The organism is Paenibacillus sp. FSL H3-0286, from assembly GCF_045040705.1.
Lineage (GTDB): Bacteria > Bacillota > Bacilli > Paenibacillales > Paenibacillaceae > Paenibacillus_AQ > Paenibacillus_AQ odorifer.
The window spans coordinates 6334478-6392148 of the sequence record NZ_CP150285.1 but is presented as its reverse complement, the minus strand read 5'-3'; the positions used below and the strand labels follow the sequence as shown (position 1 = coordinate 6392148).

At 42.9% G+C, this 57671-nt stretch carries 55 protein-coding genes, 14 tRNA genes, 4 rRNA genes and 1 pseudogene (1 of these 74 cut by a window edge); 60 read left to right on the top strand and 14 right to left on the bottom strand.

The annotated features are described in order from the left end of the window. Positions 1-78: 78 nt before the first annotated feature. The 20 genes from MHB37_RS28545 (at position 79) to MHB37_RS28450 (ending at position 7911) form a co-directional block, all read left to right on the top strand. On the top strand, positions 79-690 hold the full coding sequence (locus MHB37_RS28545) for a stage II sporulation protein M (RefSeq protein ID WP_076307253.1): 612 nt from the start codon (positions 79-81) through the stop codon (positions 688-690). A gap of 253 nt (positions 691-943) precedes the next feature. Next, positions 944-1174: a hypothetical protein gene (locus tag MHB37_RS28540; RefSeq protein ID WP_036680631.1), complete on the top strand. Its 231-nt coding sequence runs from the start codon at positions 944-946 to the stop codon at positions 1172-1174. Between the two features lie 358 nt (positions 1175-1532). Beyond that, positions 1533-3090: ribosomal RNA gene (locus MHB37_RS28535) — 16S ribosomal RNA — on the top strand. A gap of 124 nt (positions 3091-3214) precedes the next feature. After that, positions 3215-3331 (top strand): 5S ribosomal RNA (gene rrf / locus MHB37_RS28530). Between the two features lie 46 nt (positions 3332-3377). Continuing rightward, positions 3378-3454: transfer RNA gene (locus MHB37_RS28525), tRNA-Ile, on the top strand. A gap of 24 nt (positions 3455-3478) precedes the next feature. Continuing rightward, positions 3479-3554 (top strand) — tRNA-Ala (locus MHB37_RS28520). Between the two features lie 139 nt (positions 3555-3693). Beyond that, a 23S ribosomal RNA gene (locus MHB37_RS28515) occupies positions 3694-6620 on the top strand. A gap of 74 nt (positions 6621-6694) precedes the next feature. Then, positions 6695-6811: ribosomal RNA gene (gene rrf, locus MHB37_RS28510) — 5S ribosomal RNA — on the top strand. The 16S, 23S and 5S rRNA genes sit together here with 14 tRNA genes alongside, the layout of an rRNA operon. Before the next feature lie 6 nt (positions 6812-6817). Beyond that, positions 6818-6893 (top strand) — tRNA-Asn (locus MHB37_RS28505). A 1-nt stretch (position 6894) separates the two neighbouring features. Further along, positions 6895-6970 (top strand) — tRNA-Thr (locus MHB37_RS28500). Positions 6971-6981: 11 nt separating this feature from the next. Continuing rightward, positions 6982-7056 (top strand) — tRNA-Glu (locus MHB37_RS28495). A gap of 40 nt (positions 7057-7096) precedes the next feature. After that, positions 7097-7172 (top strand) — tRNA-Val (locus MHB37_RS28490). Positions 7173-7215: 43 nt separating this feature from the next. Next, positions 7216-7290: transfer RNA gene (locus MHB37_RS28485), tRNA-Gln, on the top strand. Between the two features lie 5 nt (positions 7291-7295). After that, positions 7296-7368: transfer RNA gene (locus MHB37_RS28480), tRNA-Lys, on the top strand. A 16-nt stretch (positions 7369-7384) separates the two neighbouring features. Further along, positions 7385-7468, top strand: a tRNA-Leu gene (locus tag MHB37_RS28475). Between the two features lie 6 nt (positions 7469-7474). Beyond that, positions 7475-7549, top strand: a tRNA-Gly gene (locus MHB37_RS28470). Positions 7550-7556: 7 nt separating this feature from the next. Further along, positions 7557-7633: transfer RNA gene (locus tag MHB37_RS28465), tRNA-Arg, on the top strand. 31 nt (positions 7634-7664) lie between these two features. After that, positions 7665-7738 (top strand) — tRNA-Pro (locus tag MHB37_RS28460). A gap of 11 nt (positions 7739-7749) precedes the next feature. After that, positions 7750-7823, top strand: a tRNA-Gly gene (locus tag MHB37_RS28455). Between the two features lie 14 nt (positions 7824-7837). Then, positions 7838-7911 (top strand) — tRNA-Pro (locus MHB37_RS28450). 100 nt (positions 7912-8011) lie between these two features. Here the strand turns inward: MHB37_RS28450 and MHB37_RS28445 are convergent. Beyond that, complete coding sequence (locus MHB37_RS28445; RefSeq protein WP_036681396.1) at positions 8012-8425, bottom strand: ImmA/IrrE family metallo-endopeptidase; 414 nt, start codon at positions 8423-8425, stop codon at positions 8012-8014. 28 nt (positions 8426-8453) lie between these two features. Next, positions 8454-8885, bottom strand: coding sequence for a helix-turn-helix domain-containing protein (locus MHB37_RS28440; RefSeq protein ID WP_405168756.1), 432 nt, complete (start codon positions 8883-8885; stop codon positions 8454-8456). A 289-nt stretch (positions 8886-9174) separates the two neighbouring features. Between MHB37_RS28440 and MHB37_RS28435 the strand changes: the two genes are divergently transcribed. The 18 genes from MHB37_RS28435 (at position 9175) to MHB37_RS28350 (ending at position 21592) form a co-directional block, all read left to right on the top strand. Next, positions 9175-9672: an ArpU family phage packaging/lysis transcriptional regulator gene (locus tag MHB37_RS28435; protein ID WP_038574900.1), complete on the top strand. Its 498-nt coding sequence runs from the start codon at positions 9175-9177 to the stop codon at positions 9670-9672. 531 nt (positions 9673-10203) lie between these two features. Beyond that, positions 10204-10617: a DUF6838 family protein gene (locus tag MHB37_RS28430; protein WP_038573440.1), complete on the top strand. Its 414-nt coding sequence runs from the start codon at positions 10204-10206 to the stop codon at positions 10615-10617. Then, positions 10614-10793: a hypothetical protein gene (locus MHB37_RS28425; RefSeq protein ID WP_036681241.1), complete on the top strand. Its 180-nt coding sequence runs from the start codon at positions 10614-10616 to the stop codon at positions 10791-10793. The genes MHB37_RS28430 and MHB37_RS28425 overlap by 4 nt, the downstream gene beginning before the upstream one ends. Continuing rightward, a complete protein-coding gene (locus MHB37_RS28420) occupies positions 10793-12115 on the top strand; it encodes a phage tail sheath family protein (RefSeq protein WP_076193913.1) in 1323 nt (440 codons plus the stop codon). Before MHB37_RS28425 ends, MHB37_RS28420 begins: the two co-directional genes overlap by 1 nt. Position 12116: 1 nt before the next feature. Continuing rightward, a complete protein-coding gene (locus MHB37_RS28415) occupies positions 12117-12587 on the top strand; it encodes a phage tail tube protein (protein WP_036681245.1) in 471 nt (156 codons plus the stop codon). 125 nt (positions 12588-12712) lie between these two features. Continuing rightward, complete coding sequence (locus tag MHB37_RS28410; protein WP_076129761.1) at positions 12713-13135, top strand: phage tail assembly chaperone; 423 nt, start codon at positions 12713-12715, stop codon at positions 13133-13135. A 194-nt stretch (positions 13136-13329) separates the two neighbouring features. Next, entirely contained in the window at positions 13330-15273 is a 1944-nt protein-coding gene (locus tag MHB37_RS28405) for a hypothetical protein (RefSeq protein WP_280753584.1), read from the top strand. A 1-nt stretch (position 15274) separates the two neighbouring features. Continuing rightward, positions 15275-16027 carry a LysM peptidoglycan-binding domain-containing protein gene (locus tag MHB37_RS28400; protein ID WP_076186589.1) on the top strand — a complete coding sequence of 251 codons (753 nt, stop codon included), beginning with the start codon at positions 15275-15277 and terminating at the stop codon, positions 16025-16027. Between the two features lie 9 nt (positions 16028-16036). Continuing rightward, on the top strand, positions 16037-16999 hold the full coding sequence (locus MHB37_RS28395; protein ID WP_339169939.1) for a hypothetical protein: 963 nt from the start codon (positions 16037-16039) through the stop codon (positions 16997-16999). 5 nt (positions 17000-17004) lie between these two features. Beyond that, on the top strand, positions 17005-17301 hold the full coding sequence (locus tag MHB37_RS28390) for a DUF2577 domain-containing protein (RefSeq protein ID WP_076099903.1): 297 nt from the start codon (positions 17005-17007) through the stop codon (positions 17299-17301). Further along, a complete protein-coding gene (locus MHB37_RS28385) occupies positions 17298-18971 on the top strand; it encodes a DUF2634 domain-containing protein (RefSeq protein ID WP_405168755.1) in 1674 nt (557 codons plus the stop codon). The genes MHB37_RS28390 and MHB37_RS28385 overlap by 4 nt, the downstream gene beginning before the upstream one ends. Positions 18972-18989: 18 nt before the next feature. Continuing rightward, on the top strand, positions 18990-19430 hold the full coding sequence (locus MHB37_RS28380) for an XkdW family protein (RefSeq protein WP_339188616.1): 441 nt from the start codon (positions 18990-18992) through the stop codon (positions 19428-19430). Positions 19431-19455: 25 nt separating this feature from the next. Next, a complete protein-coding gene (locus MHB37_RS28375) occupies positions 19456-19674 on the top strand; it encodes a hypothetical protein (protein WP_076186574.1) in 219 nt (72 codons plus the stop codon). 93 nt (positions 19675-19767) lie between these two features. Next, positions 19768-20049: a hypothetical protein gene (locus MHB37_RS28370; RefSeq protein WP_036681272.1), complete on the top strand. Its 282-nt coding sequence runs from the start codon at positions 19768-19770 to the stop codon at positions 20047-20049. Positions 20050-20051: 2 nt separating this feature from the next. Then, positions 20052-20252 carry a hypothetical protein gene (locus MHB37_RS28365; protein ID WP_036681274.1) on the top strand — a complete coding sequence of 67 codons (201 nt, stop codon included), beginning with the start codon at positions 20052-20054 and terminating at the stop codon, positions 20250-20252. Beyond that, positions 20245-20634, top strand: coding sequence for a hypothetical protein (locus MHB37_RS28360; protein WP_339169929.1), 390 nt, complete (start codon positions 20245-20247; stop codon positions 20632-20634). The genes MHB37_RS28365 and MHB37_RS28360 overlap by 8 nt, the downstream gene beginning before the upstream one ends. Further along, positions 20606-21298 (top strand): M15 family metallopeptidase, encoded by a 693-nt coding sequence (locus tag MHB37_RS28355; RefSeq protein WP_405168754.1) that lies wholly within the window; start codon positions 20606-20608, stop codon positions 21296-21298. Before MHB37_RS28360 ends, MHB37_RS28355 begins: the two co-directional genes overlap by 29 nt. Before the next feature lie 12 nt (positions 21299-21310). Beyond that, a complete protein-coding gene (locus tag MHB37_RS28350) occupies positions 21311-21592 on the top strand; it encodes a holin (protein ID WP_405168753.1) in 282 nt (93 codons plus the stop codon). A 103-nt stretch (positions 21593-21695) separates the two neighbouring features. Here the strand turns inward: MHB37_RS28350 and MHB37_RS28345 are convergent, their stop codons facing one another. From MHB37_RS28345 to MHB37_RS28330, 4 genes are all read right to left on the bottom strand, one after another. Beyond that, positions 21696-23006 carry an MBL fold metallo-hydrolase gene (locus MHB37_RS28345; protein ID WP_405168752.1) on the bottom strand — a complete coding sequence of 437 codons (1311 nt, stop codon included), beginning with the start codon at positions 23004-23006 and terminating at the stop codon, positions 21696-21698. Continuing rightward, complete coding sequence (locus MHB37_RS28340) at positions 23003-24682, bottom strand: iron ABC transporter permease (protein WP_076274762.1); 1680 nt, start codon at positions 24680-24682, stop codon at positions 23003-23005. Before MHB37_RS28340 ends, MHB37_RS28345 begins: the two co-directional genes overlap by 4 nt. Before the next feature lie 5 nt (positions 24683-24687). Next, positions 24688-25767, bottom strand: coding sequence for an ABC transporter substrate-binding protein (locus MHB37_RS28335; RefSeq protein WP_076304954.1), 1080 nt, complete (start codon positions 25765-25767; stop codon positions 24688-24690). Positions 25768-25857: 90 nt separating this feature from the next. Continuing rightward, on the bottom strand, positions 25858-26826 hold the full coding sequence (locus MHB37_RS28330; protein ID WP_405168751.1) for an ABC transporter ATP-binding protein: 969 nt from the start codon (positions 26824-26826) through the stop codon (positions 25858-25860). Between the two features lie 165 nt (positions 26827-26991). On the opposite strand from MHB37_RS28330, the gene MHB37_RS28325 reads away from it, so the two are divergent. From MHB37_RS28325 to MHB37_RS28265, 13 genes and pseudogenes are all read left to right on the top strand, one after another. Further along, positions 26992-27885 (top strand): LysR family transcriptional regulator, encoded by an 894-nt coding sequence (locus MHB37_RS28325; protein ID WP_076129777.1) that lies wholly within the window; start codon positions 26992-26994, stop codon positions 27883-27885. A gap of 234 nt (positions 27886-28119) precedes the next feature. Continuing rightward, on the top strand, positions 28120-30912 hold the full coding sequence (gene ppc / locus MHB37_RS28320; RefSeq protein WP_038573414.1) for a phosphoenolpyruvate carboxylase: 2793 nt from the start codon (positions 28120-28122) through the stop codon (positions 30910-30912). Positions 30913-31425: 513 nt separating this feature from the next. Beyond that, positions 31426-31992: an RNA polymerase sigma factor SigW gene (sigW, locus tag MHB37_RS28315; RefSeq protein WP_036681288.1), complete on the top strand. Its 567-nt coding sequence runs from the start codon at positions 31426-31428 to the stop codon at positions 31990-31992. A gap of 121 nt (positions 31993-32113) precedes the next feature. Further along, positions 32114-32728, top strand: coding sequence for a zf-HC2 domain-containing protein (locus MHB37_RS28310; protein ID WP_036681404.1), 615 nt, complete (start codon positions 32114-32116; stop codon positions 32726-32728). A gap of 214 nt (positions 32729-32942) precedes the next feature. Next, a complete protein-coding gene (cdaA, locus tag MHB37_RS28305) occupies positions 32943-33773 on the top strand; it encodes a diadenylate cyclase CdaA (RefSeq protein ID WP_036681290.1) in 831 nt (276 codons plus the stop codon). Beyond that, entirely contained in the window at positions 33766-35226 is a 1461-nt protein-coding gene (locus tag MHB37_RS28300) for a YbbR-like domain-containing protein (protein WP_405168750.1), read from the top strand. Before cdaA ends, MHB37_RS28300 begins: the two co-directional genes overlap by 8 nt. A gap of 88 nt (positions 35227-35314) precedes the next feature. Further along, positions 35315-36655, top strand: coding sequence for a phosphoglucosamine mutase (gene glmM / locus MHB37_RS28295; protein WP_340011420.1), 1341 nt, complete (start codon positions 35315-35317; stop codon positions 36653-36655). A 640-nt stretch (positions 36656-37295) separates the two neighbouring features. Further along, the gene (glmS, locus tag MHB37_RS28290) at positions 37296-39128 is read left to right on the top strand and encodes a glutamine--fructose-6-phosphate transaminase (isomerizing) (protein ID WP_076129781.1); all 1833 of its coding nucleotides are present in this window, start codon (positions 37296-37298) and stop codon (positions 39126-39128) included. Positions 39129-39333: 205 nt separating this feature from the next. Then, on the top strand, positions 39334-39459 hold the full coding sequence (locus tag MHB37_RS28285) for a helix-turn-helix domain-containing protein (RefSeq protein WP_081394076.1): 126 nt from the start codon (positions 39334-39336) through the stop codon (positions 39457-39459). A 340-nt stretch (positions 39460-39799) separates the two neighbouring features. Then, a pseudogene (locus MHB37_RS28280) lies at positions 39800-40959 on the top strand (tyrosine-type recombinase/integrase). Continuing rightward, positions 40943-42799 carry a tyrosine-type recombinase/integrase gene (locus tag MHB37_RS28275; RefSeq protein WP_405168749.1) on the top strand — a complete coding sequence of 619 codons (1857 nt, stop codon included), beginning with the start codon at positions 40943-40945 and terminating at the stop codon, positions 42797-42799. Before MHB37_RS28280 ends, MHB37_RS28275 begins: the two are co-directional and overlap by 17 nt. A gap of 50 nt (positions 42800-42849) precedes the next feature. After that, on the top strand, positions 42850-43062 hold the full coding sequence (locus tag MHB37_RS28270; RefSeq protein WP_305953565.1) for a hypothetical protein: 213 nt from the start codon (positions 42850-42852) through the stop codon (positions 43060-43062). Next, positions 43049-43429: a DUF6262 family protein gene (locus MHB37_RS28265; RefSeq protein ID WP_340932262.1), complete on the top strand. Its 381-nt coding sequence runs from the start codon at positions 43049-43051 to the stop codon at positions 43427-43429. The genes MHB37_RS28270 and MHB37_RS28265 overlap by 14 nt, the downstream gene beginning before the upstream one ends. Positions 43430-43721: 292 nt before the next feature. Here the strand turns inward: MHB37_RS28265 and MHB37_RS28260 are convergent, their stop codons facing one another. The 4 genes from MHB37_RS28260 to MHB37_RS28245 form a co-directional block, all read right to left on the bottom strand. After that, complete coding sequence (locus MHB37_RS28260; RefSeq protein WP_076129783.1) at positions 43722-44096, bottom strand: glyoxalase/bleomycin resistance/extradiol dioxygenase family protein; 375 nt, start codon at positions 44094-44096, stop codon at positions 43722-43724. Positions 44097-44645: 549 nt separating this feature from the next. Then, positions 44646-44795, bottom strand: coding sequence for a hypothetical protein (locus MHB37_RS28255; RefSeq protein ID WP_179088800.1), 150 nt, complete (start codon positions 44793-44795; stop codon positions 44646-44648). A gap of 118 nt (positions 44796-44913) precedes the next feature. Continuing rightward, positions 44914-45423: a DUF2798 domain-containing protein gene (locus MHB37_RS28250; protein WP_076129784.1), complete on the bottom strand. Its 510-nt coding sequence runs from the start codon at positions 45421-45423 to the stop codon at positions 44914-44916. A gap of 559 nt (positions 45424-45982) precedes the next feature. Beyond that, positions 45983-46801: a MerR family transcriptional regulator gene (locus MHB37_RS28245; RefSeq protein ID WP_405168748.1), complete on the bottom strand. Its 819-nt coding sequence runs from the start codon at positions 46799-46801 to the stop codon at positions 45983-45985. Between the two features lie 170 nt (positions 46802-46971). Here MHB37_RS28245 and MHB37_RS28240 point away from each other — a divergent pair, with 170 nt between their 5' ends. Then, positions 46972-47796: an SDR family oxidoreductase gene (locus MHB37_RS28240; RefSeq protein ID WP_076129786.1), complete on the top strand. Its 825-nt coding sequence runs from the start codon at positions 46972-46974 to the stop codon at positions 47794-47796. 1326 nt (positions 47797-49122) lie between these two features. Here MHB37_RS28240 and MHB37_RS28235 read toward each other — a convergent pair. Further along, positions 49123-49314, bottom strand: coding sequence for a hypothetical protein (locus MHB37_RS28235; RefSeq protein WP_076129787.1), 192 nt, complete (start codon positions 49312-49314; stop codon positions 49123-49125). A 500-nt stretch (positions 49315-49814) separates the two neighbouring features. Here MHB37_RS28235 and MHB37_RS28230 point away from each other — a divergent pair, with 500 nt between their 5' ends. Next, a complete protein-coding gene (locus MHB37_RS28230; protein ID WP_076129788.1) occupies positions 49815-50288 on the top strand; it encodes a hypothetical protein in 474 nt (157 codons plus the stop codon). A gap of 401 nt (positions 50289-50689) precedes the next feature. On the opposite strand, the gene MHB37_RS28225 is transcribed toward MHB37_RS28230, so the two are convergent. Then, the gene (locus MHB37_RS28225; RefSeq protein ID WP_405168747.1) at positions 50690-51364 is read right to left on the bottom strand and encodes a DUF4097 family beta strand repeat-containing protein; all 675 of its coding nucleotides are present in this window, start codon (positions 51362-51364) and stop codon (positions 50690-50692) included. A 231-nt stretch (positions 51365-51595) separates the two neighbouring features. On the opposite strand from MHB37_RS28225, the gene MHB37_RS28220 reads away from it, so the two are divergent. From MHB37_RS28220 to MHB37_RS28210, 3 genes are all read left to right on the top strand, one after another. Continuing rightward, on the top strand, positions 51596-52390 hold the full coding sequence (locus MHB37_RS28220) for a MerR family transcriptional regulator (protein WP_076129790.1): 795 nt from the start codon (positions 51596-51598) through the stop codon (positions 52388-52390). Positions 52391-52854: 464 nt separating this feature from the next. Next, positions 52855-53259 (top strand): GNAT family N-acetyltransferase, encoded by a 405-nt coding sequence (locus MHB37_RS28215; protein ID WP_076219062.1) that lies wholly within the window; start codon positions 52855-52857, stop codon positions 53257-53259. A 192-nt stretch (positions 53260-53451) separates the two neighbouring features. Continuing rightward, entirely contained in the window at positions 53452-53940 is a 489-nt protein-coding gene (locus tag MHB37_RS28210; RefSeq protein WP_339281452.1) for a DUF2199 domain-containing protein, read from the top strand. 522 nt (positions 53941-54462) lie between these two features. On the opposite strand, the gene MHB37_RS28205 is transcribed toward MHB37_RS28210, so the two are convergent. Then, positions 54463-54987: a histidine phosphatase family protein gene (locus MHB37_RS28205; RefSeq protein ID WP_339281451.1), complete on the bottom strand. Its 525-nt coding sequence runs from the start codon at positions 54985-54987 to the stop codon at positions 54463-54465. A gap of 50 nt (positions 54988-55037) precedes the next feature. Further along, positions 55038-55508 carry a tautomerase family protein gene (locus MHB37_RS28200; RefSeq protein WP_339281450.1) on the bottom strand — a complete coding sequence of 157 codons (471 nt, stop codon included), beginning with the start codon at positions 55506-55508 and terminating at the stop codon, positions 55038-55040. A gap of 254 nt (positions 55509-55762) precedes the next feature. Between MHB37_RS28200 and MHB37_RS28195 the strand changes: the two genes are divergently transcribed. From MHB37_RS28195 to MHB37_RS28180, 4 genes are all read left to right on the top strand, one after another. Further along, a complete protein-coding gene (locus MHB37_RS28195) occupies positions 55763-56326 on the top strand; it encodes a PadR family transcriptional regulator (RefSeq protein WP_076219066.1) in 564 nt (187 codons plus the stop codon). Between the two features lie 312 nt (positions 56327-56638). Next, positions 56639-56857 carry a helix-turn-helix transcriptional regulator gene (locus tag MHB37_RS28190; protein WP_036681352.1) on the top strand — a complete coding sequence of 73 codons (219 nt, stop codon included), beginning with the start codon at positions 56639-56641 and terminating at the stop codon, positions 56855-56857. Then, entirely contained in the window at positions 56841-57275 is a 435-nt protein-coding gene (locus tag MHB37_RS28185) for a hypothetical protein (RefSeq protein ID WP_341171116.1), read from the top strand. Before MHB37_RS28190 ends, MHB37_RS28185 begins: the two co-directional genes overlap by 17 nt. A 58-nt stretch (positions 57276-57333) precedes the next feature. Next, a protein-coding gene (locus tag MHB37_RS28180; protein ID WP_341171117.1) for an iron chaperone crosses the window boundary here: on the top strand, positions 57334-57671 show its 5' portion. It continues 34 nt past the right edge of the window; only the first 338 of its 372 coding nucleotides appear in the window; the start codon lies at positions 57334-57336; its stop codon lies beyond the right edge, outside the window.

Below are 57671 nucleotides of genomic sequence, written 5' to 3'. Positions count from 1 at the left end.
GCTTGTTTGTTCTAAATGTATGCTCGTACCGCACGGTTATGACCTAAGAAACAGAGATCACAATTTCAGGAGGTATTTATGTTGTCGTTCTTCACGTTTGTTAAAGATATTAAATCGATCCGCAAGGCTTTGCTGCTATCCTGTCTGCTCTTCGTAATAGGAGCGGTTGTTGGCTGGGTAGCGACAAGTAGTCTGGAAAAACTATTGGTTCAGCAATTGGAAGGGCTTAGTGAGATCAGCGGAAACTTAAGAGACACCGCTAATCCGCAATGGAACTTCTTTGTATTTATATTTCTGAATAACGCCATCAAGGGCGTGGTTATTATTTTCCTGGGAGCGTTGTTCGGCATATTGCCAGCTATATTCTTATTTATAAACGGAGCGGTAATTGGCTACTTGATACATTTATCCGCACTGCAAGGGCAGGATTTGTTCGATTTAATCGTAAAAGGATTGCTGCCACACGGGATTATAGAGATTCCGGCAATCATTATCGCTTGTGCCTTTGGACTGCATTTTGGCGGGAAAGTGATTTCAAGTTTATTTCGATCTACAGATAGAAAAGAGGAGAAAAGCGCAGACTGGTCTGCATTCATGCGTCAAACACTTACGGCTTCCATATGGACTGTAATCCTGTTATTTGTTGCAGCCATTATTGAAAGTACAATTACTTTTTCACTTTTATCATAAAACTTCCGGGAATAGAGCATAACATTAAGGGCGTTCATCCAAGGATTGCCTAAAGGTAAGGAGTATATAATCGAGACGAAACCATAAAGGGAATTTTTAATAATTATGGTTATAAAAAGAGGACTCCGGTTAATCTAGTGTAAGAGGATCTTAAGGCAGCTTTCTCCATGAGATGTACTTACTGATTATCCAAAAAAGGTTTTGGGGGTTTAGAGAAGGTGTTAATTGCAACTTCATGAAGGAGGCCAAGCATATGTTGGGAATGTTGTTTAACGAAAAGGAATGCAAGGAACTGGATTATGTTTTGAGAAAAGAACTAGATGAGATGCTGTTAGATTTGAGTGATCAGCGCTTGGACCAAAATATCAGGCACGCCATCGCTAATAGATATAAGACTGTATTCCGGATGTATGCTCGCTTCGCTCCTCAGAAAGAGCTTTCCAAGTATGCATGGGGTGGGCGTTCTTCTCAGTATAAACACTGAAGATATACGAGAATTGCTACAGTTTTATAAAGTTTTCAGATTATTTAATAAAATAGCTTGACTAAAAAGGAGTGCTCATGATAAATTATATCTCGCGCTCCTTTTGCTTGTGTAAAAGGGAAGCGGAAGGCAAGAAAAATTGAAAAAAAGATTTTTCAAAAAAAAGACTTGCCAAACAGCTTAACACTGTGATATATTATAAAGGTCGCCGCTGATAAACAACGACGACGAAATGAGAGACATTGATCTTTGAAAACTGAACAACGAGTGAGTGGGAAATCACGCAAGTGAAATCCAAATTAGAGAATTAATTTTCTCGTCAGATGTTTCAAAATGAGCATATCGCTCTTTTCAATACTAATTGGAGAGTTTGATCCTGGCTCAGGACGAACGCTGGCGGCGTGCCTAATACATGCAAGTCGAGCGGAGTTACTTTGAAAGCTTGCTTTCAAAGTAACTTAGCGGCGGACGGGTGAGTAACACGTAGGCAACCTGCCCTTCAGACTGGGATAACTACCGGAAACGGTAGCTAATACCGGATAATTTCTTTTTTCTCCTGAGAGAAGAATGAAAGACGGAGCAATCTGTCACTGAGGGATGGGCCTGCGGCGCATTAGCTAGTTGGTGGGGTAACGGCCCACCAAGGCGACGATGCGTAGCCGACCTGAGAGGGTGAACGGCCACACTGGGACTGAGACACGGCCCAGACTCCTACGGGAGGCAGCAGTAGGGAATCTTCCGCAATGGGCGAAAGCCTGACGGAGCAACGCCGCGTGAGTGATGAAGGTTTTCGGATCGTAAAGCTCTGTTGCCAGGGAAGAACGTCCGGTAGAGTAACTGCTACCGGAGTGACGGTACCTGAGAAGAAAGCCCCGGCTAACTACGTGCCAGCAGCCGCGGTAATACGTAGGGGGCAAGCGTTGTCCGGAATTATTGGGCGTAAAGCGCGCGCAGGCGGCTATTTAAGTCTGGTGTTTAAACCTTGGGCTCAACCTGAGGTCGCACTGGAAACTGGGTGGCTTGAGTACAGAAGAGGAAAGTGGAATTCCACGTGTAGCGGTGAAATGCGTAGATATGTGGAGGAACACCAGTGGCGAAGGCGACTTTCTGGGCTGTAACTGACGCTGAGGCGCGAAAGCGTGGGGAGCAAACAGGATTAGATACCCTGGTAGTCCACGCCGTAAACGATGAGTGCTAGGTGTTAGGGGTTTCGATACCCTTGGTGCCGAAGTTAACACAGTAAGCACTCCGCCTGGGGAGTACGGTCGCAAGACTGAAACTCAAAGGAATTGACGGGGACCCGCACAAGCAGTGGAGTATGTGGTTTAATTCGAAGCAACGCGAAGAACCTTACCAGGTCTTGACATCCCTCTGAATCTGCTAGAGATAGTGGCGGCCTTCGGGACAGAGGAGACAGGTGGTGCATGGTTGTCGTCAGCTCGTGTCGTGAGATGTTGGGTTAAGTCCCGCAACGAGCGCAACCCTTAACTTTAGTTGCCAGCAGGTAATGCTGGGCACTCTAGAGTGACTGCCGGTGACAAACCGGAGGAAGGTGGGGATGACGTCAAATCATCATGCCCCTTATGACCTGGGCTACACACGTACTACAATGGCCGGTACAACGGGAAGCGAAGCCGCGAGGTGGAGCCAATCCCATCAAAGCCGGTCTCAGTTCGGATTGCAGGCTGCAACTCGCCTGCATGAAGTCGGAATTGCTAGTAATCGCGGATCAGCATGCCGCGGTGAATACGTTCCCGGGTCTTGTACACACCGCCCGTCACACCACGAGAGTTTACAACACCCGAAGTCGGTGGGGTAACCCGCAAGGGAGCCAGCCGCCGAAGGTGGGGTAGATGATTGGGGTGAAGTCGTAACAAGGTAGCCGTATCGGAAGGTGCGGCTGGATCACCTCCTTTCTATGGAGAATCGTTCTCTGCAATGAGGACATTCAAATCGGAAGTTTAACTTCCACAATAGAACCTTCGGGTTCGAACACTCACTCGTGTTCAGTTTTGAAAGAGTAAGTCTCTTTCGTATGCGTTTGGTGGCGATAGCGGAGGGGTTCCACACGTACCCATCCCGAACACGACCGTTAAGCCCTCCAGCGCCGATGGTACTTGGACCGAAGGGTCCTGGGAGAGTAGGACGTTGCCAAGCGGACAACCAATTCATTGGTTGATTCACAATGTTATATATGTTATATGGGCTTTTAGCTCAGTTGGTTAGAGCGCACCTCTGATAAGGGTGAGGTCGGTGGTTCGAGTCCACCAAGGCCCACCATATAACATTATAGAGTAATTTTATGGGGCCATAGCTCAGCTGGGAGAGCGCCTGCCTTGCAAGCAGGAGGTCAGCGGTTCGATCCCGCTTGGCTCCACCATAAATTTTTAAATGAATAACTTTTTCAACTTGATCCTTGAAAACTGGATACCGAAACGAATTTGCGTTTTAGAACATCTTTTAGCAACTTGTGTAAACAAGTAAATGTTATTAGTGAGATTTTTCTTCGGAAAAATCGAGGTTAAGCTAATAAGAGCACACGGAGGATGCCTAGGCGCCAGGAGCCGACGAAGGACGTGGCGAACAACGAAACTGCCTCGGGGAGCTGTAAGCAAGCTTTGATCCGGGGGTGTCCGAATGGGGAAACCCAGCTGTGGTAATTCGCAGTTACTCATTTCTGAATACATAGGAAATGTAGAGGCAGACCAGGGGAACTGAAACATCTAAGTACCCTGAGGAAGAGAAAACAATAGTGATTCCGTCAGTAGCGGCGAGCGAACGCGGAACAGCCTAAACCTAAGAGCTTGCTCTTAGGGGTTGTGGGACGTCTCACATGGAGTTACAAAGGAATATGGTAGGTGAAGAGGTCTGGAAAGGCCCGCGATAGAGGTAAAAGCCCTGTAACCTAAACTGTATTCTCTCCGAGACGGATCCCGAGTAGTGCGGGGCACGTGAAACCCCGTATGAATCCAGCAGGACCATCTGCTAAGGCTAAATACTACCTGGCGACCGATAGTGAAACAGTACCGTGAGGGAAAGGTGAAAAGCACCCCGGAAGGGGAGTGAAATAGAACCTGAAACCGTGTGCTTACAAAAAGTCAGAGCCCTATTAATGGGTGATGGCGTGCCTTTTGTAGAATGAACCGGCGAGTTACGTTTAACATGCAAGGTTAAGCCGAGAAGGTGGAGCCGCAGCGAAAGCGAGTCTGAATAGGGCGAATTAGTATGTGGACGTAGACCCGAAACCGTGTGATCTACCCCTGTCCAGGGTGAAGGTGCGGTAACACGCACTGGAGGCCCGAACCCACGTACGTTGAAAAGTGCGGGGATGAGGTGGGGGTAGCGGAGAAATTCCAATCGAACTCGGAGATAGCTGGTTCTCCCCGAAATAGCTTTAGGGCTAGCCTCGGTATAAGAGTAGTGGAGGTAGAGCACTGATTGGGTGCGGGGTCCGCAAGGATTACCAAGCTCAGTCAAACTCCGAATGCCATATACTTATTGCCGGGAGTCAGACAGTGAGTGCTAAGATCCATTGTCAAAAGGGAAACAGCCCAGACCATCAGCTAAGGTCCCCAAGTGTGTGTTAAGTGGGAAAGGATGTGGAGTTGCACAGACAACCAGGATGTTGGCTTAGAAGCAGCCACCATTGAAAGAGTGCGTAATAGCTCACTGGTCGAGTGACTCTGCGCCGAAAATGTAACGGGGCTAAACACACCACCGAAGCTATGGCTAGATACGTATGTATCTGGGGTAGGGGAGCGTTGTGTAGGGGTTGAAGGTGTACTGAAAAGAGCGCTGGACACTACACAAGTGAGAATGCCGGTATGAGTAACGAAAAGATCAGTGAGAATCTGATCCGCCGAAAGCCCAAGGTTTCCTGAGGAAGGCTCGTCCGCTCAGGGTAAGTCGGGACCTAAGGCGAGGCCGAAAGGCGTAGTCGAAGGACAACAGTTTGAAATTACTGTACCACCGTAATCCGCTATGAGCGATGGGGTGACGCAGGAGGGTAGTGACGCGGACTGATGGATGTCCGTCTAAGCAGTGAGGCTGATGTGTAGGCAAATCCGCACATCATTAAGGCTGGGCTGTGATGGGGAGCGAAAATTGTAGTAGCGAAGGTCATGATCTCACACTGCCAAGAAAAGCCTCTAGCCAGGAGAAGGTGCCCGTACCGCAAACCGACACAGGTAGGCGAGAAGAGAATTCTAAGGCGCGCGGAAGAACTCTCGTTAAGGAACTCGGCAAAATGACCCCGTAACTTCGGGAGAAGGGGTGCCCCGGTAGTGTGAATAGCACGAGGGGGCCGCAGTGAAAAGGCCCAAGCGACTGTTTAGCAAAAACACAGGTCTGTGCGAAGCCGCAAGGCGAAGTATACGGGCTGACGCCTGCCCGGTGCTGGAAGGTTAAGGGGAGTGGTTAGGGGTAACCCGAAGCTATGAACCGAAGCCCCAGTAAACGGCGGCCGTAACTATAACGGTCCTAAGGTAGCGAAATTCCTTGTCAGGTAAATTCTGACCCGCACGAATGGCGTAACGACTTGGGCGCTGTCTCAACGAGAGATCCGGTGAAATTTTAATACCTGTGAAGATGCAGGTTACCCGCGACAAGACGGAAAGACCCCATGGAGCTTTACTGCAGCTTGATATTGAATTTGGGTACGATCTGTACAGGATAGGTGGGAGCCGTAGAAATCGGAGCGCAAGCTTCGGTGGAGGCGCCGTTGGGATACCACCCTGATCGTATCTAGGTTCTAACCTAGTGCCCTTACCGGGTACGGGGACCGTGTCAGGCGGGCAGTTTGACTGGGGCGGTCGCCTCCTAAAGAGTAACGGAGGCGTTCCAAGGTTCCCTCAGAATGGTTGGAAATCATTCGCAGAGTGCAAAGGCATAAGGGAGCTTGACTGCGAGACCTACAAGTCGAGCAGGGACGAAAGTCGGACTTAGTGATCCGGTGGTACCGCATGGAAGGGCCATCGCTCAACGGATAAAAGCTACCCTGGGGATAACAGGCTTATCTCCCCCAAGAGTCCACATCGACGGGGAGGTTTGGCACCTCGATGTCGGCTCATCGCATCCTGGGGCTGAAGTAGGTCCCAAGGGTTGGGCTGTTCGCCCATTAAAGCGGTACGCGAGCTGGGTTCAGAACGTCGTGAGACAGTTCGGTCCCTATCTGTCGTGGGCGCAGGAAATTTGAGAGGAGCTGTCCTTAGTACGAGAGGACCGGGATGGACGTACCGCTGGTGCACCAGTTGTTCCGCCAGGAGCATGGCTGGGTAGCTACGTACGGACGGGATAAGCGCTGAAAGCATCTAAGCGTGAAGCCCCCCTCAAGATGAGATTTCCCAATTAGTAAGACCCCTTGAAGACGACGAGGTAGATAGGTTGGAGGTGGAAGTGCAGCAATGCATGGAGCTGACCAATACTAATCGGTCGAGGGCTTATCCTATAGTTAGAATGCAGATTCGTTTCGGATTCAGTTTTCAGGCGATTAAGCCTGAGCATTTACGCTGTAAATGCCCGTTTGGTGGCGATAGCGGAGGGGTTCCACACGTACCCATCCCGAACACGACCGTTAAGCCCTCCAGCGCCGATGGTACTTGGACCGAAGGGTCCTGGGAGAGTAGGACGTTGCCAAGCGGATATTCCCTGATAGCTCAGTTGGTAGAGCACTCGACTGTTAATCGAGTTGTCACAGGTTCGAGTCCTGTTCGGGGAGCCATGCTCTCATAGCTCAGCAGGTAGAGTGCTTCCATGGTAAGGAAGAGGTCACCGGTTCGAATCCGGTTGAGAGCTCCACAGATTTGCAAGGCCCGTTGGTCAAGGGGTTAAGACACCTCCCTTTCACGGAGGTAACATGGGTTCGAATCCCATACGGGTCACCAACTTTTACTTGTACTTACCCTTAGAGGGTCCCATAGATATGGAGGCTTAGCTCAGCTGGGAGAGCATCTGCCTTACAAGCAGAGGGTCGGGGGTTCGATCCCCTCAGCCTCCACCATAATCTTCCTAAGAGATTATGGGCAACATAGAGGTACCATCAATGGGGATTAGCCAAGCGGTAAGGCAACGGACTTTGACTCCGTCACTCATAGGTTCGAATCCTATATCCCCAGCCAAGTGCGAGCCATTAGCTCAGTTGGTAGAGCACCTGACTTTTAATCAGGGTGTCGAAGGTTCGAGTCCTTCATGGCTCACTTTTATTATTATCATGCGCGTGTGGCGGAATGGCAGACGCACCAGACTTAGGATCTGGCGTTTCACGACGTGGGGGTTCAAGTCCCTTCACGCGCACCACTTATTGCGGACGTGGCTCAGCGGTAGAGCATCGCCTTGCCAAGGCGAGGGTCGCGGGTTCGATTCCCGTCGTCCGCTCCATAATTTTGCGCCCTTAGCTCAGCTGGATAGAGCGTTTGACTACGAATCAAAAGGCCGGGAGTTCGAATCTCTCAGGGCGCGCCATTTTATTATTAAGCAATTATAGTATTTATAACGGGATGTAGCTCAGCTTGGTAGAGCACCTGGTTTGGGACCAGGGGGTCGCATGTTCAAATCGTGTCATCCCGATTTTCACCTTTGCGGGTGTAGTTCAATGGTAGAACTTCAGCCTTCCAAGCTGATAGCGTGGGTTCGATTCCCATCACCCGCTCCATAATTTTATAGTAACGGGATGTAGCTCAGCTTGGTAGAGCACCTGGTTTGGGACCAGGGGGTCGCATGTTCAAATCGTGTCATCCCGATACTCAGCTTAATCGCTGCTCAAAAGCTCTTACTTCGGTAAGGGCTTTTTTGTTATGTATTGAATATACATATAAATACATCATAAGAACGTATGTTCTATTATTCCTCCAAAAAAAATCGGACTTCCGGTGGAATTCCAATCCGTAGATAATAGTTTCTCCATGATTCCTCTTGTTCGGGGCTTCTGCCTGAAGATAATAATTTTACAGCAAATACATTAGCTTGACGTTCAAGCTTCCCAGGAGAGAAATAGGAGCTTTCCTCCAGAAAAAAGCGATTGATCCCCTTGTGAAGCCGATCATGTCCTAATTCATGCGCACAAACGAAGCGCTGCCATTCTACAGGCAACTCATTATGAATGACGATAAACCTTCTTCTTAATTTTCGATAATATAATCCCTTTGTGCCAGTCCCCAGATTCATGAAACGAATTTGAATGCCTAGTGCTGCGGCAAGCTCGAACGGGCAGTTGGTTTTATATTTTTTAATCAGACTATTGATCAGTTCATCCATGTTCTTCACCTGCAGCATGTTAGTATAGTTATTTAGTGTCTTTGGATTTTTTTCTCTTATTCATCTGTTTGGCTTCCCAGAACAATCCGGTTAGTACATCTTTTATCCTCTGTTTATCTTCTTTGTCTAATGGAATTCCGTCAAACATCAGCTCTCCATCATCCTCTAGCATTTTTCGAAAGTCTCTTTTATCTTTACTTGTGGCCCAATCTGGGACAGCCTCATTGCTTGAAAGAGTCTGGTCCTGCAAATACCCTGCTTGATCCATTAGCTCCTCGTAGGGGACGCCAGTGGCCTCAGCAATTTTGCGTAACGTGGTTGGTTTAGGAACCCCTCTTAATCCATTCTCAATCCGGGAAATTTGCGAACCGCTGATTCCGGCAGCTACTGCTAATTGATTAATGGTGAGTCCCTTTGTTTCCCGAAGATGCTTCATATAATCCCCGAATTCCTGTTTCATCTCAACTCACTCCTTATTGGCTGTAACCTTATGATAATAATATAAGCCATTTTTGCCAATAGGTAAACAACAAAGCGTATATAATTGCCAAAAGGCAAGATAATGGAGGGATATACGCTCTTTTTCGATAAAAACAGCCTAAAACGGGGTTTTACGAGATTGGTAAAGAAGTGGTATATTATAGAAAAAATACGAACAGAATACGAACAAGATTTATTTTATCACATTGGGCTGGAAAATTCCGCAAATTAAATCTCATTCAGTTAAACCCAAAAGGAGTGCATAAATGATGAACATATCAACTTTACCAGAGTTGGACCGTCGCCGAACCCAGGTCGCTATAGAGAGCATGTTGGAGAAATACCGTATTTTTAAGACCGTTACATTTGAAGCTAAGGAAGCAAGCACAACTTATTCATACACAGAAAGATTTCATGGTCCTACTAACACTGTAACTGATCAGACTGCTGCGATAGCTTCTTATAATGTGGACATCCCCGCCGCAAGGAGAGCTTATTGTTCCGCAATAGACTCTGTGGTAGAGAGACTCGATACGAGAGAACAGCAGCTGGTACGGGAAAGGTATATGAGAAGAGACGAGATGTACGATTATACGATTTACAATCATGTGTTTGATCCACCGGTAAGTAAGGACACTTACGTGAAGATACGCTCGAAGGCTTTTTACAAGATGGCATTAGCGTTAACGGATCTCGGCTTACTGTCTCTGCAAACTTTAGTAACAACAGCGCCTAGGGTAAAGAAAGAGAAAATGAGTATTACTTAATAGAAGTAGAATAGTTTGATTAGTAAAGAAGACTGTATCGTCCGAGCGGATGATGCGGTCTTTTTTTGAATTATAAGAAAGTATAAGTTTCAGGGTGTACTTTATCCTTATAATCCTCGCACAAATGCTTGCCGTCCATAAAAGGAGGGTCGAAAGCTCTTTAGCTTGTCTTCAATTGTGTACCACCAAAAAAACGCTCTATACCATCCCAAAGCTAGCCAAAACCTCGTCCGTTTACCCTCTCCGCAAGGATAATATGGGGGTATGATTATAACATGGCAAATGAAGCAAAAGAACACCGCAAGAGCATGAATGCTCTGCTAATAGTTCCGCCCTAAGGGTGATGAGAACAACCTAGCGGTGAAAGATTCTTCTCGCATTTGCCTAATGAAGAAGGGATATTATCCAACCTCGGATAGTATCCTTTTTTCTTAAATCTAGTTGAGGGGGTGTCTGCTTAATGTTCATGCAGTTGAAGGTTAACACCATCAAGGATCGACGAACGGTCGCAGATCAGAAAGGAATGGAGTGATGTCGGTACAACAATTGCGAGAACACATTACAAGTACACTTGAACGGTATTTTCCTGATGTGCCTGTATATGTAGAAGGAGAAAAACCTCAAACCGCTTATTTTCATCCCGGATTGATCTCAGCAACACTGGATCGGCAGCGGGAGGGCAGATATTTAGCGGTCTACCGTTTTGGCATCCGTTATGAGCAAGGCAATTTGCTGGAAGCTGAGAGAATGGCAGATAAGCTGAGTGAGGCGATGGCAGGAATGGAGCAGGATGGTGGAGCTTTTCGTGTAGTTAGGCAAGCTTGGGAAGCTGGAACTGAAGGGCATGGGCCGCTGTTTACAGTTGACTATATGTTGTATTTGCAAAACGACAAGCCTGACAGCATTAAGATGGGACAAATGATTGGAGGAGAACGATTGAAATGAGTACTAAAGGGAGTAACGGGAATGGGTTCAGTAAGGAACAGATTGTGAATTCCTCACTTTTTACGCCGAGGGAAAAGGATATATTGAACGTTATTTTGCAGGATGGCAAGAACTATACGCTCGAAGAAGCAAAGCAATCTATGGGATTGTTCAAAAATAAGGAGGTAATGAACTAATGGCAGGCGGAACATGGACAACGCAAAATAAGGTGCGCCCTGGGGTGTACGTAAATGTAGCATCAAATCAAGGTGCCATCGGCAAAATGGGAGAACGCGGGATTACGGCATTGGCGCTTGCCCTATCTTGGGGAGAGCCGGGAGTAATCATGAAGATTACCCCGCAGGATGATGTGAATAAGCTGCTAGGAGTGGATTTGGAACATCCAACTCTACTGCCAGTGCGTGAAGCGCTGAAACGGGCGGGAACCTTGCTGCTCTATCGATTGAATGAAGGCGTTAAAGCGGCAGTCACGAATAACGGCCTTCAGGTAACAGCTAAATATGGCGGTGTACGCGGAAATGATCTTTTGATTGTGATTGAGAAAAATATAGAGAATGCTGCTCTTTTTGATGTAAAGACGTTGCTTAATGGAACCGAACTGAACAAGCAAACGGTCGGAACGGCTGAAGAGTTGGTCGCGAACGATTATGTTCAATTCCAGAAAAATGGTGCAGAAGGCTTGAAGCTAATTGCAGGCATGCCGCTTACAGGGGGGGCTAACGGAACCGTGACGAATGGAGCACATAGTGACTTCCTGTCTGCTCTTGAGGTGCAGGAATTCCAAACAGTGGGTCTAGTATCGCAGGATAGTGCTCTGAAGGCACTCTACAGTTCTTTTGTGAGACGGCTTCGGGATACAGAAGGGAAAAAGGTACAGGCTGTACTATCCGATTATGCGGCTGCAGGTCATGAAGGTGTGATTAGCGTGAATAATGGGGTAGTACTGAGCGACGGAACTACGATTGATAACGTCAATGCCGTTGCTTGGGTAGCTGGTGCTACAGCAGCAGCTGCTGTTAATGAATCGCTGACTTATCAGGGTTATGATGATTCGGTGGATGCTGATGTAAGACTTAGCCATTCTGAGACTACAGCTGCGTTGCTAAAAGGAGAGCTTATCTTTACTTACAGTGGCGGACGGGCTGTGGTGGAACAGGATATCAATACATTTACCGCGTTTTCACCGGACAAAGGCAAAGCATTCTCCAAAAATCGTGTACTGCGCGTGCTGGATGGAATTGCAAATGATATGAAGCGTATTTTTGAGAACTACTATATCGGTAAGGTCGCGAATAATGAAGATGGCCGTGCTCTTTTCTGGTCACAGTGTGCGACTTATATGAATGATTTGCAGGATATGGGTGCAATTGAGGGCTTTAACGCGCAGACAGATGTTGTAGTTGTGGCTGGTGCAGATAGTGATAGTATCGTGCTGGATGTGGCTGTGAAACCGGTAGATTCCGTAGAAAAAGTATATATGAAAGTGAAGGTGGTTTAAGATGGCATTTTTAAAAGCTAGTGATACGATTTCCGGCCAGGAGGGCCGTGCTTATGCTGTGATTGGTACGCAAACCGAAGAGATGTTCTATGTGAAAACTCTTGAAGCTACAGTAGAAAAAACAAAGGCAGAGGTGAAAACACTGGGCCGCCGGGGTGTTCAGCATAAAGCGACTGGATGGTCGGGCAGCGGTTCGATGACGATTTTTTATATGACTAGTCGTTTCCGCCAGATGATGCTCGATTATATGAATACGGGTGTTGATCAGTACTTCGATATTGAGGTTACGAACGAAGATCCATCGTCCAGCGTGGGAGCACAGCGTATTATTTTAAAAGGCGTGAACCTTGATAGTGTCATCATGGCCTCACTTGATACAGAGTCAGATGCTCTGGAAGAAGAAGTTAGCTTTACCTTTGAAGATGTGCAGATTGTGCAAGCTTTTGGTGCTCCGGCAGGTTCCGGGCTTTAATTAAGACAACTAGATAGATTGGAGCAAGCAAGACCCGAACGTAGAATGAGCGGCGGGTCTCTTCTCTGTCTATTGGCAGCTAGTAGCAGGAGAAGTATCTAATAAATAATTCTAGGAGGAAGACAATGAGCGAATTAAGTTTGTTTTTTGCCCAAAATGTAGCATGTGACACGACCGAGGAGTTTGTAGTATCCCAGCGTTTTAAGGATAAGGAAGGAAATGCGGTAGCTTGGAAGCTGCGCAGTATGACTGAGGATGAGAATCAGGAATGCCGCAAGGCCGCAACCCGTAAAGTCAAAGGTAAAAACGGAGTGTATACCTCCGAAATTGAGCCTAACGATTATATGGCGAAGCTGATGACCTCAAGTGTAGTGCATCCGGATCTGAAAAATGCTGAATTGCAGCGTTCTTATGGCGTACTTGGCGCTGAGACACTGCTGCGTAAAATGCTGCTACCAGGTGAATTCGCGGCGTTGGGTGAGCGGGTGCAGGCCTTAAATGGTTTTGGCACGGACATGAACGAGCTGGTGGATGAAGTAAAAAACTAATCAACGAGGGCGATAGTGAAGCCAATTTTGCTTATTACGCCCTCCATGAGCTGCACATTTTACCCCATGAGCTGATGAAGCTGTCTTCCCGCGAACGCGCCGCAATATATGCGATGATTGCTGTTCGTGTGGAGAAGGAGAAGCGCGATCAGGCACGGAGTAAGGCGAGGAAGAGATAGTTAGGGGGTGAGAGAATGAAGATAGACGCATCTAAAGCCGTAATGCTACCGATGAAATCTCTGGCAATTTGGAAGAGTGTTAATAAACAATGTGTTCGTGTGAACAGCAATCTGGATATCGTTAATCGATTGGTCAAGGGAGTGCAGGTAGTTGTTAAGCGGTCAAGCGATGAGATGAGCCGTTCTCTGAATCTAGTGAACCAATCTTTGCAGGATATCAATGATACGCTACTTGAAGGCTTTAAGAGACTTCCTCCTAAGGTCATAGTTTCTAGAGATATAGTTATCGAGCAAAGCCAACAAGCAGGGCAATCACAACAGTTAGCGCTTCGAACATTAAATAGCTCCCCAAGTGTGCAAAAAGGTAAGGCTGAAGAAGAAGAGGCGAAAAAGGTAGAGTGGTGGAAAGGGCTAAAAGCGAAGGAGAAAAAGAAAGAAGAGGAGAAAAAGCCGGAGGTTAAGGCTGATCCGGTCCCCAAGCCCAAAATTAATCTGAAAAAGGAACCTCCGGTTCCACCATCCCCACCAACTCCTGACTCGAGAATTATGAAGTTTCTCAAGACAGTTGATGTGGTAAAGCCATTTAATGCCGTGAAGTCTTTTGGGGAGAAAGCTGTAAAAGCTGCGGCACAACCAGGAGATATCGCTGACTGGAATAAGCTGAATGACAATACAGATGCTGCACTTGGGAAAATCGGTGAGAAAGCAATGGGAGCCTTGAGGCCAGTGATGGATACTTTGAACGAGGCGCTGACTTCAAACCAATTTATGCCGATTATAGATGCTATGGCTAACGGCTTTCTGATCATTGCTAATGTGATTGGCATGGTAGTGGATGGCTTATTATGGTTGGTTGGAGTGTTGCAGGAGAACTGGTCTTGGATTAAACCGATTCTTGAAGCGATAGCCATTGTCTATCTCGTAGCTATGATCGTACAAGTGGCTCTACTTGTAGCAGCCGCTTATCAGCTTGCAGCAGCATGGTTGGTAGTAAACTGGCCTATTTTAGTGGTTATCGCTGTTATAGCTGTTCTTATTTATATTTTTCAAATGTTAGGTATTTCTGCGGGGGATGTCGTTGGAGCTATAGTGGGAGCATTTGGATGGTTAAGCGCAGTGATGGATAACATTTGGATTTTTATACAGAATGCAGCTATCTCTGCATGGGATTATATAGTGAATAAATTTCATGAAGCGGTCAATTTTATGAAGCAGCTGCTATATGATTTGGGTATGGGTGCCCTTAATGTTCTTTACAATATGACAGTTGGAGCAGAGGGCTTTGCCGGGGGATTCATGAAGGTAATGGCAAAAGCAATCAATTGGGTACTAGACAAATTCAATTCCATGATTGAGGCTTTAAGTCATATTCCATTCTTCGACGAATTGGGGATAAGTGAACTAAAAGTTGAGAGGAAGGAGCCGGAAATTCCTCATGCAGCAAGCGATATGATCGATAAATACCGGCAAAATTTTAAGGCGTTTGCTCCTACCGCTGATAATTTTCCAGAGCAAAAGACTGCTAAGATCGAGTACGTTAATCTTGAAGATAGTTTTAATAGCGCCAGTCAAAAAGGAAAGAATGCCACGAACAAGTTGATGGACAAAGGGCGCGATGCTACTGAAAAAGTGAAGGATATGTTGAATCCGATCAGCAGTACAAAAGCACTGGATTCAACAGGTCTACTAGCTACTCAGGGCAATAATCTGAACACCGTCAACCGTGTGAACGAGCTCGGCTCCATCAACGACACCGTAGACATCTCCAGTGATGATCTGAAAATGCTGCGCGAGCTGGCCGAGATTCAGGCGATCCAGAATTTTGTGGAGCTTACGCCGACGGTGCAGGTGACGACCGGGAATATTAACAATGCCGGAGACATTGATACGATTATCAACAAGATCGGGCAAAAGCTGAACGAGGAGTTTGTCTCTACGGCGCAGGGGGTGTATACGTAACGTGGAAGAGTACGGGATTTTTTTGGGCTTTAATAATCAGGAGGATGCAATCCGGCTGCCAGTCAATCCAGAGACCTTGGAAATCAAGGAGAGTGGAGATGGAAAAAGCTATACCATTATCGATCTGGGTGAGATCAATACGATTGCTTATCCGAAGCTTACGGAGATCACAATTGAAAGTATTTTCCCGGCACAAAGGTATCCGTTCGTATTGGTGCAAGAGGATGGATTGAAAAGGCCTTTTGAATATGTGGAGCTTATTAAGAAATGGATGAAGAGTCGTCGTCCTATTCGGTTTGTGTTCTCCGGTGTGAGGTATCCCGATGATACGAAAAAGGATGAAAAGAAGTTAAACAAACCGCAGAAATGGCTAGAGGAATCTTCAATTAGTGAGGATAGATCTTTAGAAATTGATTTTGCTGTGAATATGGCTATGAGCATTGAAGGTTTCACTTGGAAGCTTAGTGCGGGTACGTCAGGGGATATTGAATATTCGTTATCTCTCAAAAAATACGTATTCTATCAGGCGGTAGCTGTGAAGGTTGTCAAAGGTGAAGTGAAGGCGGAACAGAAGCGGGCCAATGAAAAAGCAAAGCCTACTACCTATACCTTAAAAGCTGGAGACAGTCTATGGAGCATCGCTCAAAAAAACCTAGGAGATGGCTCGAAGTACAAAGTCATTCAGAAGCTTAATGGCATTCCGGATAGTGAGCTGAAGAAGCTGCCCATCGGTAAAGTCATCAAGCTGCCGTAGGAGGATGTTATGGAACTGCTAGTGAAGAATAAAGAAGGGAATCTATGGGATATTTCTGGCATCGTCTCAGATATTTCTTGGAAAACCGCACGGTCAGGTAAACCGTCAACGCTAGAGTTAACGCTTGTGGACAGCGGAATCTATCAGCTCCCCAAGTTCGGGATCAGCAATGGTGATATTATTCAGTTCAGTAAAGATAATGTGGATGTATTTTACGGATTTGTGTTCAGCATTGATACGGGCTCGGATCAGGAGATTAAGCTGACTGCCTATGATCAGATTCGTTATTTGCTGGGCAATGGTAGTTATGTTTTGCAGGATGTTACGGCTAGTGATGTGATCAAGAAAATAACAACGGACTACGGATTAAAGACAGGTGTGCTGGAGGAGACAGAGTACCGGATTCCTTCTTTAATTGAAGATGACAAAAAGCTGTTAGACATCATTATGGGAGCCATCGGCAGTGAGCTTCAGTATAAGGGGCGGTTGATGGCTTTTTACGATGATTTTGGGAAGCTGACGCTGCGTAAACCGGATTCTATGCTGCTTAACCTGGTGCTCGGAGCGGGTCATTATCTGTACGATTATTCGCTCAAAAAAAGTATTGATGACGATACGTACAACACGATTTTTCTGTACAAGGATAACGAGGCATCGGGCAAACGCGATTTCTTTCCGGTTAGTGACAAGGATAATGTGAAACGCTGGGGTATCCTGCACTTGTATCAGAAGGCTGATGACAAAGCGAATACTGCACAAATTCAGGAGAAGGCAAACAATTTACTGAAAATGCACAACCGTGAAAAGCTCAGTCTCTCCGTACAGGCGATTGGTGATATGCGTGTAAGAGCAGGCAATTTCATTTATGTCCTATTGGATGAATTCGAGACTCAATTGTTTCTGGTAGACCAATGCAGCCATAAGATTTCTGGAGGGGAGCATACCATGTCCCTCGATATTAAGGTGGTGTAGAAATGATGTTAGATATTATTAAAAAAGCAAGTCTAGGAGCCGTGGGAAGTACAAATCCCGTGGCTTTTTCTTATGGAACGGTAACGGAGGCAGCTCCTTTGCAGATCCAGGTGGATCAGCGGTTTATTTTATCGGGGAATGCGTTAGTGCTGCCTGAATCGGTAATGGAAAGCAAGATCGACATCGAGGGCAAAGAAGTAATACTTCGGCGAGGATTAGCGAGTGGGGACCGCGTATTAATGGTTCGAATGCAGGGCGGACAAAGCTACATTGTTCTGGATCGGCTGGTGAGCCCGATATGATCCCGGCGATTGGAAAAGCTGGACCGATAACGGCCTTGCTTGAGGGGGAGGTCAACCTTGAGCGTGGGGAAAGCCCTAGTCTTACGTACCGGATGGATTGGGAGAGAAAAAGGATTACAGGCCAAACGGATGGACTAGAAGCAGTTCAACAGGCAGCGGCAAAAATTTTGCGAACCGAACGGTTTGAACATCTGATTTACAGTTCTGATTACGGAACAGATATCGTTGATATTGCCGATTTGAACGGGAATATGGACATTTTGGATAATGCAGTGAATAGCAAGGTCGATAAAGTTACTGGTAAGCAGCTATCCACGAACGACTACACCGCAGCTGAGAAAACAAAGCTGGCGGGGATTGCAACAGGAGCGAATAATTATGTGCATCCTAATCACACGGGGGATGTTATAAGTACTGGTGACGGGGGGACCGCAATTGCGGCTGGGGTGATTGTAAACGCCGATGTTAATGCTTCAGCCGGAATTGATGCTTCGAAGATTGGAACGGGAGTGGTCTCTAACGCGGAGTTTGGGTACTTGGATGGGGTGACTAGTGGGATTCAGGGGCAGTTGAATGGTAAGGCGCCGTTGGTTACTACGCCTCAGCAGACGACAGCGGATATTACGTACTACGTACGGACGGACGGGAATGACACAAACAACGGTTTAGCCAATACGGCAGCAGGGGCATTTAAAACAATCAATAGGGCTATCGGCATGATTCCTCAAGTTGTTAATCATACTGCATCTATAAATGTTACATCTGGAACCTATGCCGAAGATGTGAGGATTAGCGGCAAAGTAGGCGGTGGTCATGTTCAATTTATGGGTACTTCTGTAACTATCCGCTCCTTCGTGGCTGAACGGTGCAATCGTATTGTTATAGACGGTTTTTCTGCTAATACCACAACCTCAATGGGTTTTAATGCATATGACGGTGGAAACATCGACATTAAAAATTGCTCCTGTGGAACTACCGCTAATTATCCGGGCATTAATATTGCAGGTCAAAACGCAGACATTAGAAATTCTTCGGTATCTGGACGAAACTTTGGAATAATAGTCGGAAGTGCTTCGATTGTTACATCACTCGAAAACACGGGGCAAGCGAATGGCGTAGGTCTTTACACTAGTCATGGCGGTTCAATCTATAAATATGGCTCACAGCCATCAGGAATAACTCCCGAAGGCTCATTAAATGGTATCATCACAAGTGGGGTTCTTAACCCATGGGGAGATAATACAACGAATTCTAGAAGTAATATTGCATGCGGCGGTAGCGCTACACAAACAATCGTACCGCTCACATTCACTAAACTTTTATTCCCATCGGTTTACTATGATCGTTTAGGTGAATGGAATGCGACCACCGGGATTTTCACTGCAAAAGCTGCTGGTATATACGCTATTGATGTTATGGCTACATGCACATCCGTACCCTTGCCATTTGTGGTTCAGATTCAAATTTATAAAAACGGAGCGCGGGATCAGTGCATTGGAAGAACCGTTGCGTCAGCTAGTGGGCAAGACGTTTCCGTCCTTGGGGTTTCTAATACAGATCTTAGCGCTGGGCATACGCTTGAATTTTACATTTATCATTACGGAACATCTAACGTTGGGGTAACTGGTGACGGTCTTTTCAGTCATTTGAGAATAGTTAAAGTTGCATAGAAAAGGGGATGAGGAACAATGAATATAGCACAAGCAATTATGTATCTATACCCAAACGCCGACCCAATAAAAGATTTCATAGTGCAAGATAACGGAGCTGAACCCGTATTACACGAAGGCGTACACGGACGCACACGCTACGAAATCCGACTATTAGATCAAGACGAAACCGAGTATATAGAAGATGTACACTATCGTTATGTAGTGGATTTTAACCGATTGAAAAAGGGCGTAGACTACGACATTATTGAACGTGGCCCATACATCGCAGCTTGGAACCTAGATGTCCCACAACCAACGGAAGAAGAACTCGAAGCCGCGTGGGAAGCATATCTAGAAGCAGAAGCTAACAAACCACCAGAATTAAGCGAATTCGAGCAACTCCGTGCTGAGAATACTACTTTGCAAGACAGGCTTCAAGATGTCGAAGTCATTATGGCTGAATTACTCAGCATATAAACCCAAAAGGAGGTGAGTTGTAATCATGACAATGGATTCATTGACAGCCGCCAAACTCCGCTTGATGGCCAATGCCTGCATCACTCGTTTTGATCGTGAGGAGGGTCCGATAGAGAATATCATTTCTTCCTATAACATGCAGCCGGATAATGAGATTTTGGTTAAGGATCAGATTATCGAGAAACGATCAGATATTCATTTTGCTGAAAACGATTCGACTGAGCAAGCTTCATCAGCCAAATAATTAGCACGCATCCACACAGGAGCGTGTTTTTTGTGCCCTCGGTGGTGCCGGGGGCTATTACGCATCAACATCATTACAGAAAGGAGCAGACGAATGGGCGAAGGGGATATTGCGCAATTGGAGAAGCTGCTGCCGCTGGCAGATAAGTATGGGCTGGCTTATATTGTTGCTTTCATTTTGATGATCGTACTGATGGTGTTATTGCGTGCGATTGTCAAAGGGAACCTTGTACCGCGAGAAATGCTGGATCGGGCAGAGGAGGATCGGGATCGTCTGCAAGCGATTTTGGATAAGGAGCGCTCGGAGTTTATGCAGCCCACACTGGACGTCTTAAAGAAACTGAAGATTGACCATACGGAAGACAGGGGGAGTTAGGAATGCTGTCACAATGGATTCGGCGGCTGCTTCTCCCCCGGCATGTTGATAAAGAGATGGAGCTCCGCAGAGCCTCTACCAGCGTTACACTGACCATAAGTCATTATAAAAATGTCTCGCAGGAAATTCAGGAGGAGATTGATCGTAACCGGTTCGCCAAATATTTAGTTTATGATCGAGGGGATCATGATGCACATGATTGAATTTTTATTATTGGTGCTATATGGCACTACTACGGCCTGCGGAATATACATTATTCATCGCCACAGGCAATATTTTTACGAAAGATTCCAAAAAGGTGTGGTCAGCGTGTTTATGCTGGCTATGCTTTTTTTCTTATTGGCTTATACATTCAATATGCTTATCGTTCTACTATTCCGTTTGGCAGAATTACTAGGAGTGGACATGGCAACAGGGCTGACTTGGCTTCATTATAGCTGGGCTATTGCCCAATTCGGTACAACTGGTGGAATTATCATATTAGCGATACTGACACGTTCCGGGAAATACGACCAATTTATTTATCTGAAAAAGATAGACAGAAAAGAGGAACTTCATGCTGACAATAACTCAGGTGAAAAATAAATCAGCCCAACACCTAACAGGCCTACACCCCGTAGTTCGTTCCGCTGCTACTGCTCTAATCGAACGTTGTTACAAACTCAACATCCCCATTCTCATTACGCAGGGACTTCGCACAATTGCCGAGCAGGATGCTCTATATGCACAAGGGCGCACTAAGCCCGGAGCGATTGTAACCAATGCACGTGGCGGATATAGCTATCACAATTTTGGATTGGCCGTAGATTTTGCTCTTTTGCTGCCGAATGGATCGAGTGTGTCATGGGATATGTGCCGGGACGGCAATAACAACCAGATCGCAGATTGGCAGGAGGTTGTGAAGGAGGCAAAAGGGCTGGGCTTCGAGTGGGGAGGCGACTGGACAAGCTTCAAGGATTACCCCCATTTTCAAATGGCGTTTGGGTTAACACTCACACAGTTTCGAGCAGGGACAAAACCCTCAACATCTGCGGTGGAGTCAGCGTATAAGGTCATCAATCGGAAGGAGGAGGAAGAATTGAAGAGTGATGTTATTGCTGTCGTAAAGGTTAATGGGGTTAAGGTTGCAGATGGAGTGCTTGAAAAAGGCATCACCTACGTCCCTGTACGTGTTATTGCAGAAGCGCTGGGTGCTCAGGTAGGTTATGATTCTGCGACTCGAACGGTTGAGATTATAAGTAGCCACTAAGGAGGGAAAAGGATGGAAACTGGAACAATTTTAGATGATGTTATGGCGTTCGCCTCTATATTAGCAGTATTCGTACTGGCACTGGTTCAGTTGGTCAAAAATAGTATCAACATCCCGCGTAATGCAGTACCGATTATCGGACTATTGATAGGTTTGTTCATCGGCGTAGTAGCGTATCCTTTTACTGAACTTGATTTAGTGCTTCGCCTTTGGGCTGGGGGTCTTGCAGGCTTATCTGCAACCGGGTTGTTTGAGCTAGCTTTTAAGAATAGCCCGGGCACGACGAAAGGGTAAGTGGATAATAGGTACGAATTATAAAAAGGGCTGTTCCAAAAAGTCTGAAAAAGACCTAAGGAAGAGCCCCATTGTTTTTCTCATGATATTACATAAATAAGTTTCAGAACGAAAGCGTGCTGCCGGGTTGTAAAGAATATAGTCCTGTGAAACCTTCTCCTTTTAATATAGAAGCTACTTGGTCGATATGTGGTTTGGGAGCATGGACGAGCACTGTCCGGTGGCTGGGAATCGTTTGGAGCATTTTGCGAATGTCCGGCAAACCTTGATGGACTTTATAGCGGATAAGTGAGACTGTACAGCGTACGCTGCTAGATTCTCCGATCATAGCTTGCTCAACAAGACGATGTCCAAAGCTTCCGGCCGCTAAATGTCCCGTAAAAATCACATGGTTGTCTGGAGAAACAGAGAGTTGCTGAAAGTATTCTTGTGCTTTTGCCGACTGCATCATCCCGTCATTGGTGAATACGATAGCTCCCTTAAGATTCAGCATTGCCTTCGCGCGTTCGTCCGAATTAGATACAACACACAAGTTTTTTCTGTTAAAAAGCGCATTTACACGCTGAATAGCGTCCTCTTTCAGCCATTCCACCTTGTCGCTTAATGCTCGTAAAGGAGCGACGAGTACTTCTTCAACGATCAATTGATGATCTGGAAAACATTCATTTGCCCATAGGACCAATTCCTGGCTTCTGCCATGGATAGGCACAGGAAGGAGGACTGAGCCCCCTTTTTGCAAGGTGTTATGGATGGCTATCTCTAATTGCTGTAATTTTACAAGCTGCTCATCAGGATCAGCCCCATAAGCGGCATCGATAATGGACAGATCAGCCACATTTTTAGCTTCGGCTTCCATAATTGCTGGGGTGTCTGCCGTGAGCAGCTGCGACTCCTCTGTATAATCCCCCGAGAAATATATGAATTTTCCGTCCCATTGGATAACCAGCCAAACCGAACCTGCTAAATGCCCGCTACGTCCCCATTGAACTCGAAGGTTAGGCGCAAGCGTCAGCCAAGTTTGAGGGGAGACATGCTCCTCTAAATACTTGAATTGAATAGCTTCTTTATCCGTTTCCTCATAGGGGAGCGGGGCGGATTGAGCCGCCACATATTTATCCCAGGCCTCGAAATAATCAGGAAGCTGTAATGAGGTGGATCTAGTAGTCCATACCTTCCCTCTGTATCCGTGTTTATAAAGTAAGGGCAGCGCTATGGAATGATCCTCATGAGCATGAGACAGAAATACTGCCTGCAAATGTGGAATAATATCCTTATCAAGTAGGGGGTATTCCCCTGGGCCTTCTTTTTTTACGCCACAATCGAGCAGGATGCCATTTCGTGAATCCTTGCCCTGCAAAAGATAGGAGGAACGGCCATGCTCTCCGGCCCCTCCCCAAATCGTTAGTCTGCTCATTGTTGTCTCCGCTTTCTATCTGGGCTTAAATATTCTAAGACTAATAGTAGTATGGTGGTGATACCTACTGAAATTACAGCCATGGCCATCCCCATCGCTACCGCACCTTGTTCAAACTGGGCAAAAATATAGGTTGCCGAGGTCTGCATTGAAGGCGGAAGAATGAGTAATGAGGCTACCAGTTCCCGATTGGAAATGGTGAAGGTCATCATCCAGCCAGCCACCATCCCCGGAAGGATGAGGGGAAGCAGGATACGGCGGAACACATACAGCTTACTACCTCCGAATACTTGTCCCGCTTGCATCAGAGAGGAATCGATTTGCCCATAGCTTGCTTTTACATACTGAACAGTATAAGGAAGGAAAAGTACGACATAAGTCAGTACAACCATCCAGTAGGTATTATAGAGCGGGATAGGCATCCAGCGGGCATTCCACAGCAGAATTAGCCCTACTACAATTACAATTCCAGGGACTGTATTAGGAAGCAAGCTGAATAAATCTGTAATTTTCTGCTTGAATGTAGCCCCTTTTCCTACCGTTAAGGCAAACCAAGTCCCCAGAATAACAGCGATACTGGAAGCAACGATAGCTAATGTGAAGCTATTTAATAAGGCCTCAAGTCCTTGCGAACCCGGGGATAACAGCTCTGCATAATGTTTTAAGGTTAGATTGCTCCAGGATACACCTTCTCCCCGAAGCTTCAATAATGAGGCTGTTATGATAGAGAAATAAGGAATGCCGATGGATGCCAGAAGCAATAGAAGAACATAACCCCAGCTAAGAAACCCTACGATGCCTGTACTCTTATAACGTTTAGTACGAGTTCCTTTTCCACCGATCAGACGGTAAGAGTAGCGGCTGCTAATTATAGTTTGGATGTACCACATGACAAGACAAACTCCGAGCAGCAAGGAGGCTAGTGAAGTAGCCTTACCAAAATCAATCGGCCAACTGGAGATATATTTATGGATCTCAGAGGTCAGCACGTAAAAGCCGATCCTGCGGCCAAAGGTCGCAGGGGTACCGAATTCAGCAATTGTTTTGACGAAGATGAGCAGTGCTCCAAGCCCATAGCTAGAGAGCAGTAAAGGAATAATCACTCTTTTAAATCTGTAAAAGAAGGGGGCGCCGTGAACCGAGGCTGCTTCCTCCAGATTGCCCCCGATCTGCAAAAGCGCATTGCGCAGCAGCAAATACAAGAAAGGGAACAGATGAAGGCTCATGATCAGCACCATACCCCCATAACTAAAGAAATACGGTGTCAACACGGAGGAGGAGGGCAGAAACTGCTCCATATACCCACCCGTCTGCATAAACAACATCCAGCCCATAGAACCAATGTAAGGCGGCGTCATAAATGGAATTAACAGCACGACATCCAGCCAGTTGTGGCGCCCTAAGTCGGTTTTTGCCATAATCCAGGCTAGAGGCAGCGCAAACAACGTAGTTAGCAGAATAACGCTTACCCCAAGCCCGATAGAATTCAGCAGCACCTCTACTAGGTCATTGCTCGCCATAATGGTTCGTAGTGGTGCGGCTATGTCGAGATGCCCCTCTGGATAAATACTGGTCCAGAAAATGAGCAGGAGTGGCAGCAGCACGAGCACGGTTAGTATAAATAAAGCCAGTCCACCGCTCACCCATTTAAATGAGCGCAAAGAGTTAGTATTCATTACGCTTATTTAAAAATTTGTGTGAAGGTCGAGGAAACTTCATCGCTGTGCTCATTCATCCATTCCCAATTCACATCAAATGTTTTGATTTCTTCAAGATTGGCACGATTTTCTGCCTTCACGTCAGTTCTGCCTGGCAGCAAATAGGCTTTGGCAACAAGGGCTTGCGCTTCATCGGAGAGAAGGTAGTCGATAAAAGCCTTAGCGTTATCTACATTTGGGCTTGTCTTAATGATCGCAGCTGGGCGGGGGCTGATCACTGTTCCTTCAGCAGGATAGACGATATCCACAGGTTCTCCGTCAGCTTTTGCTTTATAAGCCATGTAATCTACGCCAGCAGCAACTACGGATTTAGCACCGGTAATCACAGGATCAAGTGCCTCTTGATTGGCGCCTGCCATAGCTACTTCATTGCTTTTATATTGTTTGAAAAGATCCCAGCCACTGTCCCCCTTAGCACTTAAATACCCAGTCATGAAATCAAGAGCCGAGCCGGAAAGTGAAGGATCGGGGATATTGACTGCGCCCGTCCATTCCGCTTTGCTGAGATCATCCCAGGAGGTCGGCGGTGAGCTTACTTTTTTGGTATTGTAAACAATACCGAGTGCGGATGCACTGTAACTGAAATAGTTACCTTCATCTATATCTGACCAATCGCTAACCAGCTTGTCTGAATTAATCGCTTCTTTATATGGAAGTAATAATCCGTCGTTTTTCATTCCTTGCATGGACGGAAGAGAGGCGAGGACAACAACATCAACGACCGGATTGGATTTTTCTGCTTCCATGCGGGCAAGTATTTTTCCTGTAGTGCCTTGGAACATTTCAACCTTAACGCCGGTTTTGGCTTCAAACCCGTCTTTGATTTTATTGGCTAAGCCTTCAGGGCCTGCACTGTAAACGACAAGATTGCCGCTTAGTGTCTTTTCTGTTGGTTGTGGGGCTTCAGTTTGCGTCGCCGCCGCAGTATCGGTTTGGTTGTTGCTTGCGTTAGCCGCAGGGGTGTTCGAGGAGCCGCAGCCCACTAAAGTAATACCAAGTGCAGTTGTTAGAAGAAGTGAACTTAACCCTTTTGTCTTTTTCATTTGATTCAATGTTATTGCCTCCCTAATATTGTTGTGTGCATCTTGCTGCATGGAACAGCATCATATAGAGCCATTCCATGCAGTGGACGCTTAATTCAGATGATGGATTTGGTGCTCTGAAGCGTACAGCTGAATCTTTTCCCCTACAGGTAGGCGCCGCTCATGATAAGCGGTCCAAGTCCCATTGTGCTCCATGTCCAGAATGATCTCATAGCGATCCCCCATATAACTCACATGCTGAATAGTCCCTGTAAAAGGAAGAGAGGAAGCATTCTCCTGAGACCAGCGTAAATGTTCTGGACGCAGCATCTGTTTATCCGGAACGATCCAGTTGGATTTACCAATAAAGTGGGCTACAAAAGGATGACTCGGTTTACGATAAATGTCCTCAGGAGATCCACTTTGTAAAATAGTACCACCTTGCATTACAACTACTTCATCTGACATAGACATCGCTTCGGTTTGATCATGCGTCACATACAGGGCTGTAATGCCCATGTTTTTTACCAAGGAGATTAACTCCAGCCTCATTTCATCTCGCAAGACCGCATCCAGCGCACTTAATGGTTCATCGAATAATACAAGCTGAGGGCGCATGACTACGGCTCTGGCAAAAGCAACCCGCTGCTGTTGTCCACCGGACAGCTGATGTGGAAAACGCAGCTCCAGCCCCTCCAGCTTGACCGATCGAAGCGCCTCCTGTACCCGAATCCGTAAATTCTTTTTTTGTTTGGAAGCTCGAAGTCCGAAGGCTACATTCTCGAACACAGTCAGATGCGGCCAGAGGGCGAAATCTTGAAAAACCATGCCAAAGTTACGGCGATGAATGGGGTGGCTAATTCTTTTGCTGCCTGAAAAAATAAACTCATCATCGATCAGAATTTCTCCTGCATCCGGTGTTTCCAGCCCAGCAATCAGACGGAGTAGTGTCGTCTTTCCACAACCTGAAGGACCGAGTAATGTCGTAAAGCTTCCAGCGGGAATCTTCAGATTTGCAGCTTTCAAGGCATGCACATCTCCGAATTTCTTTTCCAATCTGTGGATTGTAATTTCCTTCATTCTATCTACCTGCCTGTTCTTAAGCTTGTTCTTAGTGTAAAGGTAAAGAATTCCCGCTATATTTGCTGAATGTAACTGTGATATTAACTTTTTTGCCGATTTATTTTAACATTCATAGAATTCTTCTATGTTACCGTTTAGGAAAAGGCGAGGGAGTGGAAGAGAATGAACCTTAATCTAATGAAGCTGGAAATTGTAGAACTGCTGAATAAACATAAAAAAATTACCACGGTAGCAGATAAACTCGGACTAAAGCAGCCCACCGTTACGTATCATTTGAAGAATTTAGAGCAGCAATTGGGGGAGAAGTTATTTGAATCCAGAATGGATAAAATGATTCTTACGGAGAGTGGCAAAGCTTTTCTTCATTATGCGATCAAAATCAATGCGCTTGCTGCGGAAGCGGAGCGGGTGGTAAAAGAGTTCAGTCAGGCAGGTCGGGGGACACTGAAAATTGGCGCCAGTTATGTTCCAGCTACTTATATTCTTCCACAAATATTGGGGCAGTTTGGCGAACAGCATCCGGGGATTACCATTTCTTTATCGGTTAAGCCTTCACCGGTGATCAAAGAAATGCTTGCCAGTCATGAGATTGATCTTGGTATTTTGTCTACGGAATCTTTTTATCTGCCTGATCTGCATACTCAAGCCTTATGTGAGGATGAGCTTGTCCTTGTTTTTGCACCTACACATGATTTTGCCGGATTTTCTAATTTAAACTCAGCGATGATTGCTTCAGCGAGCTTTATTTTACATGACAAGGAATCAAGCACACGCCAGTTGACGGATAAATGGTTTGAACGAGAGGGAAAAGAATCAAAACCGCATATTTTGCTCGATTCACTGGAGGCAATTAAGCAATCGCTCATGAGTGGACAACATGTTTCATTTATTTCACGCCTTGCTGTGGAGGACGAGGTAGCCAGAGGAAGATTGCTAATGCGAGCCATTCCGGATTATAATTTTGAAAGACATATTTATTATTCGTATAACCGTGATCGCCATTATTCTCCTTTAATTGGACTGTTCATTGATCAGCTCCGTACAATCCGAATATAAGCATACATAGAGAATATACGATAGAGCCATTATATATATGAAAGAATACATAAAATATAAGGACTGTATAAATTCAGAAATTGGTGTATAATCTTAGGTGCTGTGTCGCTTTACAGCACAAAAAAGTTGCAGATTTTCAAACGGTTTTATTGTATGATATGAGGAAGCTTTAATAGACGATATTTAGACAGACAAACTTAACACATTGATCCGGAAGAGAATGGGGGGAGCAGCATGACCGAACTTACGACTACCGTCAGCAAAAGCAACTCTAACAATCTGCTGCGACGGGACGTACGGTTCTTGGGGAACATTTTAGGAGAGGTCTTGGTTCACCAAGGCGGTAACGAACTGCTAGAGATCGTGGAGAAGATCCGCGAGACCAGTAAATCGCTACGCTCACTATTTTTACCTGAACTGCATAGTGAATTTAAGGAGTTAATCAATTCTTTGGATCCGGAGAACCGTCATCAGGTAATAAGAGCGTTCGCCATTTATTTTCAATTGGTGAATATTGCCGAACAGAACCACCGGATTCGCCGTAAACGTGACTATGAACGTTCAGCTGGGGAGACAGTACAACCCGGTTCTATAGAAAGCGCTATTCAAGAGCTTCGTGAACGTGATTTCTCTCATGAGGAAGTCAACGAGATTATTGAAGGATTGTCTCTGGAACTTGTAATGACGGCACATCCAACGGAAGCTATGCGCCGTGCGATTCTCGATATTCATAAACGGATATCCGATGATGTTATGGGTCTTGATAACCCTACTTTAACTTTCCGTGAACGTGAACAGCTTCGCGAGAAGTTATTGAATGAAGTGATTACGCTTTGGCAAACGGATGAGCTGCGTGACCGCAAGCCTACAGTACTCGATGAAGTGCGTAATGGAATGTATTATTTCCATGAGACGATTTTCCATGTATTGCCCGACGTGTATCAAGAGCTTGAACGCTGTCTGAGCAAATATTATCCAGGACAGAATTGGCATGTGCCAACCTACTTGCGTTTTGGATCATGGATTGGCGGAGACCGTGATGGTAACCCATCGGTAACTTCAACAGTCACTGCGCAGACTTTACGCATGCAGCGTAAGCTGGCCATTCGTGAATATCAGCGTATTATGCGTGAACTCATGAAATATCTAAGCTTTAGCACAAGTATTGTTAAAGTGACGCCTGAGCTCGTAGAATCCATCGAAGCTGATCGTCAGATCATTAACCTAGGCAAGATGGAAGAATGGCGCAATGACAATGAACCTTACCGTATCAAGCTTAGCTACATGATCTCTAAGACACAAAATGTTTTAGATGATGAGAAAAAAGATACTCCTGAGCGTTATGCTACACCTGAGGAGTTCATAGATGATTTGAATGTCATTGACCGCAGTCTACGGCATCACTACGCCGACTATGTGGCCGATACTTATATTAAAAAGCTAATCCGCCAAGTGGAGCTGTTCGGATTCCATACGGCAACTCTTGACGTGCGTCAACACAGTCAAGAACATGAGAATGCCATGACAGAAATTTTGGCGAAGATGAACATTTCGCCGGACTACTCTAAGTTGACGGAGATCGAGAAGATTGATCTGCTGGAGAAATTGCTGAATGATCCACGTCCGTTGACCTCTTCTTACCAGACGTATACTGAAAGTACAGAGGAGTGTCTGGCGGTTTACCGGACGATCTTCGCATCGCAGGAAGAGTACGGCAAACAATGTATCACCAGTTATCTGATCAGTATGGCTGAAGCTGCGAGTGATATTCTGGAGGTTATGGTCTTCGCCAAAGAGGTAGGACTATTCCGCAAGGATAACGACGGTACAGTTGTATGTACCCTGCAAGCTGTGCCACTTTTTGAAACGATTGATGACTTGCATGAAGCACCGCAAATTATGAACACACTGCTCAATATGCCGATCTACCGTGATGCGGTAAGAGCAATGAATGATTTGCAGGAAATCATGCTTGGATATTCAGATAGTAATAAAGATGGCGGCGTGGTTACTGCTAACTGGGAACTGCGTGTTGCCCTAAAAGAAATTACAGCGACAGCGGATAAGTTCGGAATCAAGCTGAAGTTCTTCCATGGTCGTGGTGGAGCGCTCGGCCGCGGGGGTATGCCACTTAACCGCAGTATTCTTGCTCAGCCTGCTTCGACAATTGGCGGCGGGATTAAGATTACCGAGCAGGGAGAAGTAATCTCCTCCCGTTACTCCATGCAAGGAATTGCTTACCGCAGTCTGGAGCAAGCGACATCTGCGCTTGTAACAGCAGCAATTAGTGCGAGAGTGCCACAAGCGGATCTTTATGAAGAGAAATGGGAAGAGATTGTTGCCCGTATTTCTGAGGTCTCGCTGAACAAATATCAGGATTTGATCTTCCGTGATCCGGATTTCCTGACTTATTTCAAAGAATCAACACCTCTGCCTGAGGTTGGAGAGCTTAATATCGGTTCCCGTCCTTCTAAACGGAAGAACAGCGACCGTTTTGAAGATCTGCGTGCAATTCCTTGGGTATTTGCATGGACACAAAGCCGTTATTTGCTCCCAGCCTGGTACGCTGCTGGAACCGGACTGCAGAGTTTCTATGAGGGTAAGGAAGAGAATCTGAAGATAATGCAACATATGTATGAGAACTTCTCATTCTTTACTACACTGATAGATACGCTGCAAATGGCTATTTCAAAAGCGGACTTGATCATTGCTAAGGAATACGCCAGCATGGGCAAGAACGAGGAAGCACGTCAACGGATCTTTGGCCAGATTGAAGATGAGTTTAATTTGACCTCTGAGCTGATCCTGAAGATTACAGGCCAGCAGGATATTCTGGATAACGTTCCTGTGATTCAAGAGTCGATCAGACTCCGCAATCCATACGTTGATCCGCTTAGCTACCTGCAGGTTCAATTGCTATCCGAGCTTAGAGCGCTCCGTGAAATTGATGGAGATGATAGCGAGCTGCTTCGCGAAGTATTGCTTACCATCAACGGCATTGCCGCCGGTCTTCGGAATACCGGCTGATATTGTCTTAACAACAAAAAGTCCGCCCTATTTGGGGCGGACTTTTTTTGCCTAATACAAGTTGTTGTGATCATAAACTGTATATTGCTGCTGTGAACTTTACTTGTTCCTAAATATTGGATAGTCATACCCGATATTTCTTTATTACCCTACCCAAGTAACCGAGATGTAATCGGAGGTAATTAACGTGGCACTTATTACTTCGGTGATGGAGCAGCGTAGAGAATATTTGGAACTGTAGGAGCGCCAGCGTTCGCCTTTATCCTCAGATTTCGACCGCTATATGCGGTTTATAATCAGGAAATGTGAGGATAACAGCGACCGAAAGTCCAACATTCTTTGGAATGCTATCGTATTCACACCGTGTTTTATTCCTAAAAATTAACTCAGTTTACATAGAAGGTTACAATACAATCCTTGATTTTTACACAAACTTGAATTACGATTTAATTGCTTGTACCGTGGATATTTGCGAAGAAATACCAAGGGCGGCAAGTCTGGGGGAGTTAACAGGTGGAGAATTTGGAAGGCAGATTGACAAAGCTCGCCTTGAAGGGCGACCAAAGGGCATTTGCCGAGCTTGTGGAACTATATAAAGACAAAATATATCATTTAGCTTACAGGATGTTGAACAATCGCCATGAGGCGGAGGATATTGTTCAGGAGACCTTTTTGCGTGTGTATAGGAATTTGGATCGTTATGATGATAAACAGAAGTTCTCCACATGGATTTACCGGATTGGAACGAACCTCTGTATTGATAGATTACGTAAACGAAAACCAACCTATTCACTGGATGCTGAAATGAACGATCAGGAGGGCCTTGATGGCTATTCGTTGATTCCGAGCGACAATGTGACACCTGAGACCGAACTATTGCTCTCTGAGACGCAGGGGCTAATCTATGAAGCGATTGACAGTCTGCCTGTGAAATACAGGTCGGTGATGATTCTGAGATACCTGCAGGATCTGTCCCTTCAGGAGATTAGTGATGTCCTGGATATGCCCGTGACCACGATTAAGACGCGTGTACACCGAGGCCGTGAATTTTTGCGTAAAAAATTAGGCCCAAAAATGTAAAAATAGATTTTATTTATGAAACATCTTTTCGAGAGCGACGTATGTAAGTTAAGCAAGTCTTATGTGTCCTGACCCTTTGTCTTAGGATAATTAAATAGCACTCATGAAAGGATTGGCTCCTATGGAATGCAAACTGGCCGTCTCTATGATGCATGACTACTTGGATGACGACTTGCCCGAACAGCAGCAGAGGGAATTGAAGGAGCATCTTCTATCCTGTCCAGATTGCCGTGCAAAGTTTAAAGAATTGGAACAGACAGATATGTTGATGTTCTCCCTAATGCATCAGAATCCTGTAGCTTCAGATGATCTTGTAAGCCGGATAATGAGTTCATTGCCAAAGACTAAGAAAGAAAAAGCCTTTATTACCTGGATCAAGAGACACCCTGCACTTACAGCGGCATCTCTATTCCTTGTCGTTATGCTGATGAGCACCGTAACTTTTTGGAGTCCAGACCGACAACTTGTAGTTAGAGGTGTTGATTTGGATCAAGTGGTCATCAAAGGGGATACTGTAATTGTACCTTCCGGCAAAATAATTACCGGGGACCTTACCATAGAGAACGGTAAAGCACAGGTATATGGAGAAGTGAACGGCAACGTGACAGTCATTGACGGATCTCTATATCAGGCTTCAACAGCTCATATTTCTGGGCAAGTCAAAAGCATAGACCAGGCAGTAAGCTGGTTCTGGTATAAAGTGACGAACATGTTCTCTGAAGTTGCCTACCGTTAATGCGGGCAGTGGTTACCTTGAGCAGGAATATTAATTAGCGCCTCTTTTTCCGGAAAGATGGCGCTTTTTTGTTTCCTTAAATTGGGTGGTTTCGGAAAGGATTGAGGGACTAAACTTGCAACTGAAGCCCGAACGTTATAACCTAGATATGATACAGAGCTAACAGACATTTTACATAAACCCAGCTAATTTGAAATGACGGGGGTTTTAGGCAATGAGTTATTTTACTGAGCTAACATGGAAAGATTCCATTAAAGATATAATTGATATCCTAATCGTCAGTTACATTATTTATAAAGTGCTTAATATGGTACGCGGGACGCGGGCGATTCAGCTTTTAAAAGGGATACTGGTTCTGGTCTTGATTTGGGCGGTAAGCACAATCTTGGACTTGTATACACTTAAATGGCTAATGAATCAAATGTTTACTTTCGGGGTCTTAGCTGTCTTTATCATTTTTCAGCCGGAACTACGAAGGGGACTGGAGCAGCTTGGACGGGGCAGATTTTTCGGACGGGCTGGAGAAAGTGACGAAGAGATCAGTAAGTTAATCGGCGAAGTGATTAAAGCCGTGAATTATTTATCTCGCAGAAAAATAGGGGCGTTAATCGTTTTTGAGCGGGAGACGGGGCTAAACGAATATACAGAGTCAGGTATACCCATGCGTTCCCTGGTAAGCTCCGAATTGCTTATTAACATCTTTATTCCCAATACACCTCTGCATGACGGAGCCCTTATTATGCAGGGAAATCAGATTGCTGCGGCTGCTTGTTACTTGCCTTTGTCCGAGAATCCTTTTATCAGCAAAGAACTGGGAACCCGGCATCGGGCTGCTATAGGAATAAGTGAGGTTGCAGACTCGGTGTCTGTCATTGTCTCGGAGGAGACAGGGCAGATTTCCCTTGCCATCAATGGCCAGATCGTTAGAGACATTAAGGAAGAATCCATGATATCGAAGCTCCATCAAGAGCTTAGTGTAAGTTCATCGCTGAAGGAGAAGGGTTCAACTTTCTGGAAACGGAAGGGGGACAAGAATCATGGATAAGTGGATGAACAATAACAATTTCAATAAGATTCTAGCCCTTGTGTTTGGGATCATTTTGTTTACGATGGTTCATGTCGATACTGCGCCTTCTGGACAGACAACAGTGGATATTAAAACAAAAACTATTGAGAATGTGAAGATTGAAGTGACCGGCCTTGACGAGGACAAATATGTCCTTGAACCCTTGGCTGTCGATAGTGTCAGTCTGGAGGTAGCGGGTAAAAATTCCGATATCTCCTTTCAGTTCTCGGATGACTATAAAGTGATGCTTGATCTGAGTAAGGTTGAACCTGGGGACACCACGTTGCCACTTTACTATAAACTACCCAAAGGTGTATCTCTGGTAAGAATGAATCCTAAAGAGGTTACTGTACATGTAGAACCGCGAAACACGAAGTCTTTTCCCATAACATTGGTTACAAAGGGAAAACCTGCAGCGGGTTATCAAATAGGCACGCCTGTCTTGCAGCCTACAGATACTGTAAAAGTGACACTTGCGGATAATGAACTAAGCAAGGTAGCCAAGATACAAGGGACTATTGAGCTTAACGGTGAGAACGAAACCTTTGTAGAAAAAAAGCTGAAGCTACACGCTTATGATAATAACGGAAATGAAATTAAAAATGCTGTAATTGAGCCTTCTAATGTATCTGTGGAATTGCCGATTACCTTACCTTTTAAGAGTGTGCCGCTGGAGATTGGCTTTACTGGGCAACTTCCAGATTCACTCGTATTATCCAAAGTGACCCCTGAGCAGGAAACGGTCGTAGTGTATGGACAAGCAGAGGCTTTAAAAGCTTTATCTGCTTATGAAGCTACAGTCGACCTTAGTGCAATAGATTCTGCGGGGACGAAACAAGTAAAGGTGGATCTGAAGGCACCGGCTGGAACGGAGAAAGTTATGCCAGAAGCTGTGAATGTTTCATTAACCATCTCAGAAATTGCTGAGCGGACGATTGAGGCGGTACCCATCAAGCTCCAAGGCGTGGGGGATGATTTGGAAGGAAGTATTGTTAATCCTTCAAGCAAGGAAATTGCGCTTACCTTAAAGGGTGCACCTGCTTTACTTGATCAACTTGATAAGAAAAATATAGGGGTTGTGGCTGATGTTAGCGGACTTTCAGCTGGAACTCACGAGGTTTCTTTGCGGGTATCATTACCCAAGTTCATCGCACTAGCCAATGCAGGGGTGCCACTTACTGTGACCGTGCAACTGCTATCGCCTGCAGCACCAGTCCCTACGCCTCATCCAGATACGGGGGGTGTAACTACTCCTGAACCGAGTTCTGAACCTGTTATAGGCGATGTGGAACCTACGGAGAAGCCCACGCATAGTGGAGAGGCTGGTGGAGCAACACCAACGCCTGTCCCGACGGATAGCAATCCGGAGAATAACGGCACAGCTAACACAAGTACGAATTCCGAGAATCCTGTAGGTACAGGCGGGACGTAATCTTTTGAGCCCAGAGGTACACCAAAATAGTATGCAATTCATATGATAGTACATTAAGCTAACGTAGCGTATTCAAAGGAGAAAAATAATGGGGAAGTATTTTGGAACTGACGGTGTGCGGGGAGTAGCAAACCGTGAATTGACTGCAGAAATGGCTTATAGTATTGGCCGTTGTGGAGGATATGTACTAGCGGGTAACTTGGATAAACCGAAGGTTGTTATCGGAATGGATACACGTATTTCCGGTCCTTTATTGGAATCCGCGCTGATAGCGGGCTTATTGTCTATTGGAGCCGATGTAATCCGTATAGGCGTAGTGAGTACCCCTGCTGTTGCTTATATTACGAGATTGTTAAAAGCAGACGCAGGCGTCATGATTTCAGCTTCTCACAATCCTGTAGAGGATAACGGCATTAAGTTCTTTGGTGGGGACGGCTTCAAGCTTACAGATGAAACTGAACTGCGCATTGAAGAGCTTATGGATGCTGAGGTAGATGAATTGCCACGTCCTATCGGTTCGGGTTTAGGTATGGTTACCGTAGATAATGATGCTAAGTATCTTTATCTGGAGTATTTGAAAACCACCATTTCTCAGGACTTTAAAGGAATCAAGGTTGTACTGGACTGTGCGCATGGCGCAGCGTATGAGCTTGCTCCAAGACTGTTCAGAGAGCTTGGCGCTGAGGTTATTTCTATCGGGGCTGAGCCAGATGGATTGAATATTAATGATGGATTTGGTTCGACACATCCAGAGACTTTGCGTGAAGAAGTCTTGCGTCAAGGAGCCGATTTGGGACTTGCTTTTGACGGAGATGCTGACCGCCTGATCGCTATTGATAATAACGGTGATGAAGTCGATGGCGACTTTATCCTTTGTATTTGTGGTGATGCCATGAACCGTGCAGGTAAGCTGAAGGATAGCACGATTGTATCAACCGTTATGAGTAACATCGGATTCTATAAAGCTACTGAGAAATTATCCCTGAATACTGCTAAGACAGCTGTAGGGGATCGTTATGTTATGGAAGAAATGCGTCGTGGGGGCTTTAATCTAGGCGGAGAACAGTCTGGACATGTTATTTTCCTGGATTACAATACAACTGGTGATGGTATTCTTACAGCTATTCAGCTGGTAGACACGCTTAAGGCTACAGGCAAACAGCTTAGCGAAGTTAAGAGTATGATGACTAAATACCCGCAGGTGCTGGTTAATGTTCGTGTACAGGATAAGACTAACTACCCTAATAACCCGGCTATAGAAGCGGCTATCGCAGAAGTAGAAGGCAAACTAGGCGACAATGGCCGTGTGCTTGTACGTCCGTCAGGTACGGAATCTCTAATCCGCGTTATGGCAGAGGGACCGGATAAGGCAGATTTAGATCTTTATGTGAATCAAATTGTGGAAGTAGTTCAACGCGAATTGGTATAATCCATTACCTTAACTATAAGGCTGGTGCAGTGAGCGAGAGCGATTCGGACTCGTTGCACCAGTGTTATTTTATTTTAGGATTGGATCGTTTGAACTGGTTTTGTAAAATTTAGGTTGGTGCGCCATTGCCAAAGTACTACAAGGTGCATATAATAGATTAAGTGTCATTCTAGAAGGAAAGCGGGGATTGTGAGGTTAGCAATAGCAAGCGCCAGAGCTTGGTCTAGCGCGGGGGAGAAGGGAAAGCTGCTTACTTGTTATGTAGGCTATGGCTTGAACGGATCACGGCAGACGTAAGCTGACGAGGTGGAGGTGTTCGAAATGTTCGGCGGGGACCTCCCGGTGATGCACCAGAGCCGTAAATGGATACGGAAAATGAAAGGGCGACCTTTCACACAACGTTTTCATGGGTGCAACAAATTATATTATTCATGTGTGCGCGCATCAGAAGGAAACACGTTATTTCTGCCACGGCAGAGGAGAAGGCTGTGCATTTCATGAACATTAGAATGTAAGTGACAGTTTATTTTGTTGATCCTAAAATACAACAGAATATTTGCTTTTTCTCAAAAACATGCCGCACGGCACGTTTCTTTCCTTATGCCGCCACATTACGATAACTCGGACGGGGGAAATTATAATGTGTGGTATTGTAGGATATATTGGTAATCAGAATTCGCAGGGGATCTTGGTTGAGGGTTTGAAGAAATTGGAATATCGTGGATATGATTCCGCTGGTATTGCTGTATTCACCCAAGAAGGACTGCAAGTAGTGAAAGCTCAAGGCCGTTTGGCGAATCTGCAGTCGAAGCTCGAAGACAGCCCGCTGGCAGGTAGCGCAGGTATCGGACACACACGCTGGGCGACTCACGGTAAACCATCCGATGAGAATTCACATCCACATACGGATAACAGCATGAAGTTCTCGGTAGTTCACAACGGTATTGTCGAAAACTATCTGGATCTGAAAGAAGAGCTGATCGCTGGCGGATGCCACTTTGTCTCTGAAACCGATACAGAAGTTATTTCACATCTGATTGCTCGCGAATATGACGGAGATATCGTGAAGGCTGTACAAAAAGCGATTACGTTCATGCGCGGTGCGTTTGCATTAGGTGTCCTGACTGAATATGAGCCAGATAAACTGGTGGCTGTGCGTCAAGCTAGCCCGCTCATTATCGGTCTTGGCGAAGGAGAAAATTTTATCGGGTCAGATATTCCGGCACTGCTTGAATATACCCGTAACGTATATATTTTGAACGACGGCGAAATGGCTGTGCTGACAAGAGATGCTGTCGAATTGATGACGATTGAAGGCAATTTTATTTCTCGGGAAATGATTACTGTCGATTGGGATGCAGTTACCGCAGAAAAAGGCGGCTACGAGCATTTCATGCTGAAAGAAATACACGAGCAACCTAAGGCTTACCGCGACACCATGCGTGGTCGTATCAATGCCGAAGGTAACAAGGTTGTATTGCCTGAACTGAACATGACTGAAGAACAAATCAAGAACATTCGTAACATTCAAGTCGTTGCTTGCGGAACGGCATACAACGCTGGTGTGGTAGGACGTACTATGATCGAATCTTTGGTTCGTATTCCGGTTGAGAATGATATCGCTTCGGAATATCGTTACCGTTCACCAATCGTGACTCCAGAAACTTTGGTTATCGTAGTCAGCCAATCCGGTGAGACTGCAGATACTTTGGCAGCTCTGCGTGAAGCACAAGCTAACGGGGCACATGTATTGGCGATCACTAACGTTGTGGGCAGCTCTATTGCTCGCGAAGCAAATGATGTGTTGGTAACCTTGGCAGGTCCAGAAATTGCAGTAGCTTCGACCAAAGCTTACACTTCACAATTGATCGCATTTGGATTGTTTGCTCTTTACTTGGCTGAAGTTCGTGGTACACAAACCGAAGCACAAGTTACTAAGATTCTTGCAGCTATGCAATCTCTGCCAGAACAAGTCGAAGAGATCCTAGCTCAAAAAGAAGCGATCAAAGGTTATGCTGAACAAATTTCTGAGCACAAAAACTTGTTCTTCATCGGCCGCGGCGTAGACTACGCTGTTGCTCAAGAAGGATCCTTGAAGCTGAAAGAAATTTCTTATATTCACTCCGAAGCTTATGCTGCAGGTGAATTGAAACACGGTACATTGGCTCTGATCGAAGAAGGCGTTCCAGTTATTGCCCTGGCAACTCAGGAAGCTGTACTTGAGAAGACCGTCAGCAACATCAAAGAAGTAAAAGCTCGCGGCGCAGACGTGCTGGCAATCACTCACCAAGAGCATTTAACTGACCTGCTTAGATCAGTTGATCAAGTGTTCGTGATTCCTAAAACACTTCCAATGCTGACAGCAGCTTTGTCCGTAGTGCCTCTGCAATTATTGTCCTATTATGCTTCTCTTGCGCTGGGTCATGATGTGGATAAACCACGTAACTTGGCGAAGAGTGTTACTGTGGAGTAGAATTGGTGATGTGAAAGTACAGTTGTTTGACTAATTACATTAATGTGTTGTTCTGAACATTAAAGTATTGTTTTGAGTAACAAAATTGCAATAGAGTTGTGTTTTGAAAAGCTTAAGACAAAAATGAGCGTGGAACAGCAACACTGACATCTAAAGCCGTCCTGAAAATACAGGGCGGCTTTATCTTTTTTTTATATGGGGGAAGATGATCTCACAAGGCCGACTTAGTGAAATTGAGCAGGGAAAGACTAAACCCTCTGCCGAAACTCTAAAAGAATTAAGGAAAGAATTTAATGTTGATTTAAACTGGTTATTCGACGAGGATATTTAATTTTGTTAATATGTTGATGGAGTGTCTGGTGACATTTAACTCAGTGTTTAGGTGGTGTCTTTAAAACAAAGTTTGAGTTTTTATAATAGAGTTGGTGCTTGATGAAGGCGTCAAATATTGTTTGTAGCTAGAAAAAAAGAATGTAACTGTTGATTATTGTCAAAAGAAAATAAAGTTCTAGACTGAGTTAATTGTAGTAACGTAAATAGAGGATGGTTAGTTCATTATATGGGCTAATCTCCTCTATTTTTTGTTTAATAGAAATATTAACTTAGGCTTTAAATCTTAGTATAAATTATTTAATATATTGAGGATAAAAGCTTTCGTTGGGGGTGCTGTTGTGAGAGTACAAGAAGTAATTCTTAATGATAATAAAAAGAGATATTTGCTGTTGGATGCGGTAGGTGTTCCAGTTGTTCCTGTGATGAAGTATTTAAAATACCTGGATCAGACAGGTAAAAGCAACAATACACTGAAGACTTATTGCTATGCATTAAAACAGTATTTCACTTATCTTGAAGAGCGGAAGATAGATTACAAAGAAGTAGGAGTTAAGGATCTTGCTGACTTTGTAGGGTGGTTGCGTAATCCGTTTGAAAGTGGAAAAGTTACTCCATTACAACAGATTGAAGCGAAAAGAACAGAAAGATCAGTGAATCTTATAATCACAGTGGTAACAAGCCTATATGATTACTTTACTTTTTCCGTATTCAAGAGATCCAAAACGATATGGTAGGTAAACTGGTAAGACAAGTATTTAGAGGTGGTCATAGTAAATATAAGGGATTCCTACATCATGTCAATGAAGGAAAACCGACGAATAAGAACATTTTAAAGCTGAAAGAACCCAGAAGAAAACCTAGGGCTTTGCATAAGGACGAGGTCGAACAGATATACGAGTTTACAACGAACAATCGTGATCGATTGTTGATCCAGCTGTTGTTTGAAACGGGACTACGTATAGGGGAAGCATTATCACTCTTCATGGAGGACTTCGTATTCGATCACAAGAATGGCCATCGAATACGTTTAACGGACCGCGGTGAATTGGAGAATGGAGCTAAACTCAAGACAGGTGAACGGGAATTGTATGTTTCGCAGGGAATTATGGATTTATACGACGACTACCTATACAACGTGATTGATGAACTTGAAATCGATACGAATTTCGTATTTGTTAAACTGCGGGGAAACCGTGTTGGACAACCGATGAATGACCGTGATGTTCGCGCCTTATTTAAAGTACTGTGTAAGAAAACAGGGATGCACATTCACCCTCACTTGCTGCGGCACACGCATGCAACAATATACTACCGTCAAACGAAAGACATCAAGCAAGTGCAAGAACGATTAGGGCACGTAAATATTCAAACAACTATGAACATGTATGTCCATCCATCGGAAGAAGATATACGTGAGAATTGGGAGAAAGCTCAACATGCATTTCAGCTTGGCAATATACAATCAAAGGAGATAACTGACAGTGGTGTTACAGAATAAAAAACATATGAAAGCGGATAGGTTGAATTATAATCGGCTTGAACAAGAGATCTCCAGCTATCAAGAGCGATTAGTTCATGATGATGGGTCCGTATCGTTTCACAAAATAGAGAACCCCTATTTCATGACTGAAAATACTTGGAGTGTAGATGTAATTGGTTCAATAGCTAACTTTCGGGATCAGCGAGACAAATATATTCGATCAAATAGAAATATTCGATTCGAATTTAATAACCCATGGGTTAATCTTGAAATGAAGTATGTTGTGTTCCATAAGTTATTTAATGATGAATGGTCTTTTTCAAGCTTATTCGGAACTAATTTCACAAACGTAAACCGGCTCACAAGATTTCTTAATGAAAAACACCCTCGACTAGAATCATTGTTAGATTTGAACATCAATAAGGCGGACCATGAGTGGCTGTTTTGGTTGGAGAATCAAAATATCCGTACACAAACTATAAGGAAACATGATGTGTACGGAGAACAAATAATTAAATGTTCAATTACACACTTCTTAAGACATATGCATTTTACTTTATTTCAACTTATAGATACTCGCCAAGAATGGGATAAAGATCGTTGGGATATCCGAGCTTTGTATGCTACGTATGGGATTAATTATAATAAATCACAATCTCAACATTTTGTTGACTTCTCGAAAATAAGGAACCCCTCAATTCGGAGTAATGTTAAAGAATATATAAAGCAACGTCTTTTAAATAAAAACAATTTTTCTTGGTCTACTGCAGTAGTTTATATGAATGTTATTCCTGGATTCTTAAACTTCATTTGCAACTTAGAGCCTTTATGGAATGACCTAAAGGATCTTCAAAGAAGCCATATTCTAAAATATATTGAATCGCTGCACCAAAGTGCAAAAAAGCTTACAAACCGAAATTCAAATCCTGAATCATACATTAAATACAATCTATCTGCTGTAAGTAAGTTTTTAGATGACATTCAACGTTATGAATATACAGTTGCGCCAAAAACAAATACAAGACAACTGCTTTTTCCAGAAGACAGACCAAAACGTAAAAAGAAACCTTACGATCAAATTGATTACATACCGGAATATGTATTAGAACAGCTTTTTGCTAATTTAAATCATTTGCATTCAGAAGTCCAACCTTTGGTATGGATAGCGTTCAAGACTGGTTTACGTATCTCAGATGTATTGGGATTAACGCAAGATTGCCTTTTAAGAATCAATGGAAAATACTACATTGAAACTGATATTGAAAAGACATATGTGAAAGGTCGTCGCATCCCAATCGATGACGAATTAGCTAATATGGTAGCGGCTCTAATAAAGAAATCAATTGAGAACAGCAATGATGACAACAATCCAGAAAAATACGTCTTTATTCGATTTCGTGGTTCAAGAAAAGGCAGACCTTATTCCCAATTCTGGGTTGGAGAGAAATTGAACTGCCTGGCAAGAAATGTGAACATTACTGATGAATGCGGAAATTTATTCTACTTTAAAACTCATCAATTTCGTCATACCTATGCTATTAAGATGCTTAACGGCGGAGCAGATATATTAATCGTTCAAGAGTTATTGGCGCATGCATCTCCTGAGATGACAATGCGCTATGCCAAGCTTCTGGACAATACTAAGCGCAAGGCGTTTGAAACAGTTATCAAACAAGGCGTATTTAGCTTTGATATGAATGGGAAAATCCATGAGATCCATAAGGATGAAGAAATCCCATACGATATCCTGGAAACGCTCTGGCGTGATCAAAAACTAAATGCGATTGATAATCCCTACGGCTCCTGTCGGGCCCGTGTAAACGGAAATTGCCCATACGCGGAGGCCCCCCCTGCTTAACTTGTAACGGCGGAAGCCCTTGTAAAAACTTAGCTGTAGGTCTCTCTGACATGGACGTACCTAAGTACGAAATTCATATTCAATCGACCTCGAAAATGATAGAAGTTGCCAAACAATACGGCCGCGACGAAATTGCGGAGAAAAACCAAATGAACCTTGATCGGCTGACCAGCATCTATGAGACGATCAGGAAAGGCAACATCGTCTTTGGGCGAATGGAGCGTATCAAAGGAAAGCAGGGTGTAAAAAATGTCCGATTATGATCGCAGAGCGCATTTAAAGCAGGTTCATGAGTCTCGCAAAGCAAAGACCATACAAAGAGTGGATGAGTCGATTAGGCGGCTTGTAAAAGCCAAAGAGAGCATCAATTTTAATAGTGTGGCAACGGATGCTGGCGTAAGCAAAGCAACGCTCTATAACAATCCTGAGATACGTGGACGCATTGAATCGCTTCGTCAGCAGCAAGCTCAAGTGCCGACACCAAAACAAATCAAGCGAGAAATGGATGAAAACAATAAGGACGCCATCATTGCTTCGCTAAAACGTAAGATGAAGAAGCTCGAAGATGAAAATAAAAAATTACGAGAACAACTTAAGTTTTCATATGCGGAGGTTTATCAGAGGATTTGAAAGAATGTATGTTGCCGTCCTATTCAACTAACGGGCAGTTTAGTTGAACAAGATAAGTGGAGGTTTTATGTCGCATTTGACGCATACTGCTCATTAGTGAATTCTAAAAGATCTCGTTTTGCGGGCTCCAATACAAGTAACCAACAATTGTCTTAGACTGAAAAATAAAGTTCTAGACTACTGTTGGTTTATTGAACTATCGTTCTCCGTTAGCGTAATGACCTAGTTATAATCATTGGAACTCAGTTTTGTTTTTAACGACAAGTTTTTAGGAATTTGTAGGTGGACACGCTTATACCATGAAACACCATCGAACACCAAACTTATCAACAAAGGAGACCAAACAATCACTGAAGAATATTGGACCAATTGGGGTAATTGTTTTGCTGCCATCATTTATTACTTGGTATGCCTCTCTTAAAACTTCTTCATTTTCAAATACAGCGACAATTTCCATAGTGGAATCTACAGATGACTCATTAGTTCCACCAAAATCACTAAGCATTAACCTAGTTCCAAGAATGTGTATTTCAGCATGAATAACAAATTTTTCAGGTTCTTTCCCAGAGTCGTGAATAATTGAATCTGTCTCAGACTTAAATACCTTTTTATAAAGTTCGATAGCTTCAGAACAAGCACCATTTAAATATAGTTGTGGTACTAACATTTGCCCTCTCCCTCGAATTAATTATTTGTTGGAAAACAGTTACATGACCATATTCTACCATGCGTATTCACAATTAGGATCACATTTTTTAGCACAGTTTAAGAAGTTTGAATGAACTCTACTACCCGTTAGATGATGCACAGTACGAAGATATTGTGTAATAAAAGAAAGCGTACTTGTTCAACTAACGGGACACGATAGCACTATGACAATTGGCAGCCGAAATCATTGGCTGCCTATTTAGCTAACGGGCAGTTTAACGTAACAAAATGCTTCTATATACGTTTAGCTGGCTTGTACTAAAAAAATGTTGACAAAAAACGAGAGCCTATTTGCTGGGTTCTCGTTTTTTCGATAAATCTACCTAATTCATGTGTCTAATACACGAGGATGAAGACTTCTATATTTTTTATCTGTAAAATGTGTTTTCACTACATGATGTACAAGCTTAGGTCGTCTATACCAATCCACGATCCCTTTGTTATTAAGCGTCTGCACTCGCCATAAGGGCCCCATCTTTTCCTCTGTTACTCGACAATCGCAGAATTGCTAAATGTACGTGCCAGAGACAAAATCACGATTACGGTAAGCCGTTAGGTTGCTGTCTATAGTCTTCGCCTGTCTTTCTTCTGTTCCTTTCACCATACTAGGTGAACGATATCCATAAAAACCATCTGCACCGAATACACTCATGATCATCGGTTTTCCAAGCCCGCCTGTGGAGTCTTCCCAGCCTCTGGCCTTATCACACAGCTCATCAGGATCTTCTGGTCCGTACCAACCGGGATATAAATTAAAGGAAACGATGTCAGCAAGATCAAAGCAAATTAGTAGTTATACTGGATTTTCTCTCTTGTGCAATATGGATTTTCACCATTACCCAACGAGCAATTGGCTGAATGATTATGCACTCTAGAAACAAGACTATTAGGAAATTACGAGGAAATGTATTCAGAAAAGTAAGCAAAATATTCTTACTGAAACCATTGCCGATAATAGTGCCTATCAATGTCATTAATGCACACATTCCTAGTACCGTAAATAATGTATTCAATAGGATTTTGGGATAAAAACTATCTGTTGGAGTGGTTAATTTTCGAACTATTTTATCAACAATTGGTCCAACTACTATTGGTTGAAGAAACATTGCGATGATCCAAATGAAGGGCATTGCAATTAAGATTTTGGTAACTATAGCTAAATTGATTGTGCCACTGTTCAACACGATATTAAAAGTTGTCATAAAGATGACTGTCAATGTACAAATAATTATCCCATAAATCGCACCCTCCTTGCTGTTATGTGGTAGTCGGTTATCTTTTGTCATTATTCTTCCTCTCTTTCATCTATTCAAATTAAGCAAATAGAAAAAAGCGCAGGGACCATCTGGGTTTCAGATGGTCCCTGCGCTTTAAAGCATACTCACTGTTAATACCAAGTATATCATAAACATATATTTAAAACAAATAGCATGCTCTTTTTTATTATGCACAAATGGGGTAGCATTCCTGTAATGAGTGAACCGAATTTCATTGAAACAGTCAAAGCTTGTGAACATATTTACTTAAACTCCCTTGAACATTAAAATAGCTCAATACTAGTATAAGAACATAAGAAGTAAGACCCAGAAAACACTCTCATGAGTGCTTCCCAAAAGGGAGCGACAATCTTTGATGCAGTGGGGTTCGTTGGAGTCAGACTAGCGGATGGACTCTAAGGCACCATAGTTCATCGACCTTCCTCTCCCAGCCATAGTAGCATTGTTAACAGATATAACCATTTTCATCATGTGTGGTGCGGCGCTTGCGCTACATGTATGGCTAACGAACGAGCAGGATAGTTTAATTTACCGTCAGTATAATATGAGATTAGTTTTCTGATTACATCTATGAAATTCGAACAGAGATCTTAATTAAATACTCCTCATAACCTCTAACTGAAAGATCATCTAACAAAACATCCTCATAAAAAAATCCCTTTATTTCTATTCTCTTATCATTAGCATATTTTATTATTCGATCATAAGTGTCACTTACGCTCGAGTACCCCTCTGTATGAAACGCAGTTAAATATGTTCCTTTTTCTCGCTTGAAATTTGAATAATTTGATTGTTCACTAACTCTTGTATAGAGATAATCATAATTGAACGTTTCATTTGCTAAAACTCTATTTGTATCTCTCATCCAGCCTACCGTGTGAGAGGTATCAATGCTATAAATGTTCAAGTACTTTTCGTGTTTTATCATAGAATCGTAAATGCTTTTATCATTTGTATAAGGATCAGCTTCTGTTATTACCAAAAACTCCTCGATATTTTCCTCAATAATAATTTCAGTTGGAATAATCTCAGTTGCTGCCTTCGTAATTTGTCTCTTCTCTGATATTATACTTTTCATTTTTTTAAGATGTTTAATTTTTGCATTCAGCATTGCCTCTTCTTTATCAAGTAGGACAATGAGCTCATGAGGTGATCTTTTATTTAAATATTCTTTTATCTCTTTTAATGGCATTTCTAATTCTTTAAGTATTGAAATCACTTTATAAACATCAATTTGATTAATTGAATAATATCTATACCCATTTTCAGCTTTAACTTCAGGAGAAAGAATTCCAAGTCGATCATAGTGAAATAAAGTATCCTTGCTAATACCCATCACTTTTGCAAATTGTCCTGAAGTTAATTGAGTTTGAAAATTATTCTTCATAAAACCCCTCCTTGACTATGGTGTTACACCACACTTTATTATAACCAAGTAACCTTCAAATAGCAGTAGAACATGAGTAGTATCTAATCGAATTTCAGTGGATATTACGAAGAAGGTTACTTGGCAATTTAGCAACACCTAAATAATTTCATCTCGGGAGGATATAAGCAATGAAAGTTCTAGTTACAGGAGCAACAGGAACAGTAGGCGGACACATTGTAGAACAACTTCTTTCACAAGGCGTAGAGGTAAGGGGCTTGTCTCGCAACCTCAAAAACACAAGTCTTCCACCTGAAGTTCATACTGTTGTAGGAGACCTTAATAATCCCGACACCTTGCAAGGGCATCTTCAAACTGTCGATAGTCTATTTTTAATTACACAGAGTGAACAAACAGAGGCTAGATTTTTGGCAAACCAAAGAATTATTCGAATGGCAAAAGAGGCAAACGTTAAAAGGATTGTAACGTTGATGGATTATGAAGGAAACCCAATAGAGAGCATCATTCAAGATAGCGGAATGGACTGGACAATCTTAAGGCCGGCAGAATTTATGAAGAATGCACTTTATTTTTGGGCAGAATCCATTCAAAAAGAAGAGATTGTAAGAACGGGATTCCCTGATGCTTTGAGCGTTAGAATTCACGAAGCAGATATTGCCACTGTTGCAGTTAAAGCGCTTACCGAAGATGGTCATCATGGAAAGATATACACTTTAACTGGTCCACAATCGTTATCTACCAGGAGTATGATTACTCAGATTTCTGAAATTATTGGCAAACCGATTGAGCTAATTGAACTGACTGAGGAACAAGTAAGACAAAACTCCAAAAATCAAGGCTATGATGATGAATTCATAGAATACTTCCTCATAGGAATGGTAAAGAATCCACCTGAAAGCACATATACTGTTTTACCGACAGTAGAACAAGTAACAGGAAAACCAGCAAGGACATTTGCCCAATGGGTTACTGAAAACAAACACTACTTTGAGTAAAATTCTTTTGCTGAAGACTTGAATGGATGGCCAGCTCAGTATTTAAGACTAAGATATCCTCAGCTAAAATATGATTGCCCATTAAGCTAACGGGGAACGATAGTTGAACATAAAGGGTTTCACATATTAGTCATGACTAATATGTGAAACCCTTTAATATATCTATCTTTCTTAAATTTAGGTCTTGATAAACTAGGAAAATAAAGTATTTTCTTAGTGCTTTGGATAAGATAAGTCCCCTGTTTAAGCACTACATGCTACCCGCGTACGTTCTTTAATAGGTAATTGGAAATGGAATATAATGAGGAGGACGCAGCCCAAGCGAAGGCGCGGGAGCATTCTTTTTATTAAACTAACGGGCAGGATATCCCTCAATTCAATGTTTTAAGTACGGCAGCATAACGAAACAGTAGTTCATTAGCGTTCGAACCAAAACAGTGAGATACAGACAACTGAAGCACGGATGAGTCGGAACGAAACTATCATACGGACGAAGATCCTGTCGGGCAGCATATCTGACCTCCACCTCATGGACAGGTTGAATGAAGGAATGTGGGAGCGTGGACTGTGAGACTTGGGAGGGTTGACCTCCATGAGGAATGTGGAGATCCATAAGTGCAACCATACTTTTCCTAGGTAACCACTTTCTTCAGACTGTGGTTAAGGAGATGTTCTTTTGCGCTTTTCCTCGTCCCAATATTTTCTTCGATTTCAACTTGATTCCACCATGAAGTCGTCTGCACTGAACGAATAAAATCAGAAACCTAAGATATTACGAGCATTCAAGAGAAAAGTGATTCCTCATAGAGGGAGAATAGTTTAACAAAGGACAGGATACCGAAGCACCTGCTCTTCAATAATTTTTTCAACTATCGTGACGATTACTTGAATAATTCGATTCTGAATCTGATCATCTTCTGTTTGGAAAATCTCCACGAAAAAAAGCGCCGGCTCATGATGTTATCGTGAAACCGGCGCTTTTTCGATCGATACCACATATACGTTTAAATGGAGTCTATATTAGGAGGTCTAATTAATTGATGATATGGATCTGGTATAACAACTGTTCCAAGAGTACCGCTTGTATTATACTGATTAACAACCCTGCCCCTGGGTCTACTCAGCCCTATTGGACGCCGCAGGACTCCGGCTGAGTACTATTCAGGAAGCACGTATCAATTTCGATGAGCCGTTCACTCTATGCCATCAGCGATTACTTTGTTAAGTTGGCGCGGAATGTTGTGTCCAATACCGTCCACCAACATTAGCTCGGCTCCAGGGATAGAAGTAGCCGTGTTTTCGCCACACTCCGGTAGGATCAGGGGATCACAAGCTGCGGACGACGGTCACCAGCGACAGCCATAGCAGCAATTTGTCGTCCGACACTGCTTGGGTCGGGTCGTAGTCTCGCTGGATTTCCTCCAGAATGAGCGCCCGATAAGAATCCTCTTCAAACGGATAGCCGGTGCCGGTGATGCGTTTGGCAAAAGAGAGTTTTTGCCAAAAATTCTGCGTCATCCTTGTCCAGTGACATTAAAGATGTGAAGTGCAGATTAAAGTTAGCGCTTCTCCAATTTATGAGTTCAAGTTATATAGGGTGAAATTTCTTGATTTGTTTGCAGTAACTTTAATACAATGCCAAATACTAAACTAATACATTTAGATTTTGGAATTTAATAACCAAGTTTTTAGGAATATAACCATCATTACTGTTCACCATACTTCGGCTACTCTTTGTAAGTGGATTGATCTGTGTCCATGTAGACTACACATTAAAAGACTTATTAGAACATAATATTACATAGAGGAGAATTGGAGATTATTGCGCAAGGAAATTAATATTATAGTAAACTGATGTTCACATGCACTTTAAAAGGTAGTATAATAAAATAAGGAAAATAATACATTTTATAGTTTAATTTTTTCCTTTACGGACCTTATCCATTCGTTCAACATTTAAGTGAATATAATGTTTTAAAGTAGGAAATAATTTATTGGTATAGAAAGGGCGGGATAATATGTTTAAAAAAATATATTTAATAGCCTTTGCAGTGACTATTATTTCAGGAGTGGCATTAATATCAAATTCAAAAGCAGACACCTATCCAGAAATGGAAACCGTAAATAAGACAGTTGAAAATCCTGTTAACACTAATTTTTCAACAAATAACGTAAAATCCGTAGAATCCGTAGAATCAGTAAAAAACGTAGAATCCGTAGAATCAAAAATCGCAAAAGGGTATTATAGTCAACTATATACACCTCATGGCATGTTCTTGCGAGCAGATAAACAAAGTATCTTTAAGGAATCGGAGATAGCAAGAAATTTAGATCAAATCGGGCCTAATACGAATCAACTAATTTTTGAAGGCGAGTTTTTTTTAAAAGTAGATGAATCAACATTTCTTAAATCGTATCCCAATTCGTTGCTCTTAAATGAAACCTTAAATGAAACAGATGAAAACCCGATTAGACTGACGATGCTTCATTAAGCTAACTGGCAGGATAGTTTAAATATACGGTATTATTTTAATTATATCGATAGTAGTACTTTTTATATGCATCGGATACATTCAGTTCCAAAGGATGGTTCAAAACAGTCAAACAAAATCATGAAGGTATAAGCCGCTATAATACGGCTTATACCTTATTTTGATGGAATTCACGATGAAGCTTAAATTTGGCCTTCGGGTACATCATAAGATAATCGATTTACGGGTCGGATTAACAACTTTATCAAGGTGATTTTCCATTACAAGAGGGAGGGATATTGTATCGGTCATAGGCCGGTGGAATAGTCGAAGAGGTAGGACCAGAAGTTTCAAAAGTGAAACAGGGGTTATCCCTTTCAATATTGTATCTGACTTCATACGAGCTAATATTTAACTACTGGCTACTCAGAAAATTGTAAGGTAATATCGCCGTTATTTGTATAAGCAGATAATTTTTTTGAACCATTCTCTTTATTGGCAGGCAAATTGCTATCTCCTTTCTTTACATTGCTTAAGATCGCGAAATCATCATATGACCCTAGAATTGAACCGCTAATATTTCCGTTTTTTGTTTCAAGGGTTATAGCCGTCCCTACATTCAATTTGTCCAATTGGATATTTCCGTTATTTATGTTTACTTCCACTGTCCCCAAAAACGCGATTGTTGGTAATACAATACTTTCATTCGATGTTTTTAAAGTCAAATTTTTTAAAGTTGCGTCAGGTATCCATACCTGAATAGTTCTGGTTACTTGCGAGCCTTTTCCTCCGATATAGTCATTCCATTCCTTATTACTGTCACTTACCATTGACAGTTCTTTATCATCAGATAGATCAATCTTGTAAAATTCTTTCTCACTTTCATAGTAAACAATATGAATTTGTTCATCTTTAGATTGGAGGATAGTTATTTTTTTGTCCTTTACATCAATTGTTAAGGTATCAATCTTTTGGGCAGGGATGATGTAATTTTTTTCTTCCATGGAAGTGGAGTGGGAGGAGCATCCTGCCAATGCTATCAATAGTGTCACAAATATGCCTATAGTAGTTAGTAATTTTTTTGCAGTACTTTTCATTATAAAATGCTCCTTTGTTAAATCATTTTTCTTTTTAATATAGCCAGTCCTACGAATACCAATCCTAAGCTGCTCTGCAAAAAAAATTGCTATATGCAACAAAGTATTAGAGTTGAACATAATGATCTTGAAAAAGTAATAAATCCATTTTTGTATTTCGTTGCGTTTATCAGTCGCATATGTTTTAATCATCATAAACTTTTGTGTTACAAAAAGGTCAAGAGGGTAGATATGAACAACTATTTTACAATTAAGCAAGCAGCAGAGATCGTAGAGACGACCAGTGAGACCTTGCGGCACTATGATCGTATTGGATTAGTCAAGCCATGCCATAAAGATGAATTGTCGGGATATCGATACTATTCCGAGCAGGAGCTCGTAAAGCTGCAAACCATTGAACTGCTCAAAGCAATGGATCTTACTTTAATGGATATTAAAGATATATTGCAGCAGAATGATCTCTCTAAAGTAATTGAATTTCTAAAACAGGCAGAAAAAAGAGCAGACGATAAAATTGCTCGTCTGCAGTATGCAAAATCGAAAATTAAACGTGCCTATCTACATTATGAAAATAAGTTCCACAACGGTTATAGTCAAAGTGAAAATTACTTTGTCAGAAACATAGAGGAAAGGGTAATTATGCTTTCGAATAAAATGGAAAGCCCCACACTTAAGAATTTATGGGACTATCACAGACATTTCTATCAACAAATTGAGACTTCACTGCATTCACAATTTCTGTTTGAAGATATGGCGGGAATGTTCACGACTGAAGGAATAACACGGTTATTTGCTGTTTGCTTGAAATATCCGTCTTTAGAGGGGTTAACTGTGCTACCAGAAGGGGACTATCTGTGTGCAAACTGTACCGAAGAGAATAAGAATGCTGTATTACAAAATTTACTTGAAAGGGCAAAGACGGAATACGATGTGTGTCCAGATTTTGTTCTTCATAACATTATTGTGACTGGAATATTGCAGTGGGATTATCAGATACAACTGTTCATTAAGAAACGCACATGTTAGATTAAATACAAAGGAAAGGGTTTAGGAAAAGAAAATTATTTGATTAAAAGTCGCTAATTTTAGCGGCTTTTTTTGATTAAGGAAGCACGTTTTTTGCCCCAGGCTGAGGACAAGAACGTTATACTTCGCCGATTAGCTAAATATTTAACTATAGTTCAATGTTATCTATTTAGCTAACTGGCAGATTAACGCTATAAGTCTTAGGAATAGTATGCTTAAGTGAAAAAAGTATTCGCATGAATTCTCTAATGTGAATAAATACAAATTCCACTGCAGTTAATCCATTTTCTATACATATTTTTAATAGTATATTGAGGTAAATAAAGTGATTATTCACTTTGATAAATCCGAAATTGCTTTGTCGGTATTATTTTATGGCTTCGTAAGGATTGCAAAACCATCGAAATATGGGAGTTTAAAACAGATGTGTGCCGTAGTTAGTTTTATGAAAGGAAGGTATAGGGGTGAGTATTTATTACGCTTCAAGCAAAGAGGATATCACTAAGGATGCACTCCAAGAGTTATTTCTTTCGGTAGAATGGGAGTCTGGCAAGTATCCAAACGAGCTTTTACAAGCAATTGGAGGGTCTCATTCAATTGTTACCGCTTGGGAAGGAGGAAAGCTTGTCGGTTTAATAAATGCTTTGTCAGATGGTGTTTTAACGGTATATTTTCATTATATGCTTATTAATCCGAGTTATCAGAGTATAGGTATAGGTAAGGAAATGATGAATATAATGCTTGATAGATATAAAAGGTGTAAAACAAAGGTATTAATTTCTTATCCGCATGCAGTGGATTTTTATAATAAGTTTGGCTTTAATACAGAGGATGGAGCTACACCAATGTTTATCTCAGAGTTGATATGATTAAAATAACGGATCACGATAGTTTAATCGCAACAAGAAGGCAGCCGATCAGAGGATCAGCTGCCGTTTTTATTGAAGTAAAGGGGCAGGATAACTCAGTAATTTCGCGAATACTCAAAAGATGGAATTATCACAAAGCTCCCGAATAAGACGTTATAAGAAATCGGCGAGAAACTATAAGGAGCAGAAAACATGAAATGCCCTCACTGTAACACCGAATTAAGTGAACTTCCTTTATGTTACGGAAGTGAAGCACCATATTATTTTTACACTGTACCAGAAGAGAAAAGAACAGAATTAATTAGAGATTTTTGTGTAATTGATGAACAGCATTTCTTTATTAGAGGCCATATTGAAATACCAATAATCGATAGCAAAGAGAAATTTATATGGAGTGTGTGGGTTTCTCTTAGTGAAGAAAACTTTCTGAAGTCTAATGAATTATTGCACGTAGAAGGAAGGGAGACGGAAGAACCTTATTTTGGTTGGTTATCGACTGAACTTTCAATATATCCAATAACTACATTATCGTTAAAGACAATGGTGCATACACAAGAGGTTGGTGCTGTTCCGTTAATAGAATTAGAACAAACGAATCATCCACTTGCAGTTGAACAAAGAGAAGGAATTACAATGGAGAGAGTTAAAGAAATTGCTCATTTAATAAATCATAGTCAGTAAGAGAAAAATTTGAATCTATAGTCGAAGAAGCTGCCGACATCTTATTAAATCATATCTACGCCAGCAGACAACCTTGCAAGGCTAAACTCGGTGTGTAATGTCGTTTAAGCTAACAGGAGACTTTTGTTCAATGAAACAGAGACAATCTAATATTTTATTTTCTGCTGACAATGACACGTTAGTCCCGATGATGTGAATAATCATCGGGACTTTTTATTCAAAAGGCAAATTTTAGATGCTATTACCATGATTGTACGGAATGTTATTTCCTGATTATTTGAATTGCCGCCTGGACCGGTCGAAGCAACTGCTTAATCGGTCAACCTGAGATGGAGATACAAGAAATCGTCCTGTCCAAGTTCCCGGACGGTCGGAGAGTGAATTGAAATATACTTGTAACTAATGCAGCAGCTGACCTAAAGAGTGGGGCAGCTGCTGCATTAGTATGGAAATCTGAAGGACACCGGAGATCTTGGCTAGTCAGAGCTCATTTTTTGGATCAGGAATTTACTCCGGAGAAAATTAGAACTCGTAGGTCTTTAGTTCTCCATTTCTTGACGCCAGTTTCAGAATATTTCCATCCTCAGGCATCCCTTCAAAATATGCTCTTATTGTGCCTGTTGTACACTGGTGCCCGCATATGAGGATATTGATCTCTTTTCCACCGTGTTCCGCTTCAAGCTCCTTCATAAACCCAAAGACTCTTGAGACATAATTAGCGACATCTTCAACATTCTCGTAAAAGGCTGGATCAGGAATGCCTCCTGCCAGTCTGACCTCTTCTTTTTTCAGACCATCGGCTGTGCCCAAATCAAAGACATTAAGCCGTTCATCGTTGCAGGCTTGCATACCGGTTGCGATTTCAGCTGTTTGAACAGCTCGTTCCTGTGGTGAGGAGAAGATATAATCAAACTGGATTCTATTGATTTTTTCTTTAAGGTTCTCCGCTTGTTGGAATCCGGCGTTATTCAAGGGAAGGCCATTGCGGCCCTGAACTCTCCCTTCTTTGTTAACGTCTGTTTCTCCGTGCCTGATCACATAAAGCATGATTAACCTCCCGATGTATCTATAATTTTCTGATTTCCTGGAGCTTTAGATTACGAAAAATTTTGACGGATCGACTCAGCTTTTTCTTTGGTAAAGACACCTGAATCAAGCAGGTCTAGTATGGACAATACTCCTCCACGAGAACCCCAGCTCCCTTCATCGATCACTTGGAAGGATACCCACCAGCCTGGAGATGGCTCCTTCATGTCAAGAGCTTGGGTCAAATTAGAAAGTATATTCTGAATAACCTCTTTTCGAACCTCATTTCTCCAGTCGCCGTCCATGACCAGAATGTTTATGAGGATGATATCCCTTTCCGGTGTATCCACTACCAATTTCCCCCCAATACCCATATGTTCGGTGGAGAACTCTGAGAATCGGACCTGGAAACCTTCACGTGCAGGCGGGCAAAACTGTCCAATCTCTGGAACTAGTACTGCATCTGTCAGTGTTTCCGCAAGAATGCGGCGTTGCTCTAAAGAAATACGGCCTTCCGGATAGTTAACTGCAATCATAGTCATGATGATTCGCTCCTTTTTTTTGTAGGCGACATTTAAGAAATAGTCGGACTTCTAAATGAGCATCCTGCTCATACCTATAATCTAAACGGCTATCAAAGCATTGTCAACAAAGATTATTTTAAAAATATATATTATTATAATATATGTGCGAAATCAGTGTATCTTCAGCTGAAATGTTTTATAATAAACTTGTCAGCTTCATTCGAGGTTAGCGTTTTGATTTTGGCAGCATTTCCATGGGAGGTAATATTAAAATGGCTTCACTATCGGCAAAAGAGAACACGATGCTTGCCATATTAGGCATTCTTACAATTGGTCCCCACACTGGCTACGATATTAAACAGCATATGGAACAAAGCACCCAGTATTTTTGGAAAGAAAATTATGGTCAAATCTATCCAGGTCTAGCTGAGCTTCTGAAAAACAAGGATGTGGCAGTCCGTGTACAGCGCCAGGATGGAAAGCCTGATAAAAAAATATACAGCATTACAGAACAGGGGAAGCAACTCTTAAATAATTGGCTCTCCCAACCCATGGAGCACATGGTGATGCTAAAGAAGAACGAATTATTACTAAAGGTTTTTTTTGGAAGTAATACTTCAGCTGATATTATTATCGGGCATATACTGGATCATAAGAAAAAGCTAGAGGAAGCATTACAGATCTTTTTGGGACTTGAGGAATGGCTTCTAAAGCAAGAAACGGATGACCCCAATATTAAATACTGGCTAATCACAAATGATTATGGGAAAAGACAGTTTAGCAGCCTTATTCATTGGTGTGATGACAGTATCAGTTTGCTTAATAAATCCATTTGAATAATCCTAAAGAACCCACGCCTGAGAGATTTATATGACCCGACAATTGATGTTTTCTTTCATGAGTTGTCGCCCGTGAAACACTCAACGTCACCCGTACTCCTATTAGGGAGTTAACGGGTGGCGTTTTTTCATGCCCAATTCTACATATGTAGTATCAACAAGGCGTGCCCTAAATCATTACACCTATAAAGATCACGGGTTAAATTGCAATCAATTTCAAGCTAATGGAAAGTTAGCTTTACATACACACTTCAATGTGTTATTCTTACGGAAAGTTAACTTTCCATAATTGCTTCAGGAGGTAAGATATTGAAAAACAGGCTTGAAGAGATTAGAAAAGAAAAAGGCATTAAACAAGAAGAACTAGCGGATAAATTGGAAGTATCCAGGCAAACGATTGGTTCACTTGAAAATGGCCGGTATAACCCATCCATCATTCTTGCATTTAAGATTGCGCGATTTTTTGAAATGAGTATTGAAGATATTTTCATTTACGAGGAGGAGCTGGGTAATGAAAACGGCAAGTAAATGGGTGCTCTTAACAATTGCAGGTGCTATTATGGTTTATATGGGTGGATTTATTTTAACTGACGAGAAGCTAAAAGGAATTTCCGGTTTGCTCATTGGTGTGGGTTCAGTCCTTGCAGTGCTTGGAGTAGGAAATATGGTGTATTCGTTATGGCTTAATAAGCCCCAGAACAAAATAAAGAATGATGAGAAAGTTAGAATGAGTAAAATTGAGGCTAATGATGAACGGAAAATAAGAATAAGAGAAAAAGCGGGTTGGAAAACTAATATTGTTAACTTTTACATCCTAATGGCTCTAACTGTTGTATTTAGTTTAATGGGAGTAGATCAAACTATAGTCACTGTGTTATGTGGTGTTTTTGTTTTTCAAATCTCCTTAGGAATCTTCCTGTTTAATTATTATGCTAAGAGAATGTAATTGGAATGACGTAACATCAATTAGAATATTCGAAAATATTTTGTTAGGAGAGAATGACATGGAAGTATTTGCAGAATATTTAGCGCAGATTGATAACCTGCAACATCGGGAAAGAATGGAAGAGGTTTTAGCTTGGGTAGCTGGAAAATTTACTGATTTAAAGCCAAAAGTTGCGTGGAATCAGCCTATGTTTACCGATCACGATACTTTTATTATTGGTTTTAGTGTATCCAAACATCATTTGGCGGTTGCCCCTGAAATTGCAGGAATTAATCGTTTTTCTGATGAAATTGTGCAGGCAGGTTATGATCACACCAAGCAGTTGTTACGCATCCGGTGGGAAAGTCCAGTTGATTTCTCATTACTTGAAAAAATGATCGAGTTTAATATTTTGGA

Excerpts from the sequence above, each read along its gene's own strand:
- MHB37_RS28355 (WP_405168754.1), top strand. The coding sequence starts at position 20,606 with ATGCTGACAATAACTCAGGTGAAAAATAAATCAGCCCAACACCTAACA.
- MHB37_RS28545 (WP_076307253.1), top strand. The coding sequence starts at position 79 with ATGTTGTCGTTCTTCACGTTTGTTAAAGATATTAAATCGATCCGCAAG.
- MHB37_RS28335 (WP_076304954.1), bottom strand. The coding sequence starts at position 25,767 with ATGAAAAAGACAAAAGGGTTAAGTTCACTTCTTCTAACAACTGCACTT.
- MHB37_RS28260 (WP_076129783.1), bottom strand. The coding sequence starts at position 44,096 with ATGTTAGTACCACAACTATATTTAAATGGTGCTTGTTCTGAAGCTATC.
- MHB37_RS28360 (WP_339169929.1), top strand. The coding sequence starts at position 20,245 with ATGATTGAATTTTTATTATTGGTGCTATATGGCACTACTACGGCCTGC.
- MHB37_RS28230 (WP_076129788.1), top strand. The coding sequence starts at position 49,815 with ATGTTTAAAAAAATATATTTAATAGCCTTTGCAGTGACTATTATTTCA.
- MHB37_RS28310 (WP_036681404.1), top strand. The coding sequence starts at position 32,114 with ATGGAATGCAAACTGGCCGTCTCTATGATGCATGACTACTTGGATGAC.
- ppc (WP_038573414.1), top strand. The coding sequence starts at position 28,120 with ATGACCGAACTTACGACTACCGTCAGCAAAAGCAACTCTAACAATCTG.
- MHB37_RS28395 (WP_339169939.1), top strand. The coding sequence starts at position 16,037 with ATGGAACTGCTAGTGAAGAATAAAGAAGGGAATCTATGGGATATTTCT.
- MHB37_RS28210 (WP_339281452.1), top strand. The coding sequence starts at position 53,452 with ATGAAATGCCCTCACTGTAACACCGAATTAAGTGAACTTCCTTTATGT.
- cdaA (WP_036681290.1), top strand. The coding sequence starts at position 32,943 with ATGAGTTATTTTACTGAGCTAACATGGAAAGATTCCATTAAAGATATA.
- MHB37_RS28270 (WP_305953565.1), top strand. The coding sequence starts at position 42,850 with ATGGACGTACCTAAGTACGAAATTCATATTCAATCGACCTCGAAAATG.
- MHB37_RS28195 (WP_076219066.1), top strand. The coding sequence starts at position 55,763 with ATGGCTTCACTATCGGCAAAAGAGAACACGATGCTTGCCATATTAGGC.
- MHB37_RS28225 (WP_405168747.1), bottom strand. The coding sequence starts at position 51,364 with ATGAAAAGTACTGCAAAAAAATTACTAACTACTATAGGCATATTTGTG.
- MHB37_RS28445 (WP_036681396.1), bottom strand. The coding sequence starts at position 8,425 with ATGGATGAACTGATCAATAGTCTGATTAAAAAATATAAAACCAACTGC.
- MHB37_RS28440 (WP_405168756.1), bottom strand. The coding sequence starts at position 8,885 with ATGAAACAGGAATTCGGGGATTATATGAAGCATCTTCGGGAAACAAAG.
- MHB37_RS28370 (WP_036681272.1), top strand. The coding sequence starts at position 19,768 with ATGGGCGAAGGGGATATTGCGCAATTGGAGAAGCTGCTGCCGCTGGCA.
- MHB37_RS28235 (WP_076129787.1), bottom strand. The coding sequence starts at position 49,314 with ATGACGCAGAATTTTTGGCAAAAACTCTCTTTTGCCAAACGCATCACC.
- MHB37_RS28185 (WP_341171116.1), top strand. The coding sequence starts at position 56,841 with ATGAAAACGGCAAGTAAATGGGTGCTCTTAACAATTGCAGGTGCTATT.
- MHB37_RS28365 (WP_036681274.1), top strand. The coding sequence starts at position 20,052 with ATGCTGTCACAATGGATTCGGCGGCTGCTTCTCCCCCGGCATGTTGAT.
- MHB37_RS28420 (WP_076193913.1), top strand. The coding sequence starts at position 10,793 with ATGGCAGGCGGAACATGGACAACGCAAAATAAGGTGCGCCCTGGGGTG.
- glmM (WP_340011420.1), top strand. The coding sequence starts at position 35,315 with ATGGGGAAGTATTTTGGAACTGACGGTGTGCGGGGAGTAGCAAACCGT.
- MHB37_RS28405 (WP_280753584.1), top strand. The coding sequence starts at position 13,330 with ATGAAGATAGACGCATCTAAAGCCGTAATGCTACCGATGAAATCTCTG.
- MHB37_RS28285 (WP_081394076.1), top strand. The coding sequence starts at position 39,334 with ATGATCTCACAAGGCCGACTTAGTGAAATTGAGCAGGGAAAGACTAAA.
- MHB37_RS28340 (WP_076274762.1), bottom strand. The coding sequence starts at position 24,682 with ATGAATACTAACTCTTTGCGCTCATTTAAATGGGTGAGCGGTGGACTG.
- MHB37_RS28330 (WP_405168751.1), bottom strand. The coding sequence starts at position 26,826 with ATGAAGGAAATTACAATCCACAGATTGGAAAAGAAATTCGGAGATGTG.
- glmS (WP_076129781.1), top strand. The coding sequence starts at position 37,296 with ATGTGTGGTATTGTAGGATATATTGGTAATCAGAATTCGCAGGGGATC.
- MHB37_RS28325 (WP_076129777.1), top strand. The coding sequence starts at position 26,992 with ATGAACCTTAATCTAATGAAGCTGGAAATTGTAGAACTGCTGAATAAA.
- MHB37_RS28540 (WP_036680631.1), top strand. The coding sequence starts at position 944 with ATGTTGGGAATGTTGTTTAACGAAAAGGAATGCAAGGAACTGGATTAT.
- MHB37_RS28380 (WP_339188616.1), top strand. The coding sequence starts at position 18,990 with ATGAATATAGCACAAGCAATTATGTATCTATACCCAAACGCCGACCCA.
- MHB37_RS28435 (WP_038574900.1), top strand. The coding sequence starts at position 9,175 with ATGAACATATCAACTTTACCAGAGTTGGACCGTCGCCGAACCCAGGTC.
- MHB37_RS28245 (WP_405168748.1), bottom strand. The coding sequence starts at position 46,801 with ATGAAGAATAATTTTCAAACTCAATTAACTTCAGGACAATTTGCAAAA.
- MHB37_RS28240 (WP_076129786.1), top strand. The coding sequence starts at position 46,972 with ATGAAAGTTCTAGTTACAGGAGCAACAGGAACAGTAGGCGGACACATT.
- MHB37_RS28415 (WP_036681245.1), top strand. The coding sequence starts at position 12,117 with ATGGCATTTTTAAAAGCTAGTGATACGATTTCCGGCCAGGAGGGCCGT.
- MHB37_RS28430 (WP_038573440.1), top strand. The coding sequence starts at position 10,204 with ATGTCGGTACAACAATTGCGAGAACACATTACAAGTACACTTGAACGG.
- MHB37_RS28220 (WP_076129790.1), top strand. The coding sequence starts at position 51,596 with ATGAACAACTATTTTACAATTAAGCAAGCAGCAGAGATCGTAGAGACG.
- MHB37_RS28250 (WP_076129784.1), bottom strand. The coding sequence starts at position 45,423 with ATGACAAAAGATAACCGACTACCACATAACAGCAAGGAGGGTGCGATT.
- MHB37_RS28425 (WP_036681241.1), top strand. The coding sequence starts at position 10,614 with ATGAGTACTAAAGGGAGTAACGGGAATGGGTTCAGTAAGGAACAGATT.
- MHB37_RS28200 (WP_339281450.1), bottom strand. The coding sequence starts at position 55,508 with ATGACTATGATTGCAGTTAACTATCCGGAAGGCCGTATTTCTTTAGAG.
- MHB37_RS28265 (WP_340932262.1), top strand. The coding sequence starts at position 43,049 with ATGTCCGATTATGATCGCAGAGCGCATTTAAAGCAGGTTCATGAGTCT.
- MHB37_RS28255 (WP_179088800.1), bottom strand. The coding sequence starts at position 44,795 with ATGATCATGAGTGTATTCGGTGCAGATGGTTTTTATGGATATCGTTCA.
- MHB37_RS28410 (WP_076129761.1), top strand. The coding sequence starts at position 12,713 with ATGAGCGAATTAAGTTTGTTTTTTGCCCAAAATGTAGCATGTGACACG.
- MHB37_RS28390 (WP_076099903.1), top strand. The coding sequence starts at position 17,005 with ATGTTAGATATTATTAAAAAAGCAAGTCTAGGAGCCGTGGGAAGTACA.
- MHB37_RS28300 (WP_405168750.1), top strand. The coding sequence starts at position 33,766 with ATGGATAAGTGGATGAACAATAACAATTTCAATAAGATTCTAGCCCTT.
- MHB37_RS28350 (WP_405168753.1), top strand. The coding sequence starts at position 21,311 with ATGGAAACTGGAACAATTTTAGATGATGTTATGGCGTTCGCCTCTATA.
- MHB37_RS28345 (WP_405168752.1), bottom strand. The coding sequence starts at position 23,006 with ATGAGCAGACTAACGATTTGGGGAGGGGCCGGAGAGCATGGCCGTTCC.
- MHB37_RS28205 (WP_339281451.1), bottom strand. The coding sequence starts at position 54,987 with ATGCTTTATGTGATCAGGCACGGAGAAACAGACGTTAACAAAGAAGGG.
- MHB37_RS28385 (WP_405168755.1), top strand. The coding sequence starts at position 17,298 with ATGATCCCGGCGATTGGAAAAGCTGGACCGATAACGGCCTTGCTTGAG.
- MHB37_RS28375 (WP_076186574.1), top strand. The coding sequence starts at position 19,456 with ATGACAATGGATTCATTGACAGCCGCCAAACTCCGCTTGATGGCCAAT.